The organism is Bifidobacterium sp. VU/mBH4 (B4), from assembly GCF_058199535.1.
Genome location: NZ_JBVPQJ010000009.1, coordinates 1 through 48,013, shown reverse-complemented (window position 1 = coordinate 48,013; position 48,013 = coordinate 1). Strand labels below are relative to the sequence as shown.

34 protein-coding genes, 1 tRNA gene and 3 pseudogenes are annotated in these 48,013 nt (G+C 56.7%); 28 read left to right on the top strand and 10 right to left on the bottom strand.

Annotation, left to right across the window (positions count from 1 at the left end):
• From AC0AII_RS08635 to AC0AII_RS08615, 5 genes are all read left to right on the top strand, one after another.
• The coding region (locus AC0AII_RS08635) for a hypothetical protein (RefSeq protein ID WP_490446828.1) at positions 1-202 on the top strand (202 nt) is incomplete at its 5' end.
• Between the two features lie 201 nt (positions 203-403).
• Positions 404-1,063 carry an SDR family oxidoreductase gene (locus tag AC0AII_RS08630; RefSeq protein ID WP_045925196.1) on the top strand — a complete coding sequence of 220 codons (660 nt, stop codon included), beginning with the start codon at positions 404-406 and terminating at the stop codon, positions 1,061-1,063.
• A 194-nt stretch (positions 1,064-1,257) separates the two neighbouring features.
• Complete coding sequence (locus AC0AII_RS08625) at positions 1,258-2,010, top strand: tyrosine-protein phosphatase (RefSeq protein WP_490446827.1); 753 nt, start codon at positions 1,258-1,260, stop codon at positions 2,008-2,010.
• Between the two features lie 69 nt (positions 2,011-2,079).
• Positions 2,080-3,018 (top strand): aldo/keto reductase, encoded by a 939-nt coding sequence (locus AC0AII_RS08620; RefSeq protein ID WP_144085225.1) that lies wholly within the window; start codon positions 2,080-2,082, stop codon positions 3,016-3,018.
• Positions 3,019-3,213: 195 nt separating this feature from the next.
• Positions 3,214-3,465 (top strand): hypothetical protein, encoded by a 252-nt coding sequence (locus AC0AII_RS08615; protein WP_313837257.1) that lies wholly within the window; start codon positions 3,214-3,216, stop codon positions 3,463-3,465.
• 181 nt (positions 3,466-3,646) lie between these two features.
• Here the strand turns inward: AC0AII_RS08615 and AC0AII_RS08610 are convergent, their stop codons facing one another.
• Together AC0AII_RS08610 and AC0AII_RS08605 are read right to left on the bottom strand one after the other, a co-directional pair.
• On the bottom strand, positions 3,647-4,465 hold the full coding sequence (locus AC0AII_RS08610; protein WP_445340602.1) for a nitroreductase family protein: 819 nt from the start codon (positions 4,463-4,465) through the stop codon (positions 3,647-3,649).
• Between the two features lie 106 nt (positions 4,466-4,571).
• Positions 4,572-4,937, bottom strand: a complete 366-nt coding sequence (locus AC0AII_RS08605) for a DUF4235 domain-containing protein (RefSeq protein ID WP_490446826.1) — start codon at positions 4,935-4,937, stop codon at positions 4,572-4,574.
• Between the two features lie 64 nt (positions 4,938-5,001).
• Between AC0AII_RS08605 and AC0AII_RS08600 the strand changes: the two genes are divergently transcribed.
• From AC0AII_RS08600 to AC0AII_RS08575, 6 genes are all read left to right on the top strand, one after another.
• Positions 5,002-5,712 carry a histidine phosphatase family protein gene (locus AC0AII_RS08600; protein WP_490446825.1) on the top strand — a complete coding sequence of 237 codons (711 nt, stop codon included), beginning with the start codon at positions 5,002-5,004 and terminating at the stop codon, positions 5,710-5,712.
• 232 nt (positions 5,713-5,944) lie between these two features.
• Positions 5,945-7,000 carry a LacI family DNA-binding transcriptional regulator gene (locus AC0AII_RS08595; protein ID WP_490446824.1) on the top strand — a complete coding sequence of 352 codons (1,056 nt, stop codon included), beginning with the start codon at positions 5,945-5,947 and terminating at the stop codon, positions 6,998-7,000.
• Positions 7,001-7,167: 167 nt separating this feature from the next.
• The gene (locus AC0AII_RS08590; protein ID WP_490446823.1) at positions 7,168-8,451 is read left to right on the top strand and encodes an extracellular solute-binding protein; all 1,284 of its coding nucleotides are present in this window, start codon (positions 7,168-7,170) and stop codon (positions 8,449-8,451) included.
• Positions 8,452-8,499: 48 nt separating this feature from the next.
• Entirely contained in the window at positions 8,500-9,384 is an 885-nt protein-coding gene (locus tag AC0AII_RS08585) for a carbohydrate ABC transporter permease (protein ID WP_490446832.1), read from the top strand.
• Positions 9,377-10,300 (top strand): carbohydrate ABC transporter permease, encoded by a 924-nt coding sequence (locus AC0AII_RS08580; RefSeq protein WP_490446822.1) that lies wholly within the window; start codon positions 9,377-9,379, stop codon positions 10,298-10,300. Before AC0AII_RS08585 ends, AC0AII_RS08580 begins: the two co-directional genes overlap by 8 nt.
• Before the next feature lie 171 nt (positions 10,301-10,471).
• Positions 10,472-11,875 (top strand): GH32 C-terminal domain-containing protein, encoded by a 1,404-nt coding sequence (locus tag AC0AII_RS08575; protein WP_490446821.1) that lies wholly within the window; start codon positions 10,472-10,474, stop codon positions 11,873-11,875.
• Here the strand turns inward: AC0AII_RS08575 and AC0AII_RS08570 are convergent.
• Together AC0AII_RS08570 and AC0AII_RS08565 are read right to left on the bottom strand one after the other, a co-directional pair.
• Positions 11,872-12,900, bottom strand: coding sequence for a LacI family DNA-binding transcriptional regulator (locus AC0AII_RS08570; protein ID WP_490446820.1), 1,029 nt, complete (start codon positions 12,898-12,900; stop codon positions 11,872-11,874). The two genes, AC0AII_RS08575 and AC0AII_RS08570, sit on opposite strands and share 4 nt — an antisense overlap.
• An 83-nt stretch (positions 12,901-12,983) precedes the next feature.
• Positions 12,984-14,735, bottom strand: coding sequence for a glycoside hydrolase family 13 protein (locus tag AC0AII_RS08565; protein WP_490446819.1), 1,752 nt, complete (start codon positions 14,733-14,735; stop codon positions 12,984-12,986).
• Between the two features lie 447 nt (positions 14,736-15,182).
• Between AC0AII_RS08565 and dnaK the strand changes: the two genes are divergently transcribed.
• From dnaK to AC0AII_RS08540, 5 genes and pseudogenes are all read left to right on the top strand, one after another.
• Positions 15,183-17,081 (top strand): molecular chaperone DnaK, encoded by a 1,899-nt coding sequence (gene dnaK, locus AC0AII_RS08560; protein WP_024627812.1) that lies wholly within the window; start codon positions 15,183-15,185, stop codon positions 17,079-17,081.
• A gap of 1 nt (position 17,082) precedes the next feature.
• Positions 17,083-17,808: a nucleotide exchange factor GrpE gene (grpE, locus tag AC0AII_RS08555; protein ID WP_490446818.1), complete on the top strand. Its 726-nt coding sequence runs from the start codon at positions 17,083-17,085 to the stop codon at positions 17,806-17,808.
• Between the two features lie 146 nt (positions 17,809-17,954).
• Complete coding sequence (locus AC0AII_RS08550; protein ID WP_490446817.1) at positions 17,955-18,959, top strand: DnaJ C-terminal domain-containing protein; 1,005 nt, start codon at positions 17,955-17,957, stop codon at positions 18,957-18,959.
• 52 nt (positions 18,960-19,011) lie between these two features.
• Complete coding sequence (locus AC0AII_RS08545; protein ID WP_024627809.1) at positions 19,012-19,542, top strand: heat shock protein transcriptional repressor HspR; 531 nt, start codon at positions 19,012-19,014, stop codon at positions 19,540-19,542.
• A gap of 202 nt (positions 19,543-19,744) precedes the next feature.
• A pseudogene (locus AC0AII_RS08540) lies at positions 19,745-21,310 on the top strand (DEAD/DEAH box helicase); the annotation flags it as partial.
• A 274-nt stretch (positions 21,311-21,584) separates the two neighbouring features.
• Here AC0AII_RS08540 and AC0AII_RS08535 read toward each other — a convergent pair.
• Together AC0AII_RS08535 and AC0AII_RS08530 are read right to left on the bottom strand one after the other, a co-directional pair.
• Positions 21,585-21,657: transfer RNA gene (locus AC0AII_RS08535), tRNA-Ala, on the bottom strand.
• A 299-nt stretch (positions 21,658-21,956) separates the two neighbouring features.
• A complete protein-coding gene (locus AC0AII_RS08530) occupies positions 21,957-22,784 on the bottom strand; it encodes an IclR family transcriptional regulator (protein WP_490446816.1) in 828 nt (275 codons plus the stop codon).
• Positions 22,785-23,092: 308 nt separating this feature from the next.
• Here AC0AII_RS08530 and AC0AII_RS08525 point away from each other — a divergent pair, with 308 nt between their 5' ends.
• From AC0AII_RS08525 to AC0AII_RS08500, 6 genes and pseudogenes are all read left to right on the top strand, one after another.
• Positions 23,093-24,478, top strand: a complete 1,386-nt coding sequence (locus tag AC0AII_RS08525) for an MFS transporter (protein ID WP_490446815.1) — start codon at positions 23,093-23,095, stop codon at positions 24,476-24,478.
• Positions 24,479-24,514: 36 nt separating this feature from the next.
• Positions 24,515-24,841, top strand: a pseudogene (locus AC0AII_RS08520) (glycoside hydrolase family 78 protein); the annotation flags it as partial.
• 102 nt (positions 24,842-24,943) lie between these two features.
• Positions 24,944-27,394: a family 78 glycoside hydrolase catalytic domain gene (locus AC0AII_RS08515; protein ID WP_490446831.1), complete on the top strand. Its 2,451-nt coding sequence runs from the start codon at positions 24,944-24,946 to the stop codon at positions 27,392-27,394.
• Positions 27,391-28,668: a glycoside hydrolase family 1 protein gene (locus AC0AII_RS08510; RefSeq protein WP_490446814.1), complete on the top strand. Its 1,278-nt coding sequence runs from the start codon at positions 27,391-27,393 to the stop codon at positions 28,666-28,668. Before AC0AII_RS08515 ends, AC0AII_RS08510 begins: the two co-directional genes overlap by 4 nt.
• A gap of 79 nt (positions 28,669-28,747) precedes the next feature.
• The gene (gene yicI / locus AC0AII_RS08505; protein WP_490446813.1) at positions 28,748-30,787 is read left to right on the top strand and encodes an alpha-xylosidase; all 2,040 of its coding nucleotides are present in this window, start codon (positions 28,748-28,750) and stop codon (positions 30,785-30,787) included.
• Between the two features lie 354 nt (positions 30,788-31,141).
• Positions 31,142-33,958, top strand: coding sequence for a glycoside hydrolase family 3 N-terminal domain-containing protein (locus AC0AII_RS08500; RefSeq protein WP_490446812.1), 2,817 nt, complete (start codon positions 31,142-31,144; stop codon positions 33,956-33,958).
• Positions 33,959-34,035: 77 nt separating this feature from the next.
• Here the strand turns inward: AC0AII_RS08500 and AC0AII_RS08495 are convergent, their stop codons facing one another.
• A complete protein-coding gene (locus tag AC0AII_RS08495; RefSeq protein ID WP_463428061.1) occupies positions 34,036-34,725 on the bottom strand; it encodes a DedA family protein in 690 nt (229 codons plus the stop codon).
• Between the two features lie 212 nt (positions 34,726-34,937).
• On the opposite strand from AC0AII_RS08495, the gene AC0AII_RS08490 reads away from it, so the two are divergent.
• The gene (locus AC0AII_RS08490; protein WP_490446811.1) at positions 34,938-36,332 is read left to right on the top strand and encodes a GH1 family beta-glucosidase; all 1,395 of its coding nucleotides are present in this window, start codon (positions 34,938-34,940) and stop codon (positions 36,330-36,332) included.
• A gap of 65 nt (positions 36,333-36,397) precedes the next feature.
• Here AC0AII_RS08490 and AC0AII_RS08485 read toward each other — a convergent pair whose 3' ends face one another.
• Positions 36,398-37,954: a dolichyl-phosphate-mannose--protein mannosyltransferase gene (locus AC0AII_RS08485; RefSeq protein ID WP_490446830.1), complete on the bottom strand. Its 1,557-nt coding sequence runs from the start codon at positions 37,952-37,954 to the stop codon at positions 36,398-36,400.
• 223 nt (positions 37,955-38,177) lie between these two features.
• Between AC0AII_RS08485 and rsmI the strand changes: the two genes are divergently transcribed.
• Positions 38,178-39,131: a 16S rRNA (cytidine(1402)-2'-O)-methyltransferase gene (gene rsmI / locus AC0AII_RS08480; RefSeq protein ID WP_490446829.1), complete on the top strand. Its 954-nt coding sequence runs from the start codon at positions 38,178-38,180 to the stop codon at positions 39,129-39,131.
• Here the strand turns inward: rsmI and AC0AII_RS08475 are convergent.
• Complete coding sequence (locus AC0AII_RS08475; protein ID WP_490446810.1) at positions 39,110-39,556, bottom strand: variant leucine-rich repeat-containing protein; 447 nt, start codon at positions 39,554-39,556, stop codon at positions 39,110-39,112. The two genes, rsmI and AC0AII_RS08475, sit on opposite strands and share 22 nt — an antisense overlap.
• Positions 39,553-40,164: a hypothetical protein gene (locus tag AC0AII_RS08470; protein WP_144085242.1), complete on the bottom strand. Its 612-nt coding sequence runs from the start codon at positions 40,162-40,164 to the stop codon at positions 39,553-39,555. Before AC0AII_RS08470 ends, AC0AII_RS08475 begins: the two co-directional genes overlap by 4 nt.
• A 294-nt stretch (positions 40,165-40,458) precedes the next feature.
• On the opposite strand from AC0AII_RS08470, the gene metG reads away from it, so the two are divergent.
• The 4 genes and pseudogenes from metG to AC0AII_RS08450 all read left to right on the top strand — a co-directional run.
• Positions 40,459-42,333 (top strand): methionine--tRNA ligase, encoded by a 1,875-nt coding sequence (metG, locus tag AC0AII_RS08465; RefSeq protein ID WP_490446809.1) that lies wholly within the window; start codon positions 40,459-40,461, stop codon positions 42,331-42,333.
• A 225-nt stretch (positions 42,334-42,558) separates the two neighbouring features.
• Entirely contained in the window at positions 42,559-45,579 is a 3,021-nt protein-coding gene (locus AC0AII_RS08460) for an HAD-IA family hydrolase (protein WP_490446808.1), read from the top strand.
• Positions 45,580-46,270: 691 nt separating this feature from the next.
• On the top strand, positions 46,271-47,272 hold the full coding sequence (locus tag AC0AII_RS08455; RefSeq protein ID WP_490446807.1) for a LacI family DNA-binding transcriptional regulator: 1,002 nt from the start codon (positions 46,271-46,273) through the stop codon (positions 47,270-47,272).
• A 235-nt stretch (positions 47,273-47,507) separates the two neighbouring features.
• A pseudogene (locus tag AC0AII_RS08450) lies at positions 47,508-48,013 on the top strand (glycoside hydrolase family 31 protein); the annotation flags it as partial.

Here is a 48,013-nt window from a genome sequence, read left to right as displayed (position 1 = left end):
GAACCCGGAAGCTAAGACCCAGCACGGCAATGGTACTGCACCCGGAAGAGTGTGGGAGAGTAGCACACCGCCGCCACAACACGTGATTAAGGGAGGCATCTCCAGGACAATATCCTTGGGGATGCCTCCCTTTTTCATATCCGCAACAGACCTGGGCTTAAAGATTCATGCCTTCTCGCACAGCCACATTCCAAGTAACTGAACACGGTTAAGCGGAATATGAAAAAGCTGCTTCGTACTCATGCTGACTTGTATTTGAGCAGCCTGCGATTTGATATTCGAAATCACTGATCCGGAAGCTCTGGCTTGTTTTGCCGCCTGTTGTTTCTGGTCCAGGACATCTAGAATGGAAAGCAGCCGAATCGGGCGCACAAAAACACATATGCTGAGAAAGCGGATAAACATGGGCAAAAGAATCATTCTTGTAGGAGCCACAGGCAGAGTAGGCGCATTGACCTGCGCTGATCTGGTAAAAGCCGGTCATGAAGTGGTCGCCTGCGCACGAGGGGCCTCGAAGATTCCCGCCAGCCAGCAGGTGGAACCAATGACTCTGGATTTGCATGACCCGCTCTCCCAAGTAACCGACGCATTCCGCAAGTCGCATGCGGATGCTGTCGTCTTCACCGCAGGATCGCGCGGCAAGGACATCAACCAGATTGACGCCCTGGGAGCCATGAAGACCATAGAGGCCGCTAAAGCGGTCGGCATCACGAGGTATGTCATGCTGGGAGCCATGTATGCAGCAGACTGGCTGCGCTGGGAGCAGCCCCAGGTCAAACCTGCCATCGACGCCCTCGCTGACTATTACGTGACCAAGAACATGGCCGACCAATACCTGATCAGCTCCGGGCTGGACTACACCATCATCGAGCCAGGCAGCCTGACCGAGCAGGAAGGCACAGGAACCATCCAGGTCGAGCCAGACGGGCCCGGTCCCATACCGATCGCCGATGTGGCACAATGCCTGGCCGACTGCGTCGACCTGGAGCAGACCATAGGCAGGATCTACAACATCATCGGAGGCAGCACGCCCATCAGCAAGGCCCTGACCGCAAACCAGTAACAGAACCCGCCAATTCCTCAAGAGCAACGCCCACCTACAGACTATGGCGTGTCTGCAGAGCAACAGGAATGGTACCTTGGCTGCATTGCTTGTTGCCTTTATGCTGTTGATCGCGCGCTGGCGCATTGCGTCCCAGTGACCTTTATGAAGGTGGGGTTGGCGTGGGGACTGGGCGCAACCGAAGGAGGTCGTCAATGAACATCACCAATTTCCGGGATCTGGGAGGCATGCGGACCATCCACGGCCGCCGGGTCCGCCAGCACAAGTTCATCCGATCAGGTCAGCTGGTGGGTCTGGACGAAGATACGAAGAGGGAGCTGGTCGACCGCTACCGGGTGACGCAGGTTGTGGATTTCCGACGGCCCTTTGAGAGACAGGAAAGTCCGGACGACAGGATCGATGGCGTGACCTTTACCAACATCGATCTGTTGGAGCAAAGCGGCACCGGCGGCGCCAGCTTGGACGATTTCGCCTCGCTGGGTTTGGCGGATCAGGTCAACGGCCACATGTTGAATGTCTACCATGACCTGGTCATGAATCCTGCGGCCCAGCAGGGGTATGGGAAGTTCCTGCGCATCGTCGTGGGCAACACACAGGGGGCTACGCTCTTCCACTGTTTTGCCGGCAAGGACAGGACCGGGTTCGCCGCGGCCCTGGTGCTCTGGCTGCTGGAGGTGGACGACGACCAGATATTCGCGGACTATCTGAAGACCAACGAGGAGAGGGTCGCGGCCAACAATCAGCTGCTGGACCAATTCCGCGCCAAGGGCTTCGACCAGGATTCACTGGACGCGCTAGAGATTGCGCTCTGCGTCAAGAAAGAATACCTGGCTCATGCCCAACAGACCATGATCGAGGCCTATGGGGACGTCTTTACCTATGCGCGGCAGGCCCTAGGGTTCGGGCCAGACCAGGTGGAGGCCCTGCGTCGCAACCTGCTTGAGTAACCGCATAAGGCTGGAAGGCGGCTGGAGCGGGTAGACTCGAGCCTAGACGTTAATTGCGAGGAGGACATTGTGCGATACATGAACTTAGGACGGTCAGGGTTCCGGGCCTCCCGTGTGGCCCTGGGGGTCATGCGGATCGATCAAAAGAGCCGCGAGGAAGCGCGGACCATTGTGGAGACGGCCATGAATGCGGGCGTTGACTTCTTCGACACTGCAGACTGCTACCATGCCGGGGCCAGCAGCCGAGCCCTGGGACAGGCTCTGAAGGATCTGAGCGTAGACCGTGACAGCGTAGGCATCCAGACCAAGTTCGGCATCTTCCGTAACCCGGACAGCGATCAGATCACCCGTTACGACTTCTCCAAGGATCACCTGCTGAAGGCCCTGGATGAGGAACTGGTCAACCTGCAGACCGACCATGTCGATTTCGTGCTGCTGCATCGCCCGGACACCCTGGTCGACTTGGACGATCTGGCCGAAGCCTTCAATGAATTGCAGACCAGTGGAAAGGTTCGGCACTTCGGCGTCAGCAACGTCAACCCCATGCAGGTGGAGCTGCTGCAGAGCGCGGTAAGCCAGCGGCTGGAGGTCAACCAGCTGCAGTTCGGCCTGGGGCACACCGGCATGGTCGACCAGGAGATCCACGTCAATATGGGCGACGATCCCAGCCTGGATCATGATGGCGGTCTTCTGGCCTATTCGCGGCTGAAGTCCATGACCATTCAGGCCTGGAGCCCCTTCCAGACCGGGTATTTCGATGGGGTCTTCCTGGACAATCCCCGCTATCCCGAACTCAATGCAGAGTTGGACAAACTGGCCAAGCAGCATGGGGTAGCCAAAAGCGCTATTGCTGTGGCCTGGATTCTGCGGCATCCCGCCGGCATACAGGTGCTTCTGGGATCTATGAACCCCGGGCGCATCACGCAGATGGCCGCTGGTGCGGATGTGGATCTGACCGCCCAGGAATGGTACGACCTCTACCTGAGCGCCGGTCACGACCTGCCCTGATCTGTGCTCTAGGGTTGCTCACGTCCACCCGGCTTTAATTGCTTCGGGTTATGAACGATTGCGCCCTGCCAGTCTGATCTTGCATCATCGGCTTGCGTCATCTGGCAGGGCCTGTCTGGCCGGGCGTTGGGCGCTATGAGTGTATAAGTGCGCAGAAGGAAAGTCAGATCGGTTTCGAGGTAGTCGTACGCTGTCATGCATTATTTCACCCCACGACGTTGCGCTGCTACGTCCAAGATCATGTATCACGATCGGGCCAAGGCCCAGCAGGCCGCCGACCGCAGCATGGTCGAACGCAACGTTCTTCTGTGGGTCTACCGTTGCGACTACTGCGGGAGCTGGCATCTGACCAGTCATGAGCCGGGCTCCTACCAGCGCACGAGGATGGGCTCGCGAACTTTGAAACCGCATAGCCGCAAACGTGGGTACAAGCCTCGTCGCAGGTGAGGCAGTCATTGCCGAGTTGATGCTGATTGACTCTGTCGGCCCCTAACAGCAAGATCGGATTCCGCTGATCTCGCTGTTAGGGGCCGATTGGGCTTTGTCTGTTCACCTAAGGCCGGTGAACTAGGCTGGTGAACATATCAGGTGAGCTCTGCAGTTGTCTGGCCAGCAGGGACTTCGTTGCCTAGCAGGCTGGGTCAAAGCCCTGTCGGCGGATCGAATCCAGCATGGGTTCGTGGCCGGAGGCGGGATTGCGAACCTTGTCAGCCATCATGGCGCTGAACGAGCGGTGGGGGTCGTCCAGGTGCCGGATGTCGCGATAATAGCGGGTGACTGTCTGATCGAAGTCAGCCAAGGCATCCTTCATGTCTGCATCATCGTCGGCCCGCTGATAGGTGTTGGTAAAGATTTGCGCCTGACGAGGCATCCTGGGCTTGGGATCCGGATCCTGGGCCGGATGGCCGATGGCAAGACCCAGCACCGGATAGACCAGTTTGGGCAGCTTCAGCAGATCAATCAACCTGTTCGTGTCATTGATGACGCTGCCCAGAATGACGCCGCCCAGGCCCAGCGCGTTGGCGGCGGTCTCCATGGCGTGCAGGGCCAGGACCGCATCGTTCTGGGACTGCAGGAAGACATAACCAGTGTTGAGCAGGGTGGTGTCCGGATCCAGATCATCGGCGAATTGTCGGACCAGATCGGCATTGCGGCGCTGGTCGGCCAGGAAGATGTAGAGCAACGGGGCTTCGGCAACATAGCGCTGATGGGCCATATCGGCGATAGCCAGCGCCTCATCATGATCCGTGATCCTGACGGCCGACCATTCATGGAAGTATCGGCTGGTCGCTGCATGCTGGGCCGCCTGCTCCAGCAGGGCGATGGTCTGGTCGTCAACCGGTTCGTCGGTGAATCCGCGGATGGAGCGTCGCTCAAGCAAGGTCCGTATGGTGGGATTGTCGGCCGGATTCGAGGCCGGGGTTTTCTGTGAATTTGATAAGGTCATTTTGACATTCTGGCCGTCAACGCCTGCCAATGCAAGACCTTGTCGTCAAAATCACGCAATCAGCGTTATCAGGACCAGCCTGGTTATCAGTCAGCGTCCTGTGCTTTCAGCGCTGATGGCGGCGATCGATCAGAGCCTGGGAACCACGCTCGAACAGGCCTGAGACCAGAGCGGTGACGGCGGCCGACAGAACGCCAAAGAGGAGGCCGGCGGTAGCGCTCTCCTGATCCTCTTCAGGGCTGTCCACGCCTCCGTTGCGCTTGCGGACCAGTCCGCCCCAGAAGGCTTGGAAGAGCTTGCCAGCCAGCAGTGCGGCGATGCTGGGAAGCGCAAACTTGACCAGCTTGTCTGTCAGCGATTCCGGGTCCGATTCAATCGAGTTGCGCATGTCATTCACCTTGCCATCCACCTGATGAAGCATGCCGACCACTTGGTCGGCCATCCTGCCAGGTTCCCGTCCTGAGTCCGTCATAGGTCCATTATCCCACATGCATGGTGCTTGGGGCGTGACCGTACCTGGGGTTAAACTGCCATCCATGGACATTGCGAAGAATACGTCGGGCAAAGATGCCTCGAACGAGAGTGAAGGCTATGCTGTGCTGCTGCGGCATGGTCAGACAGTTTGGAGCGAAACCGGACAATATACGGGGCGCACTGATATCCCCCTGACTGACCAAGGGCGCGAACAGGCCAAAGAGGCGGGTCAAAGGCTGGCTAAGGCCTTCCCCAATGGGTTTGACTCCGACTGCATTTTTTCCAGCCCCCTGCAACGAGCCAGACAGACAGCCGAGCTGGCCGGTTTCCCTGATCCGGCGCCGATGGATGAGATCTTGGAGTGGGATTACGGTCCGGCCGAGGGGCACCGTCCTCAGGATGTGGTGGCCAGCCTTGGCCGTGAGTGGAAACTGTGGATCGACGGTCCGCATGCTTTGGGCATCGATGAGCTGAGTGGCGACCGGGTGGTCGATCTGCCTTCGGGCAGCCCCGTTTCCGTGCATGTGACTCAGGGCGAAAGTCTGGATCAGGTAGCTGCCCGTGCGCGTGGGATTGTTGAATGGCTCGAGCCTCTGGTGTGTTCGGGGCGGCATGTGCTCCTGGTGGCGCACGCCCACATCCTGCGCATCCTGACGACGCAGTGGCTTGACTTGGATCCCCATAAGGCCCAGCTGTTCCGGATGAATACGGCGCATTACGGTGTTCTTGGCATCTACCAGGGCAAGCGTGTGCTCAGGCAGTGGAACGTGTGATTCGTCTCTTCACTATTATCTTTCGTGCTGAAGGTGTAATACCTTTCTCTGGGCAAAAGCCTTTTTTATGCGCGTCAGCTGTTCCTTGCTTGGTTGACTTGCTGCATAGGAAACATTTGCGTGACAGGCCGTAGCACTGACGGTATTATCGCAAGTATCAGGGGAATAGCAGCAGCTCCGAATAGTGCTTTTTGGTATTCACGAGTGGTCTGTGGCATTAGGATTGGCATTTATGGTCACACTGCAGGATGTCGCCCGCGAGGCTGGGGTGTCGATAGCTACGGCGTCTTGGGCCATCAATGATAATAGACATGTCAGGATTCCTGAAGCGACGCAGGAAAGGGTTCGCAAAGTAGCCCAGAAACTTGGGTATAGGCAGAATGCGCTGGCGCGTGGTTTGGCGCGCGGGCAGTCCGATTTGATTGGTTTTATTAGTGATGGAGTTGCGACATCTCCATTCGCCGGTCAGGTTCTCCAAGGAGCGCAGGATGAAGCTTGGAGGAGTAATAAGTTGCTGCTTGTCATTGATACAAATGGAGATGATGAGATAGCAAGCAAAGCTTGTGCCTTCATGCTTGAACATCAAGTGGAGGGAATAGCATATTCCAGTTGGGTACATCATTTGGTTACTCCGCCAAATGAATTGTCCAAAGTGAATACTGTGCTCATCAATTGTTTTGACTCAGCGATGCAATACCCAGCGGTAGTGCCCGATGAGGCGCAGGGGGGTGAGGCTGCCACAAATCTGTTGTTGGCTGCTGGACACACTCGAGTAGCATTTATAAATGACAAGGTTCGCACACCTGCTTCGGTTGGCAGATTAAAAGGTTATAAGCGGGCTCTTGCTAAAGCACGTATACCTTATGATCCCTCGTTGGTTATCCCGCGGACTGCTGATCAGGAGGGTGGCTACAGCGCAGCTGAAGCGGTTTTAGCGAGCGGCGCAGATTCGGTATTCTGCCATAATGATCGCACAGCAATGGGTTTGTATGATGCCTTGAAAAGCAGAGGGAAACGCATACCAGAAGACTTCTCGATTGTCGGATTTGATAATCAAGAAGTAATCGCGAATCACTTGCATCCTGCACTTTCAACGGTAGGGCTACCTCAATACGCGCTTGGAGTTCTCGGTATACGTTTATTGCTCGCTAACAATAGGCAAACGGAACAAAGTTCCGTTACAGACGATAATGAAGGGTCTGCAAAAAACAATATGAGAATTGCGTCTAGGCAAGAAACGATGGTGCCGTGTCCAGTGGTGAAACGTCGATCGGTCAAACCTGTTTGACCGATAAGCATTAGATAACCAGCGGCATCGCTGGCTCGGCGTAATAGTGAGTTGACAAACATAAAATTGCTGGTCTATATTAATGCTTAATCGCTTAAACATTTAAGCGATTAAGCAGCGTGATGGAGCCAGCTATAAGCCTCATCAATCTGATCAAGGAGGTTCAGATGCAAGTCGGGATGAAGGCCATCGGAGCTCTTGCAAGCATAGCGTGCATGATCTCAATCGGTGGATGCGGCAGACAAAGCGATTCATCTTCGGCCCAGGACAGTACTGCATTGAAGTCGATTGATGCTAAACCAGCCAAAGGCGAAGTAACAATGTGGGCTATGGGTGCCGAGGGGGAGGCTATGCCCAAGTTCATTAAACAATTTGAACAGGAGAATCCCGATGTGAAAATCAAGCTCACAACTCTCCCCTGGAGCAGCTATAGAGAAAAATTCCGCACTGCTGTTGCCTCAGGCACAGGCCCGGACATCTCGATGGCGGGCAATGCCGATCTAGCGGCATTTTCTGATGCATTCTCGCCTGCGCCATCAAATTTTGACCTAACGGATATTCCAATGTCATTGCGAAAAATCTCTAATGTCAACGGACGACAGATAGCAATACCCTTCTATGCCGATCCGCGAGTCATGTTCTATCGCACTGATATCGCTCAACAAGCCGGATGGGATCGCGCTCCCAAAACATGGGATGAACTGAAGCAAATGGCTTCAGACGTTCGGAAGGTAGATGGAGTCAGCTCTGGTATTTATATAGGACCGGCAGGCACGGACTCCTTCCAGAATTACCTGTTCTGGGCTTACTCCAACGGAGCTTCAATAATGAATACCGATCATTCGAAATACACCTTTGATACGCCTGAGTTCAAAGGAGCTTTGGAATATACCACTGATCTATTTAAAACTAGTATTGCGGATCCGAATGTAAGTATTGAAGCGGGAGCGGATTTGCAGCAGTTCGTAGCTGGGAAAATACCAATTATGTTCACCTCGCCATATGCACTAACAGAGCTTAAAAAACTAGGTGGCGAAGATTTTAATAATAAGTATGCAACAGCTGTTTTGCCAAAAAGCAAATCTTCAACTTCCTTTGTAGGCGGTGCCAATGTAGCTGTTTGGAAAAATTCGAAGAACAAGCAGGCGGCTTGGAAGTATATTCAATGGTTCCTTAAGCCAGAAACGCAAGTTGAATTCTACAAGGCATCTAGCGATTTGCCTGCATCGACCAAGGCTACTCAGGATAAGGTTTTGTCCGACAATCCAAAGATGGTTCCCTTCCTCGAACAGGTTAAAGATGTTAAGTCTGTGCCATACGCGTCTACTTGGCCCCAGCTTCTTGCATACGCTGATAAGGAGTTTGAACATATTTGCAAAGGCACGGTAACTGTTGAAGCCGGACTAGCAGACATTCAAAAGCAAGCTGACTCCTTGGGTGTAGGAAAGTGAATTGGTTTTATGCGTCGAGATAAGAACCAATCCTCTGACGTGAAGGCGATGACGGTCCTGCGCCGCCGCAGGACCGTCATCGCCTGGGGATTCTCTTTACCATTCGTCATTGTTTTCGTGCTGTTTATGCTGGTGCCTCTGTTGTCATCGCTGGCAATGTCTTTCACAGACATAGGATCTAGTGATATTCAGACTCCTTTCAACGTGAACTTCGTGGGATTCCATAATTTCATGTCTTTGTTCAGCGATAAGCAATTCTGGAGTTCCATGCGGGTTACGGCTTTGTTCGTTTTGGTTGGTTTACCTCTTACCATGGCCGTCGCTCTGGCCTTGGCTGTGGCTCTGAACAAGGGGCTGCGCCGTGTTAATGCCTTTTTCCGAGCACTATTCTATGCGCCAGTGGTGGCATCAACCATAGCCATAGCAGTCGTGTGGCGATACATTCTTCAGAACGATGGCCTACTTAATTCATTACTTGCGATAATCAATGTGCAAGGTCCTGACTGGTTACACGATACACGAACCGCGTTGCCTTCTTTGATCGTGATGGCAACCTGGCGGAATGTAGGAACCTTGATGATTATCTTCATCGCAGGTTTGCAGGCCATACCAACTGAGGTTTTGGAAGCTGCATCTATGGATGGGGCTGGGGAATGGACAAAGTTTAGACGCATTGTGTTGCCGCTGCTGAAACCTACGCTTCTGCTTGGCGCGGTTCTGCAATCAGTCTCGTATCTGCAATTCTTCGACGAACCGTTTGTGATGACTGAAGGAGGGCCTCTTGGGTCTACCTTGTCAGCTTCGTATTACATTTACGAAAAATTCGGATTTGGTCAATATGGTATTTCTTCCGCAGCCAGCTATGTCCTATTTATCATCATCGCCGCGGTCAGCGCTCTTCAATTCAGATTGATGAGGAATAAGGATGAGTGAATTAATGAAATCATCGGTAGCAGTTCTATCAAGTCGACAGCGTCAACCTAGAATGACGGACGCAATCGTCCCTGACAACCGCCCTTCGTTATGGAGAAGATTTCGTAAAGCTCACGGTATTACATACGTGGTTCTTAGTTTTTTCGCTTGTATTTGGATATTTCCCTTCTTTTGGATGATTTTGGGATCGTTGAAAACTCAACGCGAGATCATGCAAATACCTCCTACCTTTTTTCCTCAGAACCCGACTTTTAGTAACTTCACACGTTGGTTTACCGAACTTGATTTCGGCACCTTCTTTATCAATAGTGCTATTGTTGCCGTCGTCACAACATTAGGAAACCTTGTATTCTGCTCAATGGTTGGGTATGCTCTGGCTAAAATCGATTTCGCCGGCAAGAACCTGCTCTTCGGACTGGTAATGATAACTTTGATGGTGCCGAGTGTGGCAACTTTTGTGCCTTTGTTTGTCATCATTACGAACATGCACATGCTCAATACGTACATGTCTCTGATATTGCCTTTCTTGACACAGCCGTTAGGTGTCTTTTTGATGAGACAATTCATGATGGGTATTCCAGATGCTCTATTGGAGGCTGGGAGGATTGATGGTGCAGGCGAGTTGCGGATTTTCTTCCAGATCGTTCTTCCTCAATGCAAACCGCCTATGGCGACTTTGGCTGTCTTAACATTTCTCTCTTCTTGGAATAACTTTCTTTGGCCGCTTGTTGCGGCGCAGTCAAACAAAATGTATACGCTGCCTGTTGCCTTGTCTTTGTACTCCACGGGTCAGCAGGCGACAGACTATAGCATTCTTTTAGCAGGTGCGGTACTGGTCGTTACACCGATTCTCTTACTATTCATCTTCTTGCAGAAGTACTTCATCCAGGGGGTGACAATGAGCGGGATCAAATAACCAAGCATTGGAATCGATTCTCGGTTTAAGTGGAGCCCAAACGTGTCGACTGCAACTGAATGTAAAAGTGTTGCTGTTTAGCCACGGAATTCGGTCCGCATCTCCGCTGATCGTAAATTCCTTTAATCACAATTAACCTGTTGCGCATGATCGCCCAGCAGGTTGTGGCTCATGAAAGGGCGCATGATGAGCAAACTGTATTATCAATTTCCAGGCACTTGGTTCGGTGACTGTATGCCATTTGGCAAAGGTGATGAATTCTATCTATTCCATCAGAGGGATACGCGTAGGCCTGCTCCGTTTGGTGAGCCATTTGGGTGGAGCTTGGTAACGACCAAGGATTTTGTCCACTACCAGGATCACGGGGTGGTATTGCCTCCTGGAGGAAAGGATGATCAGGATCAGTTTATATATGCTGGGAGTGTGTGTGAGGCAGAAGGTCAATATCACATTTTCTATACTGGCTATAATCGTGACTATTCAGCAAAACAGCTAACTCCTCAAGTTCTCATGCATGCAACCAGTACGGATCTGCTTCATTGGCATAAGACTAATGATGAGCTTACTTTCAAACCCCAGCCAGGATATGATGCAGATGACTGGCGCGACCCATGGATCATATGGGATCCTGACAATAAGCGATATTTGCTGATCCTAGGGACTCGCTTGCAAGGGCCGAAAACTATGCAGACAGGTCGAACTGTTCAGTTCTCTTCTCAGGATTTGCAACATTGGAATTTTGAAGGTGACTTCTGGGCTCCTGGAATGTATACCATGCATGAAATGCCAGATCTTTTTAAAATTGGGGATTGGTGGTATCACATTGTCACTGAATACAGTGATCGGCATGGAATGACATATAGGATGTCCCGTAGCTTGAAAGGTCCCTGGATTGCCAAATGGGATGATGCTTTTGATGGCAGTGCGTATTATGCAGGTCGTACTTTCGAGTTGAATGGTAAAAGAATACTATTCGGCTGGGTTGGCACCAAAGAGCATAATGCTGATGATGGCAACTACGAATGGGGAGGCACTTTCGTGCCTCACCAGATATCTCAGCGCGATGACGGAACACTTGCAGCCGCACCGGTTGATACCTTGTGGTCGGCATTCGCTGAAGGAGAGTGCTTACCGGATTGCTCTCTAGTTGGAGAGTATGAACGCAGCGTCCAGATGCTCGCTTCAGAATGCGGTTCTCTATTCGCGTTTGAGGCAGATCTGTCTTTTGACAAGGGAACGAGTTCATTTGGTGTTTTAATCAATGACAATCCAAAAACTGGCGAAGCATATAGGTGCATATTCAATGTGAGTGAGCAACGCGTTGAATTTGATGGTGTGCCTAATTATCCTTGGTTCAGAGTCATGAATATAGGTTTAAATCGGCCTATCCAATTGACGCCAGGGCAAGTTTGTCATCTTCAGGTGATTGTCGATGACACCATAGTTACAATATATGCTAACGGTGTCGCGTTGACCAGTAGAATGTACAGCCACCATGGCGGTACGCTCGGGGCTTTTGTGACGAACGGTTCAATTCATCTTTCGCATATGAAATTGCACCGTGGATTACGCTAATTAACCAGTATCGTATCAGGATTCTTCGGTGTAGCTGTACTGTTTCGTTCGATGAGGGCAGCAGTACAGCTCTCAAAAGGAGAATTCGTCTTTCCTTTATTGAGCAGGTCAAGTATTTTAGTGCCGGCGATCATACCCAGCTGAGTCGGCAGTTGCCTTATGGTTGTCAACCCCGTTTCTCTGGCATAACGGCTATCATCGAATCCGATTATGGAGAATTGACCAGGGACCGCAACGTTTCTATGGCGTAATTCCAATAACAACGGAATGGCGATTTCGTCGTCCTGGCAAGCTACAGCTGTCGGTCGGCTCTTCATCGTCAAAAGCCTGTCAGATAGGACTTCTGCCATATTCGGCCTACGCTCGGTCACGATTAGTCGCGGATTGATTTCCTTGAGTTTACAAGTCCGAGCGAATGATTCCCAACGTCTATTGGCGCTGAAGCGCAGTATACGTTCTGCTGTCCGAGTTGCGACAAAAACAATGTTCCGGTGTCCTAATGAAATGAGGTGGTTGGCCATAAGAGCTCCTCCGTGGAAATCATCCGTGTTGACGGAGGCGGCCATCCTTGCGTCAATAGGCGAATTTATGCCGATTAGTGGGACTCCCATAGTTGCTAATCGGTCGATTTCGTGGGTCTTAATATCGAAAGATGAGACAACAACGGCATCTACGTTGCGACGCTCAGGCAGATCATCAAAAAAACATTGCTGTTCCCTGTAAGTTCCGATTTGCCAGATTGCGAGATCATACTCTGCTGGTCGAAAAACCGTATTTAATCCTTCCAGAATTGAAGCGTTGAACCATGAGCTGATTGGGCCGCTGACTAGTAAAGCGATCCTGAATGCTCTGCCAGATTTTAGTGCTGTTGCTGATCGAAGAATAGTAAAGTCAAGTTTTCGAGCTTTCTCTATAACGCGATGCCTGGTTTTCTTTGAGACAAGGTCGGGCCGGTTGAACGCTCTGGATACAGTTGATACCGAAACATGCGCAGCGGCCGCAACTTCTTGTATGGTTGCTCCCATCGGTGCCTTTCTATTAAGAGTTCCAATAAAATGACTAAGGGCGAGTTGTCGTATTCGCGTGGATATGCACCTCGCCCTCGGAATCATACGTTCAGTTCGACCCACGCTGTCGTATCTTTTTGCAACTGTTCCCCCGGACAATCTGAGGAGGAAATGATGATTCTTCCGTCAGGTAAGGAGATGGGTGTTTCCCCAAAATTGGTTATTACGGCTAGTCTGGAGCCTTTATGAATAGTTGGTCTGCTATACGCTATGACATGTCTGCTATCGTATTTCCGTAGCCACGAAAGCTGTGTGTCCTGTGTTTTGGTGAGGAAATTTTTCCTCACTCGTATAGCGTGCTTGTACAGCATCAACATAGAGGCATCATCATCGCGCTCGCCTTCAACGGTGAAATCCTTGAACCATAAAGGCTGTGGAAGATGGGGATTAGAGGGAGTGTGGCTTTCAATATCCGAAAATCCGAAGGATGCGCCGGTACCAAAATGCTTGTTCCAAACGGCTGGATCTGGCATATCCCGAGGGGACCAGGGAAGTGGCACACGACATCCATCGCGTCCCTTTTCCTCTAAGGCCTCTCGTGATCGAACCGCAGTGGGGTCTTCGAGCATGTTCCACGGTATGTCTGCAACTTCGAACAAACCCAGTTCTTCGCCCTGATAAACGTATACAGATCCTGGTAAGCCTAGTTCCAGAAGAATAGCTGCTCGTGCCCTTTTAGTCCCAAGCGTTCTGTTCTCAAAATATGATTCGCCGTTCCTGAGCACCCAGTCTTTGGCAATTTGATGCTGAGTTCTTGCGGGCACTTGTGGAAGTGCGTATCTGCTGGCATGGCGCACAATATCATGATTACTCATGACCCACGTAGCAGTTGATTTCGATCGGTCGGCTGACATTAGTCCAGCCAATATTGCACGTTTCATCGACTCGGCTGTCCACTCGGCCTTTGCAAATTCGAAATTGAAGACTTGGCCTAGTTCATCTTCAGATGAATACAAGTATTGATGATCCGGGTCCACCCAGGCTTCGCCTACTGCAAACCTTGGAGGAGTATATTCGTTAAAAACTTTCCGCCATTCCTTATATATATCGTGCACTTCCGGTCGGTCCCATAGCGGGTTGGCTCCGTCAGGATTATGTTTATTTTGCAGACTCCATTTGTTTAGATCATTGAGATCCCGAGTCAATACATCTTTGGCCAATCCATGGGCAACATCGATACGGAATCCATCGGTCCCATGATCAGACCAGAACCGTAGAGTCCTAAGGAAGTCCTTATGGACATCTTGATTGAGCCAATTGAGGTCGGGCTGTTCTCTCGCGAAAGAATGCAGATACCACTCACCATCACCAACAAGCTCCCATGCTGAGCCGCCGAATTCTGCAATCCAGTCAGTCGGCGGTATCTCACCATTCTTGCCGCGGCCATGGCGGAATATGTATCTATCTCTGGCTGATGAACCCTTTGGAGAAGCCAGTGCTTCCTTAAACCAAGGATGTTGATTGGAGGTGTGGTTTGGGACGATGTCTACGATCACACGGATGTCAGCTTTATGCGCGGCGGTGATCATGTTATCGAAATCCGCTATTGTGCCTAAACGCGGGTCAACATCACGGTAATTGATGACATCATAACCGCCGTCTGCTAAAGCCGATGGGTAAAAAGGGGAAAGCCAGATGGCATCAATGCCCAAATCTACGAGATAATCGATTTTTGAGGTGATTCCTGGAATGTCGCCGATACCGTCATTGTTTGAATCTTTGAAACTGCGTGGATAAATCTGATATACGACAGCCTGTTTCCACCAATCGCTGCTGCCTTGACATGAATGCATGTTCTTCCTTTTGCTCGCTGCGCTTTAGAAGCGTCGTCGTTGACTCGTGTATGTGATTTTTCCTGTATCCAGTGCTAATGCAAAACGCATTGGTCCGCACTCGTTTTTTATCATATGAAGCATGGATGACAACGTTTGCAAATGCTTACTATGCTGCGTCTCAAGTCTTGTCTGGTGAGTAGCGAAAACAGCATATTGGGGGTCAAGCCGTTGTGGGATATGAAACGGCTGACATGACTGGAGTCAGGATTGTTGTGAAACAGGGAATAATATTTGCCAGAAGAAGTTGAGTGATGTAGGCTCAAGTTTCGGAGTGGTCATGATGGCTGCTTGCCCGGGCCGACGGAAGCCGGCCATCGGGACCACGAACGAAGCGCGAGCGGAGAACGTGAACGATGAGGTGCAGGGCCAGACCCTGCGCCCCAATTTCATCAGGAGGTAATGAGTATGGCACGTGCAGTTGGCATTGATCTGGGAACCACCAATTCCTGCATTGCAACCCTGGAGGGCGGCGAGCCCACCGTAATCGTCAACGCTGAGGGCGCGCGGACCACGCCATCGGTGGTGGCGTTCAGCAAGTCCGGCGAGATTCTGGTCGGCGAAGTGGCCAAGCGCCAGGCGGTCACCAACGTGGACCGGACCATCAGCTCGGTCAAGCGTCACATGGGCACCGACTGGTCCGTCGAGATCGACGGCAAGAAGTGGACCCCGCAGGAGATTTCGGCCCAGATCCTCATGAAGCTCAAGAGGGATGCCGAGTCCTACCTGGGCGAACCCGTCACCGACGCGGTCATCACCTGCCCTGCATACTTCAACGACGCTCAGCGCCAGGCCACCAAGGATGCCGGCAAGATCGCCGGTCTGAACGTCCTGCGCATCATCAACGAGCCCACCGCCGCGGCCCTGGCCTACGGCCTGGAGAAGGGCAAGGAGGATGAGCGCATCCTGGTCTTCGATCTGGGCGGCGGCACCTTCGACGTCTCCCTGCTGGAGATCGGCAAGGACGACGACGGCTTCTCCACCATTCAGGTTCAGGCCACCAACGGCGACAACAAGCTGGGCGGCGATGACTGGGATCAGAAGATCATCGACTGGCTGGTCAGCGAGGTCAAGAACAAGTACAACGTGGATCTGTCCAAGGACAAGATCGCCCTGCAGCGGCTCAAGGAAGCTGCTGAGCAGGCCAAGAAGGAGCTGAGCTCCTCCTCGTCCACCAGCATCTCCATGCAGTACCTGGCCATGACCCCCGACGGGACTCCAGTCCACCTGGACGAGACCCTGACCCGGGCGCACTTCGAAGAGATGACCTCTGACCTGCTGGGCCGCTGCCGCACGCCTTTCAACAACGTGCTGCACGATGCCGGCATTTCGGTTCAGGACATCGATCACGTGGTGCTGGTCGGCGGCTCCACCCGTATGCCCGCCGTCAAGGACCTGGTCAAGGAACTGACCGGCGGCAAGGAAGCCAACCAGACCGTCAACCCTGATGAGGTCGTGGCTGTCGGCGCTGCCGTGCAGTCCGGCGTCATCAAGGGCGACCGCAAGGACGTGCTGCTGATCGACGTGACCCCGCTCTCCCTGGGCATCGAGACCAAGGGCGGCATCATGACCAAGCTGATTGACCGCAACACCGCCATCCCGACCAAGCGCTCCGAGGTGTTCTCGACCGCTGAGGACAACCAGCCTTCCGTGCTGATCCAGGTCTACCAGGGCGAGCGCGAATTCGCACGTGACAACAAGCCCCTGGGCACCTTCGAGCTGACGGGCATCGCTCCGGCTCCGCGCGGCGTTCCTCAGATCGAGGTCACCTTCGACATCGACGCCAACGGCATCGTGCACGTCTCCGCCAAGGACAAGGGCACCGGCAAGGAGCAGTCCATGACCATCACCGGCGGTTCCGCCCTGCCCAAGGACGAGATCGACCGCATGGTCAAGGAGGCCGAGGCTCACGAGGCCGAGGACAAGCAGCGTCGTGAGGACGCAGACACCCGCAATGCCGCCGAGTCCGCCGCCTACCAGACCGAGAAGCTGGTCAACGACAACAAGGACAAGATCTCCGACGAGGTGGCCAAGGAGGTCACCGACAAGGTCAACGCTCTGAAAGAGGCTCTGAAGGGCGAGGACATGGACAAGATCAAGAACGCCCAGAGCGAGCTGATGACCTCTGCCCAGAAGATCGGCCAGGCCCTCTACGCCCAGCAAGGCTCCGCTGACGGTGCAGGCGCCCAGGGCGCTGCAGGTGCCGCCGGTGCTGCCTCGGGTGCAGGCTCCTCCTCGTCCGCCGATGACGACGTGGTGGATGCCGAGGTCGTGGACGACGACGACAAGAAGAAGGACGGCGAGTGACATGTCGGCCTTCGACAAGGATGATGCCGGGCCGCTGAAGGGCGACCCGGCCGCCGCCGGCGAACCGGACGGGAACGAGGCCAAGGCCTCCGACGCCGCTTCGACACCTGATCAGGAAGCGGCTCGCGGCCGTCATGCCGGCGAGAGCGCTGCAGACGAGAGCCAGGCGGCTAGCCAGTCCTCGTCGGATTCCTCCGTCAAGGACGCGTCGTCAGCGGATGCTCAGGCTGATGACAAGACTGATGCTGACTCGGCCAAGGAGGACGGTGCCGACAAGGGATCAGATGGGCTGACTCCTCTGGGCCAGGCCAAGAAGGAGGCCGCCGATTACCTGGAGGCTCTCCAGCGCGAGCGGGCCGAGTTCGTCAACTTCCGCAACCGCGCCAAGAAAGAGCAGGACATCTTCCGCCAGCACGGCATCGTGGATGTGCTGACCGCCCTTCTTCCGGCCCTTGATGACATTGACCGGATCAAGGAGCACGGGCAGATGGACGACTCCTTCCAGGCCGTGGCCAAGAAGATCGACAAGACCTTCGAGAAATTCGGCGTCGAGAAGTTCGGTGAGAAAGGCGAGGACTTCGACCCCACCAAGCATGAGGCCATCCTGCACAAGCCGGACCCCGATGCCAAGAAAGAGACCGTTGACACGGTCGTTGAGGCAGGCTATCGGATCGGCGACCGGGTGATCCGGGCTGCCAGGGTAGTGGTGACTTCGCCCGGGCAGTAGCAGGGACGGTGATTGCGGACCTTCCGCAGGCTGAATCGACGCCTTCGCATGCGGCGGCTGGTGGGTTATGGCCCTGCCCGCCGCCGCACGCGAAAGGGCGGATTCCAATTCGATATATTCGTAGCTTATGAGGAAAGGAGACATGGATGGCTGAGAATGAATGGCTGAGCAAGGACTATTACAAGGTCCTTGGTGTCTCCAAGGACGCCAGCGAAGCGGAGATCACCAAGGCCTACCGCAAGCTTGCCCGCAAATACCATCCCGATCTCAATAAGACCAAGGAGGCTGAGGAGAAGTTCAAGGACATCTCCGAGGCCTACGACGTGCTCAGCAACAAGGAGCAACGTCAGAAGTACGACGCCATCCGCCAGTTCGGCATGGGGGGAGCCCGGTTCGCCGGGGGTTCCGGCCAGGGTGGCTTCAACACCGATGCATTCTCGGACATCTTCGGCTCCATGTTCGGCGGGGCCGGGGCGCCGGGAGGCACCCGCATCCGGTTCGGTGACGGTTCAGGACAGCCCGATTTCGCTGACATCTTCTCCTCCTTCGGCGGGGGTGCCGGTGGTGGCGGTCGGACCGCCTATCGGGAGAGCAGGCCCAATCCTGTCAAGGGCGAGGATCGCAATTCGCGCATCGGCCTGTCCTTCCGTCAGGCGGTCAAGGGTGCCACGGTCTCCCTGAGTGTGGGTGGCAAGCGCTTCAAGACGCATATCCCCGCTGGGGTTCACAACGGTCAGCGGATCAGGCTGGCTGGCAAGGGTCGGCCTGGCAGGGACGGGGGCGCCAATGGCGACCTCTACCTGCAGATCAGCGTTCAGCCCAGCCAGCGGTTCACCATGGAGGACAGGGATCTGGTCATGGCCCTGCCGGTGACGGTATCCGAGGCAGCCCTGGGGGCCAAGGTCCAGGCCCGGGACATCGACGACCAGGTCGTCACCTTCAAAATCCCGGCTGGCTCCTCCAGCGGCGACGAGATTCGCATCGCCGGCAAGGGGGTACAAGACCGGCGTGGCAAGGGCGACCTGGTGGGGCGGCTTGAGATCCGCATGCCCGGTCGGTTGGGCATGGCCCAGAAGAAGGCCATGCGTGACTTTGCCAAGTCCAGTGGCGACTTCGACGAGCAGATCGCCGGGGAACGCATGAAGATATGACGATCCTGATGGAGGATCAGGTTGGAACGAACAGCGGAGAGGAGTGATGATCATGGTCAGGGTGGATCCCGAGACCAGGCGGATCTATCTGGCCTGCGCTCGCGGTTTGGTGGCCGGGCGCATCAGTCTGGATGCTGCTGACGATGCCGGCTTGGACATCGAGTTGCCGGTCTTCAGCGTCGGTCAGGTCGGGCAGTTGGCCAACATCCATCCGCAGACCCTGCGCCAATATGACCGGCTGGGTCTGATCGTGCCGGAACGGACCGAGGGGGGTGCGCGCCGCTACTCCCTGCGGGATCTGGATCGGCTGGGTCAGGCCCAGCATCTGAGCCAGGACGAGTCCATCAACCTGGCCGGGGTGACGAGGATCCTGGCCCTGGCCGAGGAGAATCGCCAGCTGAGGCGCCAGCTGCGTCGCTCCCACCAGTCACAAGGATCCAGTATGTTTGCCGCCGCTGCCGACGGCCGGGTCGTCGAGGTCAGGCGATCCAGCAGGGCCCGGCTCTGGCGGCAGGACACGACGCATGACGAGGCCGATCCGACCGAGTCCAAATCGCTGATCGTCTGGAGCGTACGCTCCTGAGGCAGGTGCGGGCCCTGTGCTATGGTGTACAGGTTGGCCGCTCGCCCAAGAGCTGCGGCTGATCGTCGCCTGAATGCTTTGAGTACGGGGAAACCGCTTGCGCGAAATTCGTCATTCTCTGCTTTGCACGCGGCCTGCGAACTGTCGACCGACAGTACCGTTTTCTTCCCTGTTGTGAAAGGTCATTGTGACTGCTTCATCCATGCCCGATTCCAATTCGTCCAATTCCGACCATTCTGCTGCAGAACCTATGGCTGCAGAACCTATGACTTTTGACCAGCTAGGGGTGCCTGAACCCTTGGTTCGTGTCCTGCGCAAGGACGGCAAGACCAGCGCCTTCCCCATCCAACGCGACACCCTGCCTGATGCTCTGGCTGGCCGCGACATCCTGGGTCGGGGCCGGACGGGTTCCGGCAAGACCCTGGCCTTCAGCATCCCTCTGGTGGCTCGACTGGCTGCCGACGATGGAGGACGTGCTCGCCATGGCCGCGGGGATGCCGCCAGATCAGGCAGTCTGCCCCGCCCGCGCGGTCTTGTCCTGGCTCCTACCCGCGAGCTGGCCAATCAAATCGACGAGGTTCTCAATCCGCTGGCTCAGGCTTACGGCATGCGGACCTGCACCGTCTACGGCGGCGTTGGCCAGGGCCGTCAGGTCGATGCTCTTCGGCGCGGGGCCAAGATTGTGGTGGCCTGCCCGGGTCGCTTGGAGGATCTGCTCCGTCAGCACAAGCTCAGCCTGGAGGACGTGGAGATCGCCGTGCTGGACGAGGCCGACGAGATGGCCGACATGGGCTTCCTGCTTGCCGTGGAGCGGATACTGGCCCAGGTTCGTCCGGGTGGTCAGCGCATGCTTTTCTCGGCCACTCTGGATCATGGAGTGGATGCCGTGGTCAAGCGCTTCCTCAAGGATCCCAAGATTCACGAGGTGGACTCAGCTACCCAGCATGTGGATCTGATGACCCACCACATCTTCCGCACCACCCAGGCCGCCAAGCATGATCTCGTGCGCAAGCTGGCCTCGGGCACCGGACGGCGCATTCTCTTCACCCGGACCAAATTCCAGGCCAAGAAGCTGGCCAAGAATCTGATCGACAACGGCATCCCGGCCGCACAGCTGCATGGCAACCTTTCGCAGAATCAGCGCGATCGCAATCTGGGGGCGTTCTCCCGGGGCGAGGTGAAGGTCCTGGTGGCTACCGACGTGGCCGCCCGCGGTGTGGACATCAGTGACGTAGACCTCGTGGTTCAGGTGGATCCACCAGCCGATCCCAAGTCCTTTCTGCATCGGTCAGGGCGTACGGCCCGGGCCGGCCGTTCCGGCGACGTGGTCACCTTGGTCCTGCCCGACCAGTGGCGCGACACCAGGCGGATGCTGCGCCTGGCCCATATCGATGCCAAGCCGGTTCAGGTGACCGCCGATTCGCCCGAGGTCACCGAACTCGTAGGGCCCGTGGCCAAGCCGGTGCACGGCTGGTCCTTGCAGGCCGAGCAGCCGCAGGCCTCGGGCGGCCGGTCTGCCCATGGAGGCCGTGGCGGCCGAAGCGGACATCGGGATCGTCGGCCTTACCGTTCCCGGAGGTCAAGTGACCGACCGGCACTCGATCGTGAGGATGGTCCCTTGGACGGCCGGACCCGAGGCCATCGTCATTCCGGCAGCAGCGAGCGGACCCGTGGTCACGACCAGGGCCGTGGCAGCGGCCGCGCTGGCTCTCGTTTTGACGCGGACCGTCGTGGGTTCCGCCGCGGTCATCGTCGTCATCGTCGCGATGGCAACCCCTTCCGCTCTGCCTCCAAGCGTTGATCCGCTGATGTGCGTATTGCAGTAATGCGCCCATCGTGGTTGTCGGTTTCGCTGAAGCTTTTCTCTGAGCGTTTGACGAGGAATCGCAATCCAATCCGGCCCTGGCTACGTGCCAGGGTTCTTGCTTATAAAGCTGCCTGATGCCGCTATGCATCGACCTGCCTGATTGATCCTGGCAGAAGAGCGATAGCGATGCAGTGAAAAACGGCATAGGAAAAGAAGAAAAAGTATCTCGACACTGTGGAGCTGAGGGTAGTCGAAACCCCGACCTCTTCGATGCGAACGAAGCGCTCTACCAACTGAGCTACAGCCCCATTCGTTGCCCGACCGTAGCCGAACAACAGAAGCTTACTTTAGCGCGTACCCCGGCCAAACGCAATTTTCCGGGTTGCCAATAAGGTGCTATTCGGGCTGGCGCTAGATTCAGCTGTAAAGTGGCCGCTCTTCCCTAGGCCTCTTCTCTTCCGCAAAGGATATCGGGCGTAGCTTCCCGGATTGTTTAGGGTTCTGTACCCTAGTGCAGCTTTTCTAGGTCAAGTGCACTTCTGCGCTTCTTGTACAGACCGCTACATCTATGTCGTACTTGAGATGAGTTTATATCGGATATGACCTTTCAGGCTTGGTCCCAAGGCGGCAGTATCCGGGACGTTTTTGGTCCGGTTACTCTTCTGGATATAGCGGTAGCCCCGGCTTTAATAAGTGGCACATAACGTTCCAAACTAGTACTTCCAGCTGATAGAACGATGCTGACAGCCGCGATGACAGCGTTGGTTCTTCCAAAAATAGGCGCCGCAACCGAATGAACCGAGGCGCCGGGCGTTTGGAGTACAGCGACACGGCGTTGACGAATCAGAGCCAGCGAGGCCATCAACTCATCTGAAGACGGGCGGGGGATCTGCCAGGTAGGCCAGGTGAAAGTTCCAGTGTTCACGATTTGTCCGATGATGCCTGGTCCGGCATAGGCGAGTAGGGTCCGTCCCGCTGCCGTAGGGGCCAGGGGTAGTCGATCGCCTATATGGTAGTAGACCGGTATGGGATGCTTGCCCTCTCTGCGGTCAAGGATGACCATTTCCGCCCTGTCAAGTGTGCCCAACTGGATGTGCTGGTCTGTGGTTCTGTTCAGATCATCAAGAATCGGCGAGGCCGCCTCCCTGATAGATAGCATTGGGCGAGCAAATTGAGCGATCTCCATGAGCCTTGGACCGATGGAGTATCCTCCGCTTCTTTCGCGTATCAGGGCACCGTGCTCGCACAGGCTCTTCAGAAGTCGGCTGGTGGTGCTGGCAGCCAGTCCAGTCCGACGGGTGATCTGTGTAAGAGTCAGTGTGGGTTCATCAGAGGTAAAGCAGTCGAGGATCGCGAAGGTACGATCCAGCACGCCGGTGCGTCTGCGCGCCCGGTCCTCTGATTCCTGCTGATACGTCATTGTGTATTTGGTCATCTTGCTTACAAGCTACGGCTCAAGGGAGGATAAGGACGACAAAATTTCCACTCAGTGGAAGTCAGTTTCAAGTCTTCGATGAAAAACCGATACAACAAAACCAACCCACAGGAGGCAGATATGACGGATCGCACGAGTCGGAGTGGACAGAGTTCAAGTTCCGTCAGTAATCCTGCCACCTGTGTCTGTCCAAAGTCCCAGATTTATGGGTAGGTCAGTGCGTCGACGGGACTTGGGCGGGAGGTTAACGTTTCAAGGTCGAGTACGTCACGTCGGCCGATGGTAAGAAGTCCAAAGGAGGGCTTGCAATGAGCAATACAGTTGAGCGAGACAGGGATCAGTCCCCGAATGGGCCCAAGGTCGGAGAACCTGTTGCTCCGGTGGATACGGCCGGGCTGCCAGAGCATTCACATGCCAATGTTGAAGATGCCGATAAAGCAGCGCAGCCCAGCCATGATCCCGGATATCTTCCACCTGAATTTCCTAACCCTCGCAAGACGATTGTGCTTGTGCTCATCGCGGCCATTGGCCTCTACATTATGAACATGAGCCTGGGCACGGCGCTGTCGCTGCATATTGCAGCAATCATGCCTGATAGAAAAGATTCAGTCTACAGCCATATAACCTCGGTGAGCACATTCCTTATGCTCTTTATGATGCCACTGGCCGGCGCTCTGTCAGATCGGACGATCAGCCGCTTTGGCCGTCGTAGACCCTGGATTCTGGGCGGGCTGCTCTTTTCCATCGTCTGTGGGGCCGTGGTCGGTCTATCCAGTAACGTCTGGGTGATGGGAGTCTTCTTCATCCTGTCAGCCATGGGCATGCAGTCGGCCTTCAATGCCTATTCGGTGATTGCTGTCGAAGGGCTGCCCGACAACCGCCGCGGCACGGTCATGGGTTTGATGGGTCTGTGCGGAGCTCTCGCTTTCTCGGCCGGCACTTATCTTACAGGTGCTCTGGTAGGCAATGGTCTGTTGCTGATGACAGTTCCGGTGCTGTTGGGCCTGGTCGCATCTCTTCCCCTGCTGCTCTTCTACAAGGATCCCGCCAAGACCAAGAGCGAGGTGCCGCCTATGAACGTCCAGAAGTTCATTGGCACTTTCTTTGTCAACCCACGGAAGTACCCGAATTTCGGCTGGACCTGGCTATCACGGTTCCTGGTCGGTCTGGCCATGGCCGCTATGCAGTCCTATTTCATCTACTACTTGATCTCCGGATTGCATATCCCTCTGAATCAGGTAGGCAGTAAGGCTGGTCTTCTGACCTTGTGCTCGGCACCTATTTCTATCATCTTCTTCACGGGGTCCGGTTTCCTGACAGATCATTTGGGACGCAAGAAGCCCTTTGTGATCTTGGCTTCCATCCTTATGGCGGCAGCCCTTTGCCTTGGTGCGACTTCTCATAATTTCACACAGTTCCTTATAGCATGGTTACTGTTCGCAGTGGGTCAGGCTATGTATCTGACCGTTGATCTGGCGCTGTGTGCAGCCGTTCTGCCTAACAGCGAGGACACTGGCAAGGACATGAGCGTTTTCGGACTGGCAATCAACCTGTCCAGTGTGGTCGTTCTGGCTGCAGCTCCTCTGATCATCAACACCGCCGGTGGACACAACTACGGATTGCTTTGGTTCATCGCGGCGGCTCTGAGCCTCTGCAGCGTTCTTGCCATCCCTCTGATCAAGGGCGTGAAGTAGTAATCGGCTGAAGGGCAGCAAGGAAAGGCATCGATAATGGTTGATTCGGCAAGGCTGGAAGTGTCGTCGGTTCGGTTCGGGCACCGACCCTGGGCCGGCTGCGCATTGGGCTACGACCAACCTTGCCCGTCCTTGTCCTGGCGCTTGTTGAAAGCGCCTGAGGGCTGGAAGCAGGAAGATGCTGAAGTTGAGATCACTGATCATCATGGTCGTGTGAGCGTACATCGCTTGCATGTGGCGGATCAGATCTGTCTGCCCTGGCCCGGTGAGCCATTGGAGTCCCGAGAATCCGCCGCTGTAAGGGTCAGGGTTGCCGGACAAGATGGCATCTGGTCGCCTTGGTCGGTTAAGGCGCGGGTTGAATGCGGTCTTCTTTCTAACCAGGACTGGTCAGGTTGTCCGGTGTCGCCAGGTGATTCAGTCGGAAGAGAGGACCCAGCACCGGTGCTCTCCAGAAGGTTCGTTGTGGAAGGAGCCTGTGCCAAGGCCCGGATTCATTTGACGGCAGGCGGTCTCTTCGTTGCCTATTTGGACGGTCAACGTATCGGTCAGGATCAGCTATGTCCAGGCTGGACCGATTACCGGCACCGAATCAATGCTCTGACCTACGATTTGACTGATGCGCTGACGCCAGGCAGTCACCGGCTGGATGTCCTGCTGGGCAACGGTTGGTACAGAGGGCACCTAGGTTGGCAGCGCATCACTGATTTCTATGGTGATCGTCTGTGGCTCATGGCCCAGCTGGAGTGGCTAGACAGCCGAGGGGAGCAGGTCCTGAGCGGTGATAATCAATGGACCTGGCATCCATCGCCCATAAGCTCGAATGACCTCTACGACGGCGAATGCAGGGATATGAGAATTCCCCTGCTTGAAGCCAAAGGGACTGTATACCATGTACAACTGCTACCCATGCCCCATGCGAGCATCAGGCCCCAGGAGGCCCCTCCGGCACGGATCATCCGTCGTGTGCCGGGTCAGGAAATCATCACTACGCCATCAGGCCGAACAGTCGTCGACTTTGGGCAGAACGTAGCCGGCTGGGTCCGTATGGTGGTCAGAGAGAGCAAGCCTGGCGACCGTCTGCGTCTGCGCCATGCCGAGGTTCTGGATCATGGAGAACCGGCTCTGAAACCCTTGCGCCAGGCAAAGGCCATTGACGAGTACATTCTCTCCGGCACTGCCAACGAGGTGGTCGAGCCCATGTTCACCCAGCATGGGTTCCGCTATGTGCAGGTGGATGGCCTAGAGCCCGATGCCGATGTGAAGGCAGGTGATTTTCAGGCATGCCTTGTCTCGGCCGCCATGGAGCCCACGGCATCCTTTACTTGTTCGGACGATCGGCTCAACCGTTTGTTCGAAAACGTTCGTTGGTCCACCATGGATAATTTCATCACTGTGCCCACCGACTGCCCACAAAGGGATGAGCGTCTGGGATGGACTGGAGACATCGCCATGTTTGCACCATCTGCACTGGAGCTTTTTGATGCCGATGCCTTCCTCTCTTCCTGGCTGACTGACGTGGCCAATAGCCAGGCAGCAGATGGGGGCATTCCACTGGTGGTCCCTGATGTTCTGGACGGGCCACGTCTGACCTGCGGTTGGGGTGATGCGGCTGTGCTCGTGCCCTGGGCCCTATACAGGGCGACTGGCGATGAGGCTGTCCTTCGTCACTTCCTGCCCATGATGGACCGGTTCGTTGATGGAGTCCAGGCTCTGACTCGTCGGGACCTGTGGCAGGGAGGCTTTCAATTCGGTGATTGGCTGGATCCTGATGCACCAGCGGACCAGCCCATGAAATCCAAAGCCGATCCCGACGTGGTGGCCACTGCTTTCGCGGCCCATTCGGCCGCTCTTGTCGCCCAGGCCCATGCCTGCTTAGGACAAAAAGATCAGGAGCAACATTACCGATCCTTGGCTGATGGCATGGTTCAGGGTTTTTGCGACGAATATGTCAGTCCCAACGGGCGTATTCTTTCGGATTGCTCCTCGGTCTACTCTTTTGCTCTGGACTGGAATCTGCTGGAGACCGACAGGCAACGTCAGGGGGCGGGCGAACGCCTGGCTGATTTGGTAAGAGCCAGCGGATTCCGTATTTCCACCGGATTCTTGGGCACGCCGTTCATATGCCAAGCGCTGACCATCAGCGGGCACGCCGACTTGGCTGTCCGGTTGGTCCTTCAGGATCATTGCCCTAGCTGGCTTTACCAAGTGGATATGGGCGCTACTACGGTCTGGGAACGATGGGATTCCATGCTGCCTGACGGGTCAATCAACCCTAATGGCATGACCTCCTTCAACCACTACGCTCTGGGCTCTGTGGTCTCCTGGCTGATTCAGGGACTGGCTGGCCTGCGTATGGATGCAGCCGGTTGGCGGAAGGTGACTGTAGCTCCCCTGATCATCTCGCAGCTTTCCTTTGCTGAACTCCGTCTGGTTACCCCGTACGGGCCGGTAAATCTGTCCTGGCAGCGCCAGGTTTGCAGCGCCACTGTCAGCGTGCATTTGTCCCTGCCGGTGGGCGTCAGCGCTGATCTGGCACTTCCTGAGGGTGTCAGAGGACGATGTGACCATGGCGATTATTCCTGGACACTGCCGGATCCCAATGCCAAACCAAAAGAGCAAACTCTTATTCGCACCATACGTGACCTGATTGATGCCCCTGATCTGCTGGCTGATTTGAGCAGATCTTTGTTGGCCATTCACTCTCCTTCCTACAGAGGAAGTCAGGCCGATCTCAGCTTTTGCACGGTAGCAAAACCCTGGCTGGATGCCCCTATCGACGAACTTCCCCAAGTGGCTTCACAGCAAGGTTTCCTCCCAGATGCTGAAGCCATTGAGAGTGCTGTAGCCGGATTCCTAAAAAGGCAGGGGCTTACTCCAGCACGACAGGCTAAGAGCAAGGATTTTGATCAATGATTGATTTAAAGCAAGAGGAGGGGCATACCGTGGCAAGAGTGTTTCCTAGTCATTTCCTTTGGGGAGCTTCCACTGCTGGGCATCAGGTGGATGGAGGCGACACCACATCCGATATCAGCTTTTTGGAGCATGTACAGCCGACGGTTTTCAAGGAACCAGCAGGGTTGGCTTGCAAGAGCTGGGATCGCTGGCAGGATGATCTGGATCTGGTTTCGAGCATGGGCCTGAATGCCTACAGGTTCTCGGTGGAGTGGGCGCGTATAGAACCCGAGGAAAAGGTCGTAGACCAGTCCGCCCTGGACCATTACGACCGCATGATTGACGGATGTCTGGACCGTGGCATCACTCCACTGATTACTCTCAGTCACTTCGTCTGCCCGCAATGGTTCGGGGCCAAGGCAGGCTGGTTCAATCCCGACGCTCCCTCCCTGTTCGCCGATGAGTGTCTAAGGGTGCTGAAGGTCCTGGGGGATCGCGTGGCCATGGCTGTAACTTTTAATGAACCCAATCTGCCCAGGATTCTCAGCACCGGCGCTCTGTCGCCCCAAGCTGTTGAAGCCCAGCGTCAATGCCTGGAAGCGGCCAGCCGCAAAGCGGGTGTCGAACGCTATCGTGTCGGCAATGTTGTGATTCCCGAGGAAGTCGAACAACTGGAACTAGGCTTCAGGAGAGCGCATGCCTGCGCTGTGGAAGCGATACGTTCCCAATGTCCGGATCTACCGGTCGGCCTGTCTCTGGCAGTCATTGACGAAAGCTATGTCAGTAAGAAAGGCAAGGCCCTGGCTCAGGCCCGAAGGGATGCCTGTTATCGACCCTGGATCCAGGCGGTTCAAGGCGATGACTTCATTGGGGTGCAAAACTATGAACGGGAAACCATGGGCGATCAAGGTCCGCTGGCGGCTCCTGAAGGAGTTGATGTCAGTGAATCCGGTGCGCCGGTCTGCGCTGGCTCCTTGGTCAATGCCTTGGTCTACATACGAGAGCTGACTGGTCTACCCGTCCTAGTGACCGAGCATGGGGTCTGCACCGCCGATGACCAGGTCCGTTCCCGCTTCATCAGCAGATCTCTGCCGCCCCTCGTTGATCTGGCGCGCGATGGTTTCCCGCTCCTGGGATATTTCCACTGGTCGCTGCTGGATAACTTCGAGTGGATCAGCGGATATGACATGCATTACGGCTTGTGTGCTGTGGACCGGCTTGGCGGTACCTATGACCGGACCCCTAAGGGCAGCGCACAGACCTACCGAAAGCTGGTGGCTGAGTCGGTGATTTGAGCAGCCTGTAATCGGGTTCTGACATCTTCAGCTGGGCATCTGTAAAAACTCGATAATGAAGCAAGCAAAGGAGCAAACTATGAAGTTTCTAGATGGTATGTGGATGGTCAAAAAGGGCTTTGACGTTCGTTATGCAGCCAATGTCTACCAGGCCAAGATCGAACCGAGGAAGCTGACCCTTTACTGTCCGTACGGTTGGCCCATTCATGAGGCTGGGCAAACGGTTGATGGTGGCATCATGACCATCGAGATAACGAGCCCCAGGCCCGACATCATCACCACACGTTTGGTCAATTACCGGACGGATCGAAGTCATTGCCCGGTCTTTCGTCTGAACACGACCGATCCGGATGTCACCATCGATGAAGACGATCAGGGCTGGACCTTCACTTCCGGACGCTTGACCCTGAAAGTCGACAAGGGCGATTTCCCCTCGTTCAAATATTTTTTCGATGGCAAGGTTATAACCAGCACCGGCTTCCGCTCCAAGGGCCTGGTGACCGATCCCCAAGGTCAGATCTTTATGTCCGACCAGATGGATCTGGCGGTCGGCGAGAAGATCTATGGCCTGGGCGAGCGTTTCACCAACTTCGTCAGGAACGGCCAGAGCGTTGATATCTGGAATGCCGACGGAGGTACCGATACCGATCAGGCCTATAAAAACATCCCCTTTTACTTAAGCAATAAGAATTATGGACTCTTCGTCGACAGTCCTGATAATGTCTCGTTCGAGGTCGGATCGGAACGCGTCACCAGGGTTCAGTTCTCTGTGCCGGGTCAGGAGATGACCTACAGCGTCATCGGCGGCACGGATCTCAAATCGGTGCTGGACACCTACACTGATTTGACCGGGAAGCCGCCCATGGTTCCCGATTGGAGCTTCGGCTTGTGGCTGTCGACCTCCTTTACCACTGATTACGATGAGAAGACCGTGATGGAGTTCGTGGATGGCATGGCTCAGCGAGACATCCCCTTGAGCGTCTTCCATTTTGATTGCCGGTGGATGAAAGAACTTGAGTGGAGCAACTTCATCTGGGATCCGGACAAGTTCCCTGATCCTGAGGGTATGCTGGCCAAGCTCCACGACCGCGGACTGAAGGTCTGTGTCTGGATCAACCCTTACATAGGTCAGAAGTCGCCGCTCTTCGACGAAGGTGCTGCCAAAGGCTACTTCATCAAGAAAACCGATGGTCAGGTCTGGCAGTGGGACAAGTGGCAGGCGGGCATGGCCATTGTGGACTTCACCAATCCTGAGGCCACCGCTTGGTATCAAGGCAAGCTCAGGCACCTTATGGACCAGGGCGTGGATTGCTTCAAGACTGATTTCGGTGAGCGAATTCCCACTGAAGGTGTCGTTTTCCACGACGGCTCGGATCCGCATATCATGCACAACTATTACAGCTACCTTTACAACAAGGCCGTCTACGATCTGGTTGCCCAGGTCAAGGGCGCCGACCAGGCCATCCTCTTCGCTCGCTCGGCCACGGTGGGATGTCAGCAGTTTCCTGTGCACTGGGGTGGCGATTGCTGGTCCAACTACCCGTCCATGGCTGAATCTCTCCGGGCCGGCTTGTCCTTCGGCATGTCCGGCTTCGGTTACTGGAGCCATGACATTGCAGGATTCGAGGACAAGCCCACCCCTGACCTGTATAAGCGTTGGACCCAGTTCGGTCTTCTTTCCTCCCACTCTCGTTATCATGGATCCCGGGAGTACAAGGTGCCTTGGCTTTACGGTGATGAGGCTGTGGACGTGGCCCGAGAATTCACCAAGCTCAAGCTTAAGTTGGTTCCTTACCTCAAAAAAATGGCCATGGAGACACATGAGACTGGATTGCCCATGATGCGGGCTATGGTTCTTGAATTCCAGAATGATCCCACCTGTGAGGACATTGACACTCAATATATGCTAGGTGATGACATCCTGGTGGCTCCCATCTTTTCTGAAGATGGCAGCGCTCGCTTCTATGTGCCGGATGCCGGCGGTGACCAGTCAGGAAAGCCTTGGACCAATCTTCTTACGCACAAGAGCTATGAGCCAGGCCGTTGGTATGAGGAGACCTACGATTACCACACGCTACCGGTTCTGGTCCGGCCCGGCACGGATCCGTTGGCTGTCTGAGTTCAGTCGCCCGTCGGTTTCTCGCTTTCACTACGAGGGATCGACGGGACCAGCGTTTATTTATGTCACTAGACAAGGGAAGGTCCTATGAATAGAAGGATTGATGGTGGGCTGCGTCGATCTGGTTCCGGAGGAAAGATCCGATCTGTTCTGGCGGTAGCCCTGCCCCTGGTCGTTGGAGCTGGGAACGTCGGTGGAAAACTGTTCGCTAATGTTTTGGACAGTTACCTTGGTCCAGGAAAATTAAGAATTGACAGAGCGTCGGGAACTCATGCCTGGGACGCAAGGTACTATCGGCCTATCACAGATTCTCTCCAGACGGCCAAGGATTCCAGCGACCAGGTCTCCCAGGAGATGGTCAACGAAGGCATCGTGCTTCTGAAGAACAAGGATCTTCTGCCCTTGCAGGAGGGTACCTGTCTTACGCCTTTCGGCAGGGCCTATCTGGATCCAGCCTATGCTGGGACCGGTGCTGCGGCGACGGCTGACCGGGACCGAGTGACTCCGGCCCAGGCCCTTGCCCGGCATTTTTCCATTGATGAGAGCGCCTGCCGTGCCATGCAATCGGCTAAGACCTCCTATCCGAAGGCAGCTGCGGGCACCAGGCCCTTGGACGCTGACAGGAATTCCCTTCAAGCGGTCATGGACAAGGGCCGATCAGCTCAGATCCCCGAATATGATCCAGCCATATATAGAAACTTGGAAGAGCAGGTCACTGGAACAGTGGGACTGGTGATGATAAGGAGGGACGGGTCGGAAGGCATTGACAAACGGACAGAGCCTTATGAGGATGGGACCCGCCACTATCTGGCCCTGACCAAGGCTGAGCTGGGTACTATCGACGCGGCTAAGAGGCTCTGCGGTGCAGTAGTGGTGGCCCTGAACACGGCCAACCCGATAGAGCTCGGTCCGTTAATGGCCGGCACTCATGAAGTCGACGCGATCCTGTGGATTGGGACGGCCGGATCAAGAGGATTCGACTCCTTCAGTGACATTCTGGCCGGAACAGTCAACCCCTCGGGAAGGACGACGGATACCTACCCCACCGATTTCACTGCAGACCCGACTTTTGCTAACTTCGGTGAGTTCCATTACAACAACGCCTCTGTTACCGATCGGACCCTTATCGGCGATTTGGTGCCGCATGGCGGCTTCGGGACCATCGACCGGCCTTTTGTCGAATATAGGGAAGGCATCTACCTGGGATATCGGTATTACGAGACTGCAGCCTTAGAAGACCCGGAGTTCAGCTATGGGCAGCTGGACGGCAAGGGAGCAGTGGAGTCGCCGGGTGCCGTGGCATACCCTTTCGGCTACGGCCTGAGTTATACCAGCTTCAGACAGACACTTGGACGGGTGTATCTGCGCGATGACGGCTTCATTGAAGCAAGAGTTAATGTAACCAACATTGGTTCGCGTCCGGGCAAGGACGTGGTGGAGCTATATTATTCGGCTCCTTATACCGAGCATGACAGAGCGGAGCATATCGAGAAATCGGCCACTGTTCTGGCTGCCTTCGCCAAAACCAGGACACTTGAACCCGGAGTCAGCCAAGAGATTGTTCTCGCCTTTCTGCGTGATGATATGGCTTCATATGACTATCATCATGCCAATGAAGACGGCACAATTGGGGCCTATGTGCTTGAGGCGGGTGATTATGCCATACAGCTGAAGGCCAATGCCCACGATCTGATTGATTCAGCCACCGTGAAAGTTGATCGTACCCTGGTTTTCCAAGGGCAGCATATTCCGGAGGGTGACCGTCTGGCGCAGTCCTCGCTTGATGAGGAGGGGAGACCCGTGGGGAAGCCGGAGTCGGGCGCATGGAGGCCGGTCAGCAACCGCTTCGAGAGCCTGAACGCCTACATGGATGATCCCTCAGTGGTGCAACTAACTCGGAGCGATTGGAGGGGAAGTCAGCCGCGATCCATTCCTGCGCGCACCAAGGCTGCCCCTCAGTCTGCCCTTGAAGAGTTCAGACGATATGAACAATTCGATCCCAGCCGAGATCCGACGCTGGGCAATGGGAAGACCAGCCAAGTCCATTGTGATCAGGAGCCGGTCAGCGGCGCTAAAAACCGTTTGTCGCTGATCGATCTGCGGGCCAAGCCTTACGTTGATCCTGAGTGGCAGCAGCTTCTGGATCAGATTGATTGGAAAAAGGACAGGAGCGACATCCAACAGCTGCTGTTTATGGCCGCCTACCAGACCAAAGATCTCCTCTCCCTGGGCAAGCCTATGACCGTCGACAAGGATGGGGCCATGGGTTGGAGTATCAAGGGAGCTTCCTCCTGGGCTGGAGCCAACGTGATGGGGGCCACTTGGAACACGGATCTTCTTCAGCGAATGGGCTCCTGTCTGGGCGAGGAGGCGCTGCACTCCGGGCTCAATGGATGGTATGCGCCTGGTGTCAACATACATCGATCTCCCTTTGCCGGGCGCGTCTACGAATTCTATTCCGAGGATGGTCTTTTGTCCGGCAAGCTGGCAGCCGCGTGCATTCAGGGAGCTGGGGATAAGGGCGTGTTCAGCTACCTCAAGCACATGGTGCTCAACGACCAGGAAAGTTTCCGCTCAGAGGGGCTGGCCACCTGGGCCAACGAGCAGGCGATTCGGGAGATATACCTTAAGCCCTTCCAGATTGTCTGTCGGGAGGCTATCGCTGACGTGCCCTACCTGGATGCCAAGGGTAAGCGGCATAGAAAAGTTATGCGAGCTGCAACTGGGATCATGTCTGCGCAGAACCTGATTGGAGGGGTCATTGGTTTTGGCCACCATGGCATGCTCACGGATATTCTGCGTGGCGAATGGAACTTTCATGGGGCGGTAATCACTGACCTCTTTCTCTCCAAGTCCCATGCGGAGCGCGACCTGGCATTGCGTGCCGGCAGCGACATGTACATGATCCAGACCCCCGGATTCAACGCCGAGGATTATGACAGTCCAACTGCAAGGTCCGTCATGCGTCAAGCTATCCATCGGATACTCTATATGACGGTTAATTCCAATGCTATGAACGGGGTTCCACCTCGGTCACGACTTAGTGTATCGCCAAGTCCTTGGAGAATCGGCCTGCTTGTGGTGGATGCGGTGGCCGTTCTGGCGGAGGGGATCCTGTTGTCTGGAGGATTTCTTAAGAAATGCCGTCTTCATGGTCGACGCAAAAGGTAAGACCATTCCGGCTCATATCATCTGGAGGAGATCCAACATCGGCGCTTGCACGAGACAAGATTGTCTGGCAAGTGGGCTCATTCAGTCTCTCCCGTTCCCTCCCGCTTCGACGCGCTCTCGCGCTTTTTGCCGAACTTTGCCTTGAGCAGGCCGATGACCGTGGGCAGGACCGAGATGACCAGGATCAGGATGATGACCAGCTCGAAATGCTGCTGGACTGCGGGGATGCCGCCGAAGAAATAGCCCAGGAGGGTGAAGAGGGTGGACCATATCAGGCCTCCCAGGACACTGAAGGGGGTGAAGCGCCGCCAGCGCATTCCGGAGATGCCCGATATGAAGGGCATGAAAGTCCTGATGAAGGGGAGGAAGCGTCCCAGGACCACGGCCAGGGGGCCCCACTTGTCGATCAGGCCCTCGGTCTTGGCGATTCGTTCGGGGGTCAGTGACTTCACGCGTCCCGAACGGACGATGGCCCGGCCGAAGAAGTGTCCGATGAAGTAGTTGCTTTGATCGCCTAGGATAGGGGCCAGCCAGACGACGGGCAGGAGCACGTCCAAGGCCATGCCGCTGGATGGGTCATGGGCGAAGACGCCGGCGGCGAAGAGCAGGGAGTCGCCCGGCAGGAAGGGCATGAAGACCACGCCGGTCTCAATGAAGATGATCAGGAAGATGAACCCATAGGTCGGCACCAGCCCCATGGCGATCCAGCTCGCGATGGCGCTGCGTGGATCCTTGAGCAGGTGTATCAGCCAGTTGACGAACCCCATGAATCGTGTTCCATTCCGTCGATGTGTGCTTTTCCAGAACCGAGACACACTTTAACAAGCTGGCCTTGGTACCCGGTACTCCCCGGTCTGATTCCTTGCGAGGACAACACAACCCATCGATGCCGGACTCATCGGCTGTCGGCCACGGTCCTGTCGTCGGTCCTCCTGTGCGAAGATAGGCAGGAAGGGTCACACAATGGAGGAGTGGACATATGGTCAATGACGAACGGCTCGCCTTCCCTGAGGACTTCACCTGGGGCACGGCAACGGCATCCTTCCAGGTAGAGGGTGCGGCGCACGAGGACGGCAGGGGGGACTCCATCTGGGACGTCTACTGCAGGCAGCCAGGAAGGATAGCGGATGGATCCAATGGCGATGTCGCCTGTGATCAGTACCACCGCTACCCGGAGGACATTGCGCTCATGAAGCAGATGGGGGTGGGGGCCTACCGGCTGTCTGTAGCCTGGCCTCGTATTGTGCCCCAGGCAGGCGGTGCCATCAACCAGGCTGGCTTGGACCACTACCGGCGGGTGCTGGACATGCTGCTGGAAAACGGCATCAAACCTGTCGTCACCCTCTACCACTGGGATCTGCCTCAGTACCTGCAGGAGGCTGGAGGCTGGGCCAACCGCGACACCGCCCAACGGTATGCCGACTATGCAGCCGTCCTGGCCAAGGCTCTGGGCGATCGGGTGCAGACTTGGACCACCCTGAACGAACCCTGGTGCTCGGCCTATCTGGGTTACGGCAATGGCGGCCATGCTCCAGGCATCTGCGACTACGGGCAGGCTCTGGCAGCAGTCCATCATCTGAACCTTGCTCATGGGCTGGGAGCCCAGGCCATTCGTGCCGAACTGGGTGACAGGGCGCGCATATCGGTGACCCTGAACCTGCAGGTCAACCGGGCCAATAGCGACGATCCGGCGGATCTGGCGGCCAAGACCCGGGCTGACCTGTTCGCCAACGAGGTCTGGCTGGGCCCCATGCTGGCCGGCACCTATGACCAACGCATCCATGATGCCGCCGAGGGCCTCACTGACTGGAGCTTTGTTCGTGACGGTGATCTGGAACAGATCCATCAGCCCTTGGACGTGCTGGGCATCAACTACTATTCAACCAACCACGTGCGGGGTCGAAGCGGCGCTGGTTCCGAGCGCAACCCCATGCCCGCCCAGGATATGGTCGAGACTCTGCCTCCTCAGGGGCCGTTGACCGCCATGGGTTGGAACCAGGAGCCTCAGGGGCTGACCGATCTGCTCATGGAGGTCTCCGGCCGTTTTCCCAAGCTGGATCTTATGATCACCGAGAACGGATCTGCCTGGGAGGACCAGGTCAGCCTGGATTCATCCTTCCCTGGCGGCAAAGGGGTGCACGATCCCCAGCGTGTGGCCTATCTGGAGGAGCACCTGCGTGCCGTGGCCCGAGCCATCCATGCAGGTGCCCGGGTGACCGGTTACTTCGCCTGGTCCCTGCTGGATAACTTTGAGTGGGCCCTGGGCTACACCAAGCGCTTTGGGCTGATTAGGGTCGACTATGACACCCAGGAGAGGATCTGGAAGGATTCCGGTCTGCGGTACGCGCAGATCATTCATGATCGTGCAGTCTGAGCACGACGGCATACAAACGTTGCTGCGAGGCGGTCGGGCGTCCCTGTCCGGCCGCCTCCTTTGTCCTAGATCCAGCTGGACAGCCACATGTGCATGCGCCAGAAGTCATAGGGGATGGGCATGGCGGTCCACAGCGGGTAGAAGAAGACTGAGGTCAGGCCTAGCAGGGTCAGGCCCATGATCATGGTCTGCCGGTAGAGGACGCTGTCCGAATTCTGCCGTAGCCAGTTGGCCACATAGCAGATTGCCAGAATCATCCAGGGCAGGATGACGATGGAATAGAAAGTGAAAGTGGTCCGGTTCATGTATTGGATCCAGGGCAGCCAGCCGGCCAGCATGCCTGCCAAGACCCCCCAGATCCGCCAATCTCCGTGCTTGACCACGACGGCGATGACGATGGCGAGAACCATGCAGATGCTGCCCAGCCACCAGGTCAGGGGATTGCCCAAGGATGTGACAGCAGCCACGCAGGGGGAGTCCTTGGCCAGTCCGCACAAGCCGGGAAAGCCTGTGATCTTCTGCCAGTAGAAGCTGGTGGGTCTGATCTGCAGGGGCCACGTCAGGGGATTGGCCATATATGGATGGCGGGTATGCAGGGTGGTGTGGAAGTGCCACATCTGCCGGTGGTATTCAGCCAGGGACCGCAGTCCCTCCGGCAGCCAGGTCAGACCCTGGCCAGGGTGCTGGGCCGCCCAGTTGTGCATGAAGGAATCGCCGTGCAGGAACCATCCCGTCCAGGAGGCCAGATAGGTGCCCGCCCAGACGGGGATCATAAGCAGGGCCGCCGGTAGCCCGTCCCTGAACACGGCGCTCTGCAGCCAGGATCCGTATCCTGCCTGATGGCGTTCCCAACCGTCCCAGAGCACTGAGATCAGGGCGAAGACGGCAAAGAAATAGGCGCCTGACCACTTGGTGCCGGTGGCCAGGCCCAGGAGCAGGGCGGCTCCTGTCCGCCACCAGGACCAGGCGATGAAGGGGCCGGTAGTGGCCACAGGCAGTTCGACACGGCTTTGCTGTCCCTGCTGTCCATGTGACTGAATGACCTTCACCCGGTAGTGCAGACGGAAATCAGCCTGATCCTTGGCCCAGGATTGTCGCAGCCTGATCCGCGCCCAGTCCCGATGGCCCATCAGGCACAGCCAAGCTCCCAGGACGAAGATCATGACGAAGTTGTCCAGCAGGCCGGTACGGCTCATCACGATGCCTAGACCATCGATAGCCATGAGGAAGCCAGCTGTCAGGGCGATGGGCAGGTTATGGAAGAGGCGCAGGGCTACTCGGCAGAGCAGCAGGATGGCGATGGTGCCCGCCAGGGCAGTGGCCACTCGCCAAGCGAAGGGGTTCCCGGCTCCGCCGAACAGTTTGAGACCCAAAGCGATGCACCACTTGCCCACCGGCGGGTGAACCACGTATTCGGCCTGGGGCAGCCAGTCGCCTGTATGCCCCTGGGCAAAGAGCTGGTCGATGGGAAGGTCAAGGGGGCCGGCTTTTTTTGGCCAGTTGCGCGGCTCGCCGGTCATGAGCATAGTCCAGGCGTCTTTGACGTAATATGTCTCGTCGAAGACGATGGCCCGAGGGCTGCCCAGCCGTACAAACCGCAGAAGCCCGCCCAGAAGAGCCATGAGTATGCAGGCCAGCCAGCTGCTCTGCCTACGGGAGAGCCTGGGTATCGTGATCCCTCGTTTGGTGTGGTGACCCTTGGGCGTGCTGAAGATGGACAGCATGGCAGGGCGACCGGACCGGTGGGCGGCGTGCCTGCCGTGTCTGGAGGAGCGATGCTGCGAAGAAAGCCCTGCCAAAGATGTCATCACCCCTAGATTAGGCCATACTGAAGGCATGAGCAGCATGAATGGCCGGAGCGATGGACATATACAGGGTGGAGAAAGCCATGGAGGGTCGATTTCGCCCAGTGTTTCACGTGGAACAGTGGTGCTGGCGGCCACGCCTATAGGCAATGTCGCCGATGCCTCGACACGCTTGGTGGAGCTCCTGCAGTCGGCGGACCTGGTGGCAGCAGAGGACACGCGGCGGCTCTATGATCTGGCCAATCGTTTGGGGGTGCGCGTAGGCGGCAAGGTTATGGCCTATCACGATCATAACGAGCGGCGGATGGCCGATCCCATCCTGGATCAGGTGCGTGACGGAGCTTGCGCGCTGGTGGTCTCAGATGCGGGCATGCCCACCATCAACGATCCGGGCATGGCCATCGTCAGGCGGGCTATTGAGCGAGGCATACCGGTCACCTGTGCCCCAGGCCCCAGCGCCGTGCTGGATGCCCTGGCCCTCTCCGGTCTGCCGACCGACCGATTCTGCTATGAGGGGTTTCTTCCCCGTCGGCATCAGGAGCGGTTGCGGCATCTGCGCACCCTGCGCAGCGAGGAGCGGACCATGGTCTTCTACGAGACGCCCCACCGCATCGATCAGGCTATGCAGGACCTTCAGGAGGTCTTCGGCCCCGACCGGCTCATGGCCCTCTGCCGGGAGCTGACCAAGGAACATGAACAGATTCGGCGGGGCACAGTCGGTGAAATTGTGCGTTCCCTCCAGGAGGATCCTCCCCGGGGAGAGATGGTCCTGGTCGTGGCTGGTGCATCCGCCTTGGAGGCCAGGCGCAATGATCCTGAGGCCATGGATGATCAGCAGCTGGCGGTTCTGGCACGTGATCTGGCTCGAACCGAGGGACTGCGTCTCAAGGAGGCCATCGCGCGGGTAGCTGCCGAGCACCCTCTGGCTGATGGCAGCCTGCCCAATCGCAAGCGGATCTATGCCTTGGCCGTTCAAGAGGATGAAGAGGACTGATTCCCGCTCCCCTCATTCAGTAACACCTCCAGTGCTCTGCGCACACCGGGCCCGCCCAGCTGGGAGATGGTCTCCAGCAGGGCTGGCGAGGCAGCGGGATTGGCTACCAGCCACCGGCGCAGCTGAGGCTCTTCTCGGGCGATGGTCCAGAGGATGCTCGGGTCGGTCGCGGGGTCTGTGGCCATCAGCGCCGTGGGCACCAGGGGAGGTTCTGGTGGTGGGGCGCGCATCTCGGCCATGGGTTGGACGCTGTCGGGTTCGTCTTGGCTTAAATCGTCTTCTGCTGAGGATCGCGACCGGCTGCTGATGGCAGTCATGAGCCGGACCATGCGTTCAGTGGCAGAGGACCCACGATGGCCCCGGACCCTGCCTCGGTGCCGATGATGGCCATGTGCACCTCGGGCGTCCCTCACTGGCAGACTCATAGGATCGCCTTGAGTCTTTTTATGGTCTCCAGCCCTTGAGCGTGGCCAGGCCAGCGGGGGTTGGAGGACAGAAGCGCCTCACAGGATCCGCAGCTGACCTGATATCGCTCCATGAGCTCATGCAAGACCGCTATGGTCTCTTCTCCGTTGCACTGGCCCGAGGGATCGCAGGCCAGATCGCAGGCCGTCCAGAGCGGCGAAGTCACCCAAAGTTTCCCAAGCTTCATCAGATAGCGGGCATCCAGCTGTCGCTGGTGGGGGTGCAGAGGCCTGCCGTGAACCGGCGTGCGGAAGTGGGAGTTGGAGATAATGTCCAGCGTGTCGGGGAAACGGCCGTTGATCCATATCCAAAGCGCCAGTCCGCCGCATGCTGCTGCGCCGTAAGGGACCATGGGCATGACGATGGAGGCGCGACCGTAGAGTCCCTCAGCCTGTTCGTTCAGGTAGCAGCAGGATCGGTCCAGACAGGTTACGATCCCCTCATTCACCAACAGGCTGAGACTGAGCGGGCCGGGCAGATCTCCGGTTTGGATCAGACTGGGCAGCGGTTTGGGATCGGGTGTCAGGGCCCCAAGTTCGGTCGTAGGAGGACGGCCGCGGGTGCGCATCGGCGCTGCTCCGGCTGGTGGTCCGGGCCACTGTTGAGCGGTGTCTGCGTGTGGTGTTCGGCCTGGCGGCTTTGTTGTAGCTCTGAGGGTGTGGCTGGCGCCATAGGCAGTGGTAGGCGTCCACGTCACTCCCCCGAGGACGTGTTCTCGATTCATGGTTCGACTGTAAACGGCTGGTCCCGAATTTGCCTGAGGGAGGGCCAAATTTGTGCACTTGTGGATAATCTGCTTGTTCGACGGCAGTCCTGTGGACGAGCAGGGGGATTGTAGGCCTGAGCCGATAATCTTGCTGGTATGAGTCATATCCTTGTTTCCGTCGCCTGGCCCTACGCGAATGGGCCCCGTCACATCGGCCACGTCGCTGGGTTCGGCGTCCCCTCGGACGTCTACGCACGCTACGAACGCATGAAGGGCAATGATGTCCTTATGGTTTCGGGAACGGACGAGCATGGCACTCCCATCCTGGTGGAGGCTGACGCCGAGGGTGTGGGCCCTCAGGAGATCGCTGACCGTTACAACCGGGTCATTGTCAAGGATCTGTGCGATCTGGGGCTCAGCTATGACCTTTTCACCAGGACCACGACCGGCAATCATGAGAAGGTGGTGCAGGAGCTCTTCCGCCAATGCCGGGCCAACGGCTACATCTATGAAGGCCAGCAGAAGGTGGCCATATCGCCTTCCACGGGCCGGACCCTGCCCGATCGCTATATTGAGGGGACCTGCCCCATTTGCGGTGCTGACGGCGCTCGCGGCGACCAGTGCGACAACTGCGGCAACGAGCTGGATCCGGACGAGCTGATCAACCCCGTATCCAAGATCAACGGGGAGACCCCCCGGTTTGAGGAGTCCAGGCACTTCTTCCTGGATCTGCCCGCTCTGGCTGAGGCCAACCTGGCCTGGCTGAAGACCCGCCAGGGTTGGCGCAGCAACGTGCTCAATTTCTCCCTGGGGCTGTTCAAGGAGGTCAAGCCGCGAGCCATCACCCGCGACATCGACTGGGGCATTCCCGTGCCTGTGGATGGCTGGGTGGATGACCCAAACAAGAAGCTCTACGTTTGGTTCGACGCCGTCATCGGCTACCTGTCGGCATCCATCGAGTGGGCCCGCCGTCAGGGCGACCCCGAGGCCTGGCGCAAGTGGTGGAACGACCCAAAGGCCCTGGGCTACTACTTCATGGGCAAGGACAACATCACCTTCCACTCGCAGATCTGGCCCTCGGAGATTCTGGCCTACAACGGCCAGGGGTCCAAGGGCGGACAGCCGGGATCCTACGGCGAGCTCAACCTGCCCGAGCAGGTGGTGGCCAGCGAGTTCATGACCATGGAGGGCAAGAAGTTCAGCTCCTCGCGGGGCATCGTCATCTACGTCAAGGACATCCTGGCACGCTATCCGGTCGATGCAGTCCGCTACTACATTTCCATCGCTGGGCCGGAGACCTCGGACTCGGACTTCACCTGGGCTGAGTTCGTCCGGCACAACAACGAGGAGCTGGCCGCATCCTGGGGCAACTTGGTCAACCGCGTGGCCAACCTGCTCAACAAGGACTTCGGCAGCATCCCCCGCATCGAGGAGGACTGGCTGACCGAGGAGGATGCTGCCCTGCTGGACCGCAGCCTGCAGGCTTTCGACACCGTGGGCTCTCTGATCGAGCACCATCGGCAGAAGGCCGCCCTGGTCGAAGCCATGGCTCTGGTGGGTGATATCAACAAGTACATCTCCGCCCAGGAGCCCTGGAAGATCAAGGATGACCAGAATCGGTTGGCTGCCGTCCTGCACACCGCAGCCCAGGCCGTACTAGACGCCAACACCATGCTGGCCCCCTTCCTGCCCCATGCCTCGCAGCGGGTCTGGGAGACCATGGGCGGCAAGGGCACCTTCTCGCCCCTGCCCCGTGTCGAGGAGGTTGACGATCTGGATCGGTCCGACTTCCACTATCCCATCATCACCGGCGACTACCGGTTGGGGGAGACGGTCCATCCTTGGGCGCGCGAGCCCCTCATAGACGGCACGCCGATCGATCGGCCCACACCTATCTTTCCGCGCATTCCCAAGGAAGCCGTGCAGGAGGAGCTGGACCGCTTCCAGGAGGAGCTGAACCGCCGCAAGGCCAAAGAGCGCGCCCGATTCGAGGCGGAGCAGGCCAAGCTGGCGGGCGACCAGGGCAAGTGACGGTCGACGCGCCCGGGACGGCATTCCTGATTCACAGAGAACTTTGAGGTTTTCGGGCACTTCCTCCAAGGTAGCGCTGGTTATATTTGTTCTGTCGGTTGAAGTACTGGCCGATGGGGGTCGTGCGGCCCCGATAACTGAACCCCTTCTTCTCTCTCTTCTCGCCCGGCGGTTCTTCGAACCGCCGGGTTCTTTCGTCATGGAAGACCCATAGGATGAGTAACCATGAAGGTTGCCCAATTCGCCTGCGTGCTCTTCGATCTGGATGGTGTACTAGTGCCCACGACCATCCTGCACAAGGCCGCCTGGAAGGCGTTGTTCGATCAGGTCCTGCCCGGGAACGTTCCGGCCTACACGGAGCAGGACTACTACGCCTATGTGGATGGCCGGCCCCGCTATGACGGTGTCGATGCCCTGCTGCGCAGCAGGGGCATCGAGCTGGACTGGGGCAACCCGGATGACGATCCGCAGCTGGACACCGTCTGCGGATACGGCAATCGTAAGAACATGACCTTTGAGCGGATGCTGGAGCAGAAAGGCATCGATCCCTACCCGGACACGGTGGATCTGCTCAGGCACCTGCGCGCTGACAAGAAGCGCCTGGCTGTGGTGTCCAGTTCGCGCAACACGGCTCAGGTCCTCCAGGCCGCAGGAATCGCCGGATACTTCGATACAGTGGTGGACGGCAATCTCAAGGACGAGATGGGCCTTCAGGGCAAGCCGGACCCGGACACTTACGCCTATGCGGCCAAGGTGCTGGGCCTGCGCAATGAGGATGCTGTTGTGGTCGAGGATGCCCTCTCCGGCGTGGCCGCTGGTCATGCGGGCAGGTTTGGCCTGGTCGTGGGCGTGAACAGGGGCGCCGGCCGCGAGCAGCTGCTCAAGGCGGGTGCGGACCTGGTGGTGGATCAGCTGATCGAGCTGATCGACGACGATGCCGGCGAGCGTGGGCAGGGGGAGGATCCCAGTCTGGATGAGGATCGCTTCCCTGTAGAAGAGTGGGGCTTGAGCGAGATCGGGCAGCCCGATGCCGTCAGCGCCACAGTCTTCTCGGTCACCAACGGCTCTGTCGGTGTCAGGGGCGAAGGTGGCGGGGAGCGCTGTCTGGGCAACGGCACCTTCCTGAGCGGCTTCCATGACACCTTCCGAATAGCCCACCCCGAAAGCGCCTACGGATATGCCAAGGTAGGGCAGCTGATTCAGGGAGTGCCCGATGCTTCGGACTTCACCCTCAAGGTGGAAGGGCTGCCCCTGGGCAGGCCGGAAAAGACCACGCAGCGTCTGGACTTCCGAACCGGAATCGCGACCACCACCAATCTGTACGATCTGGGCCACGGCATCCACTTGAAGACCGTGCTCACCCGCATGGTCTGCCTCTATGACCGCAGCCTGAGCGTCTGCACGCTGACCGTTGAGTCGCCCGACAGGGACATGGCTGTGGTGGTCGAGGGCCCGGTCAACGCCGACAACCCCCGCCATGTCAACTCCAGTGACCCCCGCAAGTCGACCTTTGTGGACGGCTGTGGCATCCACGAGGTGCTGGACAATGCGGTCTACGGTGAGCTGAGCGCGGATTGCAGGGTCTTTCGCTGCAATAATTCACGGCTCAGCCTGGCCCTTGGTGTCCGGCAGTTCAGGGATGGCCGGCCTGTCGAGGGCTCCGGATGGCGCATGGACGTGCCCAAGGGCGGTTCCACCCGTCTGGTCCGTTATGCCGTCTACCGCAGCCACCCTATTCTTCCGGCTGGCACCAGCGGCAACGGTCTGGTCGTGCAGACCCGCGGCGAGGGGACCAGGAATCTGGTCGAGGACTGCAGAGATCGGCTGGAGGAGGTCAGCACCCTCTCTGTGGAGGAGCTGGAGCGGCGTCAGCGGGAATGGCTGGATCGGTTCTGGGAGCGTCAGGATATCCGCATCCAGGCCGACGATGGGGGTCGTACCCAGCAGATGGTGCGTTGGGAACTGTTCCAGCTGGCCCAGTCCACGGCCCAGATCGAGAACGGCGTGGGCGCCAAGGGTCTGAGCGGATCCGGCTACAGCGGCCACTACTTCTGGGACACCGAGATCTACATTCTCCCCTTCCTGATTTACTCGGCGCCTGCTCGGGCAAGAGCCGTCCTCCACTACCGTTATCTGATGCTGCCTGCCGCCAGGCGCAGGGCCTGCGCACTCAACCTGAACGGCGCCCTCTTCCCCTGGAGGACCATCGACGGTGAGGAGGCCTCCGCCTACTTCCCCACGGGCACGGCCCAGTACCACATCGATGCCGATATCGCCTACGCGGTGGCCCAGTACGTGCAGGTCACCGGGGATGAAGACTTTCTGCAGGCTGAGGGCATCGACATCCTGGTGGAGACGGCCCGTCTCTGGATGAGCCTGGGGCGTTACAAGGAGGACGGCCGCTTCCACATCCACTGCGTGACCGGCCCAGACGAGTACACGGTCCTGGTTGACGACAACCTCTACACCAACCAGATGGCCCGGTTCAACCTCCTGGCCGCTTACAAGGCCTACCAGCACCTACGCGAGAAGCATCCAGATCTGATCGGCGGCATACGCGAGAGGCTGCACTTCGACGATGGTGAGGCCGACAAATGGTCCAGTGCAGCTCAAGCCATGTTCGTCCCCTTTGATGATCAGGAGGGAGTCCATGCCCAGGACGCTCAATTTATGCAGCGACCCCGTTGGCACTTCGACCAGTTCACGGCCAGGCCCCTGCTGCTGCACTACCATCCGCTGGTCATTTACCGGCACAAGGTGCTCAAGCAGACCGACGTAGTCATGGCTCTCTACCTGCTCAGCTCCTGGTTCACTCCGGAACAGAAGCGGGCCGACTTCGACTACTATGATCCGCTGACCACTGGGGATTCGACCCTGTCAGCAGCCTCCCAGTCCATCCTCGCCGCCGAGGTGGGGCATGACCAGCTGGCCATGCAGTACTTCCGTCGGTCCTTGTTTACGGACGTGGACGATCTGCATGCCAACACGACCGACGGCATCCACCTGGCTGCCTGCGGAGGCGTCTGGTCCAGCCTGGTCTGCGGCTTCGGTGGCCTGCGGGACACCGGCGGAACCGGGCTAAGTATTGACCCCCGCCTGCCCAAGGAGTGGGAATCGCTCACCTATCAGCTACAAGTAAGGGATACTCGCTTTCAAGTGGTGGTGACCAGGGATGAGGTGAGACTTGAACGGCTTTCCGGGCCTCAGATACAGATTAAAGTCCAGGGACATCCACGGGAGGTTTGAGTGCCGAGCAAGTGTCGGATACGAAATCGCTTGGTATCAAATGGCCAATGACAGGATGCAGCAATAAAAGAACTTGGTGAGTAGGGCGTTGAGACCTATGTTCGCTAAGATTTTTGATTTGTATGAGTGTCGCAACCGAAGCGGAATCTTTAACCAATCCGTAAGTCCTGCATTGATAGGTTCATCGGTGCACGATTCTATGGTGAAAATATAACTTAAAAGGCATGCGTCAACAAGTCTAGAATGATGTCTCTGCTGACTGGCTCGCTCCAAGGGCTTCATATGCATACGAACAATATGAGGGCTTTTCCAAAAAAATAGTATACGGTCACCTCCCCCCCCCCCCCCACTAATTAGTTCCGAAACCTGTAGATTTTCCTTGGACATGAAAAAGTCTGATTAGTATAGATACCGCCCATACGGATGGGGCCCTCAAGGATCTCACGTAAGTAAGCGATTATTCTCTTTGTGATCGTGGCCTAGTTGGAAAAGGCATAAAAATCGCTTTGCAGACCACAGTCCAGACTGAAGGGGTCATATGAGTGACTTGAGCAATAGGTCGATTTGATTTGAGCGTCATGGTAAGCGGACCATGGGAGAAGCTACATACGTCGTTCTGACCCCTATACTGTTGAACCGAGGTCTAGGACTTCTGGGGCCGTCTTTTAGGGTATGGATTTTGGGAGTACGCATGGTTAATATACTTGATGTTGCCCGTGAGGCTGGCGTATCAAAGACCACCGTCTCTTACGTTATATCTGGTAACCCGAAAATCAGCAGAAAGACGACTGACAAGGTTCGTAAAGCCATGAGAAAGCTCGGGTATACCGTTAACCATTCCGCTCGCGCTCTTTCTACTTCCCGCACTATGACTCTGGGCGTGGCCACCTCCGATATTGAAGATGTTGTCTCATCTCCCCTCTTAAAGGGAATCTACTTCACTGGACTTTCGAGCCATGCTAGAAAGCTTGGGTATGACCTCCTCCTGATGGTTGATGAGGATGGACGCAAGGAAATTGAAGATGCGGCTCTGGCGCGGAAGATCGACGGGCTCATTCTCATGGATGTCAACAGCCATGATAACCGAGTGGCGACTGCGCTCGCAGCCGGTATCCCCACAGTTCTTTTTGGAATGCCCGAGCAGACCGGCGGCATGGATGTAGTTGATACGAATTTTGAGCAAGCAGCAGCCGACCTGGTCACCCATTTTGCGCTCAATGGACATCGACGTATTCTTTTGATCTCTAGCTTTGATGCGAACGATCCGAACCCCCTGAACTATTCTCTCCGTTTTGCTCGGTCCGCCGACATGGAAGCTGAGCGCAACGGTCTAAGAATCGAACGAGAGTGGTTTGGCGGTCAGTCCGGATGGTCTCTACGGCGGGCCATACAGCGGCATCCTGGCGTTACGGGCGTGATCGTCGAAGATCAGGAGATGGCCGTCGGGGCTCGCATGGAACTGACGCAGGAAGAGGTGGCGGTACCCGGAGGCATATCAGTCGCTGTCCTCTTGGCTGATGTGGTCTATGAAAAGATGAGGATGCCAGTTTCCACAGTAACTATTAATACCAGGGACATTGCATCGGCTGTGGTGGATACTTTGCTCTGGCGGATCGAGCACCCGGATAGTGAGCCACGTACTACCTTAGTAGATACCACCTGGCATGAAGAAGGTTCAATATCTAATCTTTGAACCGATTCACCAAAAGTTGCGAAGTTGTTAGGAACGCATTACTATACTATTTAGTTGAACCGGTTCACTAAATCGGTACCGATTGTGGTTCCTCAAGAATCCAGTCGCAGACGCTGACGTCGGGTCTTGCGCAGTCGGTGCATTGGTAAGCGAAGCGATCAGGAACGATTCCGCCTGTGATAAATGCAGGGGGTTGGTGACAAGGAAGTTCGCGCAGGAAGGGAAGGACGAGCGCATGTTTTCATCATTTACAGTCAGGGGTGGAATCATCAGTTGGAAGGGCGATGGAGAGTGCCTGCAGGTCGAGCCTTGGGGTGACGATAGTGTTCGTGTCAGGGCCTCTAAGTTACAGAGGATCTTCGACACCGATTGGGCTCTGCTGCCCAAAAACCAACTGACTTCCAGTGGACACCCCAAAGTGACCGTCAGCCAGGACGGCTCGGTTGCCGAACTGGTTAATGGCGCCTTGACTGTCAGATTGACCATCGAGCAGGTATTCAACGCAGGTGCCGGCGGTATCCAGAGTCGGTGCTCGTTGACTTTCTTGGATGATGCCGGAAAGACCCTCTTCCGTGAAATGCCTTCGGGTGGTTCCTTGAATCTGAAAGCCCGCCAATACGAGCCAGTCGGCGGCGGTGCTCTATCGGCGGTGGCCTCATTCCTGGCTCCTGATGATGAGTGTTTGTATGGGATGGGTGAGTATCAGCAGGATAGGTTGGATTTGAAGGGGTGTTCGTTTGA

Coding starts and splice junctions, on each gene's coding strand:
- AC0AII_RS08630 (WP_045925196.1), top strand. CDS start 404: ATGGGCAAAAGAATCATTCTTGTAGGAGCCACAGGCAGAGTAGGCGCA.
- AC0AII_RS08625 (WP_490446827.1), top strand. CDS start 1,258: ATGAACATCACCAATTTCCGGGATCTGGGAGGCATGCGGACCATCCAC.
- AC0AII_RS08615 (WP_313837257.1), top strand. CDS start 3,214: ATGCATTATTTCACCCCACGACGTTGCGCTGCTACGTCCAAGATCATG.
- AC0AII_RS08610 (WP_445340602.1), bottom strand. CDS start 4,465: ATGACCTTATCAAATTCACAGAAAACCCCGGCCTCGAATCCGGCCGAC.
- AC0AII_RS08605 (WP_490446826.1), bottom strand. CDS start 4,937: ATGACGGACTCAGGACGGGAACCTGGCAGGATGGCCGACCAAGTGGTC.
- AC0AII_RS08600 (WP_490446825.1), top strand. CDS start 5,002: ATGGACATTGCGAAGAATACGTCGGGCAAAGATGCCTCGAACGAGAGT.
- AC0AII_RS08595 (WP_490446824.1), top strand. CDS start 5,945: ATGGTCACACTGCAGGATGTCGCCCGCGAGGCTGGGGTGTCGATAGCT.
- AC0AII_RS08590 (WP_490446823.1), top strand. CDS start 7,168: ATGCAAGTCGGGATGAAGGCCATCGGAGCTCTTGCAAGCATAGCGTGC.
- AC0AII_RS08585 (WP_490446832.1), top strand. CDS start 8,500: ATGACGGTCCTGCGCCGCCGCAGGACCGTCATCGCCTGGGGATTCTCT.
- AC0AII_RS08580 (WP_490446822.1), top strand. CDS start 9,377: ATGAGTGAATTAATGAAATCATCGGTAGCAGTTCTATCAAGTCGACAG.
- AC0AII_RS08575 (WP_490446821.1), top strand. CDS start 10,472: ATGAAAGGGCGCATGATGAGCAAACTGTATTATCAATTTCCAGGCACT.
- AC0AII_RS08570 (WP_490446820.1), bottom strand. CDS start 12,900: ATGGGAGCAACCATACAAGAAGTTGCGGCCGCTGCGCATGTTTCGGTA.
- AC0AII_RS08565 (WP_490446819.1), bottom strand. CDS start 14,735: ATGCATTCATGTCAAGGCAGCAGCGATTGGTGGAAACAGGCTGTCGTA.
- dnaK (WP_024627812.1), top strand. CDS start 15,183: ATGGCACGTGCAGTTGGCATTGATCTGGGAACCACCAATTCCTGCATT.
- grpE (WP_490446818.1), top strand. CDS start 17,083: ATGTCGGCCTTCGACAAGGATGATGCCGGGCCGCTGAAGGGCGACCCG.
- AC0AII_RS08550 (WP_490446817.1), top strand. CDS start 17,955: ATGGCTGAGAATGAATGGCTGAGCAAGGACTATTACAAGGTCCTTGGT.
- AC0AII_RS08545 (WP_024627809.1), top strand. CDS start 19,012: ATGGTCAGGGTGGATCCCGAGACCAGGCGGATCTATCTGGCCTGCGCT.
- AC0AII_RS08530 (WP_490446816.1), bottom strand. CDS start 22,784: ATGACCAAATACACAATGACGTATCAGCAGGAATCAGAGGACCGGGCG.
- AC0AII_RS08525 (WP_490446815.1), top strand. CDS start 23,093: ATGAGCAATACAGTTGAGCGAGACAGGGATCAGTCCCCGAATGGGCCC.
- AC0AII_RS08510 (WP_490446814.1), top strand. CDS start 27,391: ATGATTGATTTAAAGCAAGAGGAGGGGCATACCGTGGCAAGAGTGTTT.
- yicI (WP_490446813.1), top strand. CDS start 28,748: ATGAAGTTTCTAGATGGTATGTGGATGGTCAAAAAGGGCTTTGACGTT.
- AC0AII_RS08500 (WP_490446812.1), top strand. CDS start 31,142: ATGGTCAACGAAGGCATCGTGCTTCTGAAGAACAAGGATCTTCTGCCC.
- AC0AII_RS08495 (WP_463428061.1), bottom strand. CDS start 34,725: ATGGGGTTCGTCAACTGGCTGATACACCTGCTCAAGGATCCACGCAGC.
- AC0AII_RS08490 (WP_490446811.1), top strand. CDS start 34,938: ATGGTCAATGACGAACGGCTCGCCTTCCCTGAGGACTTCACCTGGGGC.
- AC0AII_RS08485 (WP_490446830.1), bottom strand. CDS start 37,954: ATGGCTCTTCTGGGCGGGCTTCTGCGGTTTGTACGGCTGGGCAGCCCT.
- rsmI (WP_490446829.1), top strand. CDS start 38,178: ATGAATGGCCGGAGCGATGGACATATACAGGGTGGAGAAAGCCATGGA.
- AC0AII_RS08475 (WP_490446810.1), bottom strand. CDS start 39,556: ATGAGTCTGCCAGTGAGGGACGCCCGAGGTGCACATGGCCATCATCGG.
- AC0AII_RS08470 (WP_144085242.1), bottom strand. CDS start 40,164: ATGCGCACCCGCGGCCGTCCTCCTACGACCGAACTTGGGGCCCTGACA.
- metG (WP_490446809.1), top strand. CDS start 40,459: ATGAGTCATATCCTTGTTTCCGTCGCCTGGCCCTACGCGAATGGGCCC.
- AC0AII_RS08460 (WP_490446808.1), top strand. CDS start 42,559: ATGAAGGTTGCCCAATTCGCCTGCGTGCTCTTCGATCTGGATGGTGTA.
- AC0AII_RS08455 (WP_490446807.1), top strand. CDS start 46,271: ATGGTTAATATACTTGATGTTGCCCGTGAGGCTGGCGTATCAAAGACC.